Consider the following 43,381-nt stretch of genomic DNA (forward strand, 5'->3'; position numbering starts at 1 on the left):
GGCGGAGGCGGTGGACCGCCTCACCGGTCTGCGCGCGGCGCTGTGAGGGCGCGATCTGCGCGCCGTCGCAGGGCTTCCCGCTCGTCGCAGTGAGTGCAACGTCTGCGACGAACCGGACCCTGTGCGAGCAACGAGACGCTGTGCGACGAACGAGACGCTGTGCGACGACCCGGGGGGCGGTGCTGCGCCGCCGGACCCGCCGTCAGCCGACCCGGCGTTCCAGCCGGACCACGACCCACTTCGACGTGGGCGTGTTGCTCTCCAGCGCCACCGAGTCGAGCGGGATCAGCGGGTTGGTCTCCGGGTAGTAGGCGGCGACGCAGCCCTTGGGCGTGGCGTACTCCACCAGCCGGAAGCCGTCGGCCCGGCGCTCGACGCCGTCGGACCACTCGCTGACCAGGTCCACCACGTCCCCGTCGGCGAGACCGAGCTCGGCCAGGTCGGCGGCGGAGACGAACACGACCCGGCGGCCCGCGTGGATGCCGCGGTAGCGGTCGTCGAGGCCGTAGATCGTGGTGTTGAACTGGTCGTGGCTGCGCATCGTCTGCAGCACCAGCCGCCCCGCAGGCACGCGGACCGCGGCGAGCGGGCTCACCGAGAACACGGCCCGGCCCGGCGTCGTCGGGAAGGTGCGGCTGTCGCGCGGGGGGTGCGGCAGCGTGAACCCGCCGCGGGCCCTGATCTTCTCGGCGTATCCCTCGCAGCCGGGCACCACGCGGGCGATGCGGTGCCGGATCTCGTCGTAGTCGCGCGAGAACGCCGTCCACGGGATGCCGTGGCGGTCGCCGAGGGTGGCGGCGGCGATGCCGCAGACGATGCCGACCTCGGAGCGCAGGTGCTCGCTCGCCGGCGCCATCCGGCCCCGGGAGGCGTGCACGGCCGACATCGAGTCCTCGACGGTCACGCGCTGCTCGGTGCCGCCGGAGCGGTCGCGCTCGGTGCGGCCCAGCGTCGGCAGGATCAGCGCCGTGCCGCCGCAGACCACGTGCGACCGGTTGAGCTTGGTCGACACCTGGACGGTGAGCCGGGCCCGGCGCAGCGCCGCCTCGGTCACCCCGGTGTCCGACATGGCCGACACGAAGTTGCCGCCGAGGCCGACGAAGACCTTCGCCGCGCCGTCCCGCAGCGCCCGGACCGCCTTGACCGCGTCCCACCCGTGCTCGCGCGGGGGCTCGAAGCCGAACTCGGCACCCAGGGCGTCGAGGAACTCCTCGGGCGAGCGCTCCCAGACGCCCATCGTGCGGTCGCCCTGCACGTTGGAGTGCCCGCGCACCGGGCACAGGCCCGCACCCGGCTTACCGATCATGCCCTGGAGCAGCGCGACGTTGACGAACTCCTTGATCGTCGCGACGGCGTTGCGGTGCTGGGTGATACCCATGGCCCAGCAGTTGACGATCTTCGTCGAGCGGGCGAAGACGTCGGCGAGCTGCTCGATCTGCGCCCACTCCAGGCCGGTGGCCGCGAGCACCTCGGCCCGGTCGATCTCGCGCAGGTGCTCGGCGTAGGCCGCGAACCCGACGGTGTGCTCGGCGATGAAGGCCTCGTCGGCGACGCCTCTGCGCAGCAGCAGGTGCCCGAGGGCCTGCCAGAGCGCGAGGTCGCCGTCGGAGCGGACCTGCAGGTAGTGGTCGGCCAGCTCGGTGCCGCGCCCGGCGATGCCCGAGGGCTTCTGCGGGTTGTTGAACTTGAGCAGGCCGGCCTCGCGCAGCGGGTTGATCGCGACGATCGTGGCGCCGTTCCGCTTCGCGATCTCCAGCGCGGAGAGCATCCGCGGGTGGTTCGTGCCCGGGTTCTGCCCGGAGATGACGATGAGGTCGGCCTGGTGGATGTCGTCGAGGGAGACCGAGCCCTTGCCGATGCCGATGGTGTCGGCGAGGCCCACCGAGGTGGACTCGTGGCACATGTTCGAGCAGTCGGGCAGGTTGTTGGTGCCGTAGGCGCGGGCGAAGAGCTGGTAGACGAACGCGGCCTCGTTCGACGCCCGGCCGGAGGTGTAGAACAGCGCCTCGTCCGGCGACGCCAGCCCGCGCAGGTGCTCGGCGACCAGGGCGAACGCGTCGTCCCAGGAGATCGGCTCGTAGTGCGTGCCGCCCGGTCGGCGCACCATCGGCTCGGTGAGCCGGCCCTGCCGGCCCATCCAGTACTCCGAGCGCGTCTCCAGGTCGGCCAGGGAGTGCGCGGCGAAGAAGTCGGGCCCGATGCGGTTCGTGTCGCCCTCCCAGGCGACGGCCTTGGCGCCGTTCTCGCAGAACTCCGCGGTGTGGCGGTGCTCCGGGTCGGGGTCGGGCCACGCGCAGCTCATGCAGTCGAACCCGTCGACCTGGTTGAGTCGCAGCAGGTTGCGCGCCGTGCGCACGGGGCCCATCTGCTTCATCGCCATGCCGAGGCTGACGGCGACGGCCGGGAGGCCGGCGGCGGCGCTCTTGGGCACTCCGACCTCGATGTCGGGCTCGGGCTGCACGGCGGTCATGTCGCGATGCTAAGCAGCACGTGCGTGCGGGGGCGCGCCGGAACCGGCGGATGTGACGACCGGCATGGCGGCCCCACTCGCACCGTCAGTTCTGCCGCGGCCCTCCGGGGGCCGAGGCCACCTGACCCTGCGGCACCAGCACCTCCTGGCCCTCGCGCAGGCCGGAACGGACCTCCAGATACTCGTCACCCACCGCGCCCGGCTCGAACGGGAGGACGACCGGGTCGCCGCCGTCGGGGCGCGGGGCGTCGACGACCCGGCGCCCGTCCTGGGTCCGGACCGTCGACGACGGCACGCGCAGCACGTTGTCCACCGCCTGCACCCGCACGGACGCCTCGGCGGTCTGCCCGTCGCGCAGCCGCGGGTCGGAACCGGTGAGCAGCACCGTGGCGGAGAAGCTGACGATGCCCGACGCGTCGTCGCCGCTGGGGGCGACCGCGAGCACGGTGCCCGGCAGCGTGAGGTCCGGCAGTGCGTCGACCGTGACGTCGACGGCCTGGTCGACCTGCAGCCGCGCCGCGTCGGACTCCTCGAACGGCACCACCAGCTGGAACGAGTCCACGTCGTTGAGCACGAGGAACGCGGCGCCGCCCGTGGACGCCCCACCGGTGCCCGCGGCGTCGGTGGTGCCCGGCAGCCGGGCGCTGCTGCCCGGGGCCTGCGCGGTGGTTCCCGACGCCGGCCCCACGAACTCCCCGACCGCGCCGTTGATCGCCGAGACGACCCCGGCGACCGGGGCCCGCAGCGCGGCGGCGTCCAGGTCGTCGCGGGCCAGCGCGACCCCCACCTGCGCGTCGCGGACGGCCGCCTCCTGGGCGGCGGTGTCGGCCGGCCGGTCGCTGCCGGCCTGCTCGAGGTTGTTCTGCGCGGTGACGACGCTCTGCCGCGCGTTCTCGACGGACAGCCGGCCCGCCGCGGCGTCGACCTGCTCGCGCTGCTCCGCCGACGCGACCGCCGTCTCCGAGGCCAGTACGGCGCCCTCCGCCTGCTGCACCGCCGTCTCGTCCGCGGCGATCCGACCGCAGGCGGGGTCCTCCGCATCCGCGTCCGGCGCAGGGGCCGCGTCGAGCAGGCTCGGCTGCGCGGTCGCCGACGCGGTGTCGCACGCCTTCCGGTCCTCGTGCAGCGTCTCCTGCGCGCGGGCGAGGGCGGAGCGGTCGAAGTCCAGCTGGGCGCGGGCGCGTTCGGTGGCCGAGGCGTTGGACCCGGCGGTGGCCTCGACCTGGTCCTCGGTGGCGTCGAGGATCGCCCGCGCCTGTTCCAGGGTGGCGGCCGCGGCGTCGACCTGGTTGCCGCCCGTGATCTTGTCGAGCTGTGCCTGCGCCTGCGCGAGCTGGGCCTCGCTGCGCTCCAGCGCCCCCTCCCGTGCGGCGTCGTCGAGACGGGCCAGCACCTGCCCCGCCGAGACCCGGTCACCGACCTGCACGAACACCTCGGCCAGCTCCCCGCCCTCGGCGAAGCCCAGGTTCTGCTCCCTGACCGAGACCAGCGTGCCCGACGCCGACACGCTGGTGGCCACCAGCCCGCGGTCCACCCGCACGACCGGGGGCGGGGCGGGCGCGCCGCTGCACGCCGCCGTCGTGACGAGAACGGCGGCCACCACGGCGGCCCGGCGCATGTTCCTCATTGGTGCCTTCCCACTACTGAAAACGCAGAGCTTCGATGGGGCGCAGCCGCGCGGCCCGGTTGGCCGGGTAGCCCCCGGCGACCAGGCCGATCAGCAGGCTGATGACGAACGAGATGACGATCGAGTTGGGATCGACGACCGGCGGGGGGAAGTCCGGGATCGCCTGCGGGAGCAGCAGGGCACCCGCGGTCGCGATGCCGATCCCGAGCCCGATGCCGACCAGCCCGCCGAACCCGGCGAGGAACGTCGACTCCAGCAGGAACTGCTGGAGTATCGCGCGACGGCGGGCCCCGATGGCCTTGCGGATACCGATCTCCCGGGTCCGCTCGGTGACCGTGACCAGCATGATGTTCGCGACGCCGATCCCCCCGACGATCAGCGAGATCGCGGCCACGGCCACCGTGAACAGCGTCAGGAACGACAGTGTCTGGTTGACCTGGTCGAGCAGGTTCTGCTGGGCGGTGGCCTCGTAGTCGCGGTCGGCGGGGTCGTCGACGCCGTGACGGTCGTCGAGGATCGCGTTGACCTGCGTGAGCGCGGCGGGCACGGCGTCGGGCGCGCGGGCCACGACGATCACGTTGTCCACCGAGTCCCCACCGCCGAGCAGGGAGCCGCGCGCCGTGCCGATCGGCATGATCACGATATCGTCCTGCCCGGTGGCGGCCACGACCCCGATGACGCGGAACGTGGTGCGGCCGATCCGCACCTCGCTGCCCAGCGCCGCCCCGGCGTCGCCGCCGAACAGGTCCTCCACCGGTCCGGGTGCGAGCACCGCGACCTTCGCCCGGCCCCGCGCCTCGGTCTCGTCGAACATCCGGCCGACGACGAGGTCGCGGTCGACGACGTCGAGGTACGCGGCCGTCGTCCCGGACACCGAGCTGGCGTACTGCGTGCCGCCGGCCAGCTGCACCGACACCGGCCCGCCGGACACCGGGGTGGCCGAGGCGATGTCGGGTGCGTCGAGGGGGTCGGCGAGCGCTTCGACGTCGGCGTCGGTGATGTCGCGGGCGCCGTCGCCCTGTCCCGCCGTCACCGAGATCTGGGTGGCCAGCGCGCCGAAGGAGTCGGTGAAGCCGCGCTGGATCCCGTTGCCCAGTGCCACCAGCACGATCACGGCCGCGACGCCGATGATGATGCCCAGCGTCGTCAGGCCGGAGCGGAGCTTGTTGGCCCGCAGGCCGCGCATCGCCAGGCGGGCCGCCTCCCAGACGGTCACCGCTCACCCTCGCTGCGTGCGGTCGGCACGGCCCGGACGCGCTGCGGAGGATTCGCGGGCCCGCTCATCGCGCCCCGACCCGGTCGTCGCTGGTGATCCGTCCGTCGCGCAGGCGCACCACACGCTTGGCGTACGTGGCCACCTCGTCCTCGTGCGTGATCAGCACGACGGTGCGGCCCGTCCCGTTGAGCTCGACGAGCAGCCGCATGATCTCGGCGGTCGACGCGCTGTCCAGGTTCCCGGTCGGCTCGTCGGCCAGGATCATCGTCGGCCGGGTGACCAGCGCGCGGGCGATCGCGACCCGCTGCTGCTGGCCGCCGGAGAGCTCGTTGGGCATGCTCGGGCCGCGGTCGCCGAGCCCGACCCGCTCCAGCGCCCCGAGCGCGCGGGTGCGGCGCTCGCGCCTGCCCACCCCGGCGTAGACCAGCGGCAGTTCCACGTTGCGTGCCGCGCTCGTGCGCGGGATGAGGTTGAAGGACTGGAAGACGAACCCGATGCTGCGGTTGCGCAGGTCGGCGAGCCGGTTCTCGCGCAGGAGCCCGACGTCGGCGCCGTCGAGGCGGTAGTGGCCCTGCGTCGGCAGGTCGAGGCAGCCGAGGATGTTCATCATCGTGGACTTGCCGGATCCGGACGGTCCCATGATGGCGACGAGGTCGCCGTCGTCGACGGTGAGATCGACGGCGTCGAGGGCCCGCACCTGCACCGCTCCGGCCTGGTAGACCTTCGTCACGGCGTCGAGCTCGATCATCGTCCCCCTTCCCGGCACACGACGCGGCGGGCCGGCGCGGCGGGCGATCGACCCGACCGTGCTCCCGATCCGGACCGTATCCGGGTGCGCGGACGCCGTGCCCGGGCCACCCTCAGCGGCTCCTCAGGTGCCGGGCCGTGACTGACCCGGCGCGAGGCGGACCGTCGGCCGCGTCGTTCGGGCAGGATCACGGGCATGACCGCGACCCGACGCCGCTGACGCGCGTGCCGGTGCGCCGCGGTCTGCCCTGGAGCTGGGGCGCCACCGACGCCGAGATCGACGCCGATTACCCGTGCGCGGCGCTGGTCCCCGACCCCGCGGCCCGGATGGTGCGCGCCGTCGACGTGGCCGCGCCGGCCGCGGTCACGTTCCGCTGGGTCTGCCAGCTCACGCAGGCGCCCTACAGCTACGACCTGATCGACAATCTCGGCCGGCGCAGCCCCCGCACGCTGACCCCGGGAGCGGACGCGCCGGAACCCGGCACGCCGTTCGTGATGATCTTCCAGATCGCCGACGTGGTCCCGGGCCGCGAGATCACCGGGGTGGGCCGTCCGGGCCCGACGCGCCGCTTCGGGCCGATGGCGTGCACCTACCGGGTATTGCCCGCCGGCGAGCACCGGTCGCGGCTGGTCGCCCGCCTGGATCTCACGGCCGGGCGCCTCGCCGCCCCGATCGCCTGGGGCGATCTACTGATGATGCGGAAGCAGCTGCGCACCCTTGCCGCATGTGCGGGACGGACCGCCTGACCCGTCCGACCGGGCAGTTCCGGGATGTGCGTCGCGGCGACTAGACCGGGGAGATGACGGTCGCAGCGATCCACCGGTACCCGGTCAAGTCCATGCTCGGCGAGTCGCTGCAGCGGTGTCGGATCGGGGCCAGCGGGGTCGTCGGCGACCGGGCGTACGCGGTGATCGACATCGAGACGGGCACGGTCGCGAGCGCGAAGGTGCCCAAGCGCTGGGCCGGGCTGCTGGGCTTCTCCGCCCGCTTCGTGTCCGAGCCCCGCGAGGGCGCGGCGCCGCCGCCGGTGGAGATCACCTTCCCGGACGGCTCGGTGTTGCGCAGCGACGACGAGGAGATCGACCACGCGCTGAGCGCCGCGCTCGGCCGGGCGGTGACGCTGGCGACCGCTCCGCCGGAGGGCGCCTACTTCGAGGAGCTGTGGCCCGATATCGACGGCCTGGCGCCGCAGCAGCTCATCGACGCCACCGAGACCCGTCGCGAGGACAGCGGTGAGGTGATCAGCCGGTTCGACATCTCGGCGTTCGGTGCGCCCGGCACGTTCTTCGACCTGTCCGCGCTGCACGTGCTCACCTCCTCGACCCTGGACCGGCTGCGCGAGCTCGCCCCCGACGCCACCTTCGACGCCCGCCGCTACCGGCCCAACGTCGTGCTGCGCGACACCGACGCGGGGTTCGTGGAGAACGACTGGCCCGGCCGCACGGCCACCGTCGGCACGGCGACGCTCCGGTACTCCTTCGCCACCATGCGCTGCGTGATGACGACATTGGCGCAGGGGGACCTCCCGGGCGACGCCGACACCCTGCGGGCCGTCGCGAAGCACAACCGGATCGAGATCCCGCAGATCGGCGGGGTGTGGGCGTGCGCGGGGGTGTACGCCGACGTCGTGGCGCCGGGCGACGTGGCCGTGGGTGACGCGCACGCGGAGGCCGCCGGGCAGTGATCGGCGACAGCCGCACGAGCACGGCATGGACCACCCTCAGGTGACGCCCGCGATGATCACCCGGCACCCGGCCCGGCGAGTGCCGCGGCTCGGCCACGACACACGAGTGATCCGCAGGACGAAGCCGTAGGGCAGCATCTCGCCCGTGACGTCCCCCGGCACCGCCGCGCCCCGCCCCGAGTCCGGCTGCGGCGGGTCGACGAACAGCGGTGCCCGGCTCGGGCCCGGGTGGGTGGTGGCGGGTGTCGCGCTGTTCTGGGTGTTGACCGTCGTCGCCGGGCTGCTCGCGCCGGGGTACTCCGCACGGGCGGACTATGTCTCCAGCCTCGCCGGGCGCGGGTCCTCGGTGGCCGTGCTCGGGGTCGCCGCGCTGACCGTGCTGGGGCTGGCACACCTGGCCGCCGCGGCCGTCGTGCGCGGGTGGGTGGCCGCGCCGCTGGCACTGGCCGGGCTGTGCGGGCTGGCCGTCGCGTGGTTCCGCACGGCGTGCCCGCTCGGGGCGGCCGGATGCGGGTCCGGCGCCAACGAGACGGTGCCCGACCTCGCCGACACCGTGCACTACCTCGCCGTCGTGGGGTACGAGGTCGCGCTGGTCGTCGCGATGCTCGGCGTGGCGGTGCGGCTGCGGGGAGCACGGCCGGTCGTCGCCGCGCTGACCGTCACGGCGGCCGTCGCCTCGGTGGTGCTGGCCCTGCAGATCGGCGGTCCCGACCTCGGCGCCTGGCAACGCGCCTGGCTGGCGGTGAACACGGCCTGGCCGGCGGCGCTGGCGCTGACGGTGTACCGACCCCGCTCGCACACAGGGTGACGTGCTCGCACACAGGTCCCGCCCATTGTGTGAGCACCGGGACCTGTGTGCCGGCTGTCCGCAGCGGCCCGGTCAGCCGACAGCGGCCAGGTCGGTCGGCGCCTGTCCGGCCGAGGCCGCCGGGACCACCGACGGCTCCTGCTCGCCGTCGAGCAGCGGGCAGTCGAGCCAGGGCTCGGGGATGCCGAAGCCGTCCACGAGGGAGCGGGCGTGCGGGCGCAGCTCGCCGCACAGCGCGTTGACCGCGCTGGTCACGGCCTTGGTGCGGGCCGCGGTGAGGTAGCCGTGCTCGACGAACCACGCCCGGTCGGCCTCGAGCACCGACAGCCCGTGCAGGGCGAGCAGCTCGCCCAGCAGGGGGTGCTGGTCGGCGACGGCGGCGAACGCGTCGAACACGATCCGGTCGACGTGCGCCCGCGCGGCGACCAGCAGGTGGTCCTGTGCGGCGTTGAAGACCGCGAACTGGTCGGCGCCCGGGGCGAGGGCCCGGCGCATGCGCTGCGCGGCGCCGGCGATCAGGTGTTCCTCACGCTCGGCGAGCAGCCACCGCTGGTAGGCCCGGTCGCGGACGTCACCGCGCTGCAGGACCGCCCGCGCACCGGTCCGCTCCAGCACCGTCCACGCCACGAGGCCGGCACCGAAGCGCACCTTGCCGAGCAGGTCGAGCCGGCCGACGCGGCGACCGTAGTCCGACAGCAGCGTCTTCGCGACCAGCTGCAGCAGCACCGTGTTGTCGCCCTCGAACGTGGTGAACACGTCGGTGTCGGCCTTGAGCGCGGGCAGCAGGTTCTCGGCCAGGTATCCCGCGCCGCCGCAGGCCTCCCGGCAGGTCTGGATCGTGCGCGTGGCGTGCCAGGTACCGACCGCCTTGATCCCGGCGGCCCGGGTCTCCAGCTCGCGCTGGGCCGCCTCGTCCGGCGTGGCTCCGGTCCTCTGCAGCTCGTGCATCTGCGTGACCAGCTGCTCCTGCGCGAAGTGCAGCGCGTACGTCGTCGCGAGCGCGGGGAGCAGCTTGCGCTGGTGGGCGAGGTAGTCCAGGACGACGACCTCCTCCCCGGTGGCCGGGTCCGCGAACTGGCGGCGCGTGGCGCCGTAGCGGATCGCCAGTGTCAGCGCCTTCTGCGTGGCGCTGCCCGCACCTCCCGCCACGCTGATCCGGCCGCGCACGAGCGTGCCGAGCATGGTGAAGAAGCGGCGGGTCTCGTTGTCGATCGGGCTGGAGTAGGTGCCGTCCGGCGCCACGTCGCCGTAGCGGTTGAGCAGGGCCTCGCGGGGCACCCGGACGCGGTCGAACACCAGCCGCCCGTTGTCGACGCCGTTGAGGCCGGCCTTCACGCCGCAGTCGGTGATGGTGACACCGGGCTGCGCGGCGCCGTCGTCGGACCGGATCGGGACGAGGAACGCGTGCACCCCGTGCGTCCGGGCGACCTCGTCCGGACCCGCGGTCACGAGCTGCGCGAACACCACCGCCATCCGCGCGTCACGCGCGGCGCCGCCGATGTAGTCCTTGCGCGCGCCCGGCTCCGGGGTGTCGATGACGAACTCGTGGGCGTCCGCGTCGTAGGTGGCGGTGGTGCGCAGGTGCTGCACGTCGGAGCCGTGGCCGGTCTCGGTCATCGCGAAGCAACCGAGCAGCGTGCCGTCCATCATGTCGCGCAGGTGGCGCTCGTGGTGGCGCTCGGTGCCCAGCGCCTGCAGCGCCCCGCCGAACAGACCCCACTGCACACCGGCCTTGACCAGCAACGACAGGTCGCCGTGGCCGAGCATCTGGAACGCCGCGACGACGCCCCCGACGTCGCCGCCACCGCCGTATGCCGGGTCGAAGCCCTGGCGTGGGCGCCCGCTCGCGGCCAGTGCCGCGACCGCCTCGGCCACCTCGGCGCGGTACTGCTCGATGGACGCGTCCGGGTCGGGGCTGAGCCTGAGCTGCCCGAGCTGGGCGCGGACGTCGTCACGGACGGCGGCCCAGCGGCCGTCGAGCGCGGTCTGCAGATCCTTCACGAGCGCTCCTCCTTGCGAGGGATGGCCACGACGCCGGAGAGCCCGGCCCAGGCGAGTTCGGTGAGGTGGGCCGCCAGCTCGGACCGGGTCATCCCGGACGGCCGGGCCAGCCAGTTGTCGGCGGCGGCGCGCACCATGCCGACGATCCCGTGCCCCCACGGGACCGCGGTGACGGCGTCGCCGGTGCGGACGGCGATCACGGCGGCGGCCTCGTCGCCGACCAGCGAGACCAGGTCGCCGACGGGGTCCGCGTCCAGCGCCCGGTCCACCAGCGGGCGGTGCACGACGAAGCGATAGACCTCGGGATCGTGCTCGATCAGGCGCAGGTAGGCCTCGATACCGGCCGCGGTCTGCGCGTGGGCACCCGCGGCGGCGTCCATGGCGGCGCGCACCTGCCCGAGCAGCACCTCGGCCACCCGTGCGCAGACGGCGACGTAGAGCTCGGTGCGGTCGCCGAAGTGCCGGTAGACCACGGTCTTGCTGGTGCCCGCCCGCGCGGCGACGTCGTCCATGCCGACGCCCGCCCCGTGCGTGCGGATGGCGAGGATCGCGGCGTCGGTGAGCTGGGCGCGCCGGGTGGCCCGGTGGGCGTCCCACCGGCTCGCGCGGCGATCGCGTGCGGTCTTCACGGAACCGACAGTATCGGGTACCAGCGGTACCGGCTACGGGATCCATGTCACGTACATGAAACCGACGGTACCGGGTACCGTCGGTACCATGACCCGTTCAGCCCGCCAGGCCGCCGTCATCGGGGGCAACCGCATCCCGTTCGCCCGAGCGAACGGCGCCTACGCCCAGGCCACCAACCTCGACATGCTCACCGCGACCCTCGACGGCCTCACCGCCCGGTTCGGCCTCGCCGGCGAGCGCGTCGGCGAGGTCGCGGGCGGCGCTGTCCTCAAGCACTCCCGCGACCGCGACCTCACCCGCGAGTCGGTGCTGGGCAGCCGCCTGTCGCCCCATACGCCCGCCTACGACGTGCAGCAGGCGTGCGGCACCGGGCTGGAGACGGCGATCCTGGTGGCGAACAAGATCGCGCTCGGGCAGATCGAGAGCGGTATCGCGGCGGGCGTCGACACGGCGAGCGACGCCCCCGTCGCCCTCAACGACGACCTGCGCCGCGTGCTCATGCGGCTCAACGGGGCCCGCTCGGTCGGCGACCGGCTGCGCGCGCTCGCCGGGATCCGCCCCGGCCAGGTCGTGCCGGAACTCCCGCGCAACGCCGAGCCGCGCACCGGGCTGTCGATGGGCGAGCACATGGCCGTCACCGCGGCCGAGTGGGGCGTGACACGCGAGGCGCAGGACGAGCTCGCCGCGGCCAGTCACCGCAACCTCGCCGCCGCGTACGACCGGGGCTTCCTCGACGACCTGGTGACGCCGTTCCTGGGGCTGACCCGCGACCAGAACCTGCGTGCCGACAGCTCGGCCGAGAAGCTCGCGAAGCTCAAGCCGGTGTTCGGCGACACCATGACCGCGGGCAACTCCACCCCGCTCACCGACGGCGCGTCCGCGGTGCTGCTCGGCTCGGACGAGTGGGCCGCGGATCACAAGCTGCCGGTGCTCGCGCACGTCGTCGACGCGCAGACCGCGGCCGTCGACTTCGTCCACGCGGGCGACGGGCTGCTCACCGCGCCGGTCCACGCCGTCCCGCGGCTGCTGGAGCGCAACGGCCTGACGTTGCAGGACTTCGACTTCTACGAGATCCACGAGGCCTTCGCCGCCACCGTCCTCGCCACGCTCGCGGCCTGGGAGGACCCGGCGTTCGCGAAGGAGCGCCTGGGCCTGGACGCGCCGCTGGGCCCGATCGACCGCTCCCGGCTCAACGTCACCGGCAGCTCGCTGGCCACCGGCCACCCGTTCGCGGCCACCGGCGGCCGGATCGTCGCCACGCTGGCGACCTTGCTGCACGAGAAGCGCCGAACCACGGACACCGCGGCCCGCGGCCTGATCTCCATCTGCGCGGCCGGCGGCCAGGGCGTGGTGGCGATCCTCGAAGCGGCCTGACCACCCGACCCGCCCCCGCCACGCCCACCCCGTCGCGCGGTGATCAAGGCGAGATGGTCGCTCGATGATCTCCACCGGCGACCGTCCGCCCTTGATCACCGTTGTCCGGGCCGAAACGCACCTGGAGTTCCCGTGTCGAACGACGCCTTTCGCGACCTGTCCCAGAACCCGCTGATCCAGCGCCTCGGGGTGCCGCGCATCCCGGTGCTGCGCCGCCACACCGTCGGCGCCCCGCTGCTCGACGGGCCCGCGCTCGTCGGGTCGGTCGGCTCCGGGCGCTTCGCCGACCCCGTCCGCGCCCTGCTCAAGGACGCCGACGTGCCCGACGGCGACGGCCGGCTCGCCGCGGTGGTGCTCGACGCCACCGCAGCGCGCACCGTCGACGACCTCGCGGCCGTGCAGGAGTTCCTCACGCCCGCGGTCCGCAGGCTGGCCCCGAACGGGCGGTTGCTGCTGCTCGGACCGGGAGGGGCTCCGGCCGGTCCCGCCGCCGGCACCGGCGACGTGGAGGCCGCCGCCGTGGCCCAGGCCCTCGACGGGATCGTGCGGTCGGCCGCGAAGGAGGTACGGGCCGGAGCCACCGCGAACCTGCTGGTCGTCGACCCGGACGCGCCGCCCGCCGCGGTCGACTCGTCGGTGCGGTTCTTCCTCTCCGGCCGCTCCGCGTACGTCGACGGGCAGGTGGTGCGCGTCGCGACGCCGGTCGGGCCCGCGCGGGACCCGATCGGCATGGACGACCCCACCGACGACGTCCACCCGCTCGCCGGACGCGTCGCCGTGGTCACCGGGGCGGCGCGCGGGATCGGCGCGGCCATCGCCGACACCCTCGCCCGCGACGGCGCGCGCGTGGTCGCCGTCGACGTCCCCGCCGCGGGAGAGGCGCTGGCGGGGGTGGCCAACCGCACCGGCGGCACCGCGCTGGCACTCGACATCACCGCGGCGGACGCCACCGGCCGGCTGCTCGCGCACCTGGCCGAACGCCACGGACGCGTCGACGTCATGGTGCACAACGCCGGGATCACCCGCGACAAGCTGCTGGCCAACATGGACGCCGACCGGTGGAACGCGGTACTCGCGGTCAACCTGCGTGCACAGCTGGCGATCAACGCCGCGCTGCGCGACGGTGACCTGCTCTCCGACTCCGGCCGCATCGTCTGCGTCGCCTCGACCAGCGGCATCGCCGGCAACCGCGGCCAGACCAACTACGCCGCGAGCAAGGCCGGCGTGATCGGGATGGTGCGGGCGCCGGCGCCGGGGCTGGCCGCGCGGGGGGCGACGATCAACGCGGTCGCGCCCGGGTTCATCGAGACCGAGATGACCGCGAGGATGCCGCTGGGCACCCGCGAGGCCGGGCGCCGGATCAACAGCCTGCGCCAGGGCGGGCTGCCGGTCGACGTCGCGGAGACCGTCGGCTGGCTCGGGCTGGCCGAGAGCGGCGGAGTGACCGGGCAGGTCGTGCGCGTGTGCGGCCAGAGCCTGATCGGAGCCTGAGCCGTGTCCCTGGCCCCGCTATACCTCAAGGCCGCGGTGGGCGCGGTCGGACCGCGGTCCTCGACCCTGCCGGACACCGAGCTGGTGCGCGGCGCGACGACGGTCGACCGCGCGCACCTCGCCGAGTACGCCCGCGTCTGCGGGTTCCGCAACTCCGACGCGCTGCCGCCCACCTACCCGCACCTGCTCGCGTTCGGGCTGCAGGTGGAGCTGATGGCCGGTCGGGACTTCCCGCTGCCGCTGCCCGGGCTCGTGCACGTCGGCAACTCGATCACCGTGCACCGCCGGATCGACGCGGCGGAGCAGCTGCGCGTGGCCGTGCACGCCGAGCGCTTCACCGGGCATCCCAGGGGAGCGCAGGTCGACCTCGTGGCGGCGGTGGACGTCGAGGGCGAGCGGGTCTGGGACGGGCGCAGCACCTACCTCGCCCGCGGCGCGCACGCCCCCGCCGCCGGGGAGGCCCGGACCGCGCCCGCGGAGATCGCGGACGGTCCGGTCAGCGCCGTCTGGCGGGTCGCCGGGGACACCGGCCGGCGCTACGCCGCCGTCAGCGGGGACGTCAACCCGATCCACCTGCACCCCCTCACGGCGCGGGCGTTCGGGTTCCCCCGGGCGATCGCGCACGGCATGTGGACCGCCGCCCGGGCCCTCGCCGCCCTGCAAGGCAGGCTGTCCGAGGCGCTGACCTACGACGTCGCGTTCGGCCGCCCGCTGCTGCTGCCCTCGACGGTGCGGCTGCGCACCCGGCGCACCGGAGACGGGTGGGGTGTGGACGTGCACGGCACGAAGGGCACGCACCTGACCGCGACGGTGCTCCCGACGTCGTAGCCGGCAGGCTCCCATGCTCGCGGGCGGCCGACGCGGGGGCACGGCCGGTCGGTGGCCGCCGGAACGATCCCCGCCCCCGCCCCGGCAGGACGCCATCGCGCGGTCGACGGCCGCAGCGTCGCCCCGGATCGGTCGCCGGGCCGCCATGGGCAGGGGTGGCTGGCAGGGTGGCCGGGCAGGGGTGGCCGGGCAGGGGTGGCGGCCGGCGGCTTCGGGCCGTTCGGCCGGTCGCGGCCACGGGTGGGCACGGGCCCGCTCCATGATCGCCGCACCGGAACCGGCAGGCGCGCCCCACCCGGCCACACGTTCCCAACCAGCGATCACCAGCCGCCCTGCGGCGCGACAGCGCGAGCCGGACCGGGCCGGGGACAGGCCCGCTCCATGATCGCCGCACCGGAACCGGCAGGCGCGCCCCACCCGGCCGCACGTTCCTAACCAGCGATCAACGGCAGCCCTGCGGCGCAAGCAGGACCGGCGGAGCCAGCGGGACCGACGACGCGGCGAGCAGCGACGCGGCGAGCAGCGACGACACAGCAACGGACCGTGCCACGGCCGCCGCCCGTACCGGGTCGACACCCGCTCGGGCCGGTGCACGGCGGCCACCCCCGCCGCGCGGGTCGGATCGGCCGAACGGCCTAAACTGCCTGTTCATGGCGCGGAGGCGGCAATGGGTGATCTCCTGGCCGGTGCGCCTGGCGCTGCTCGTGGCCGTCGTCGTCGCGAACATCGTCGGCGCGGGTGTGGTGCTCGTGCTCTCGGCGTGGGTGCTGCCCAACGGCCCACTCGCCGACCCGGCCACCGTCCGGCTGGTCAACCTGGTCGCGTTCGGCTGCTACCTCCTGGTCGCCGTGCTGGTGGGGGCGGTGTGGGGAGCCGGGCGGTTCCGGATGCGCGACCACCCCGACCTCGAGGTGCAGCGCCGCCGCGAGCACCGGCGCGTGCTGTACGGGCCGCTGCGGCTCACCACCGTCCAGGCCGTCCTGTGGCTGCTCGCGGCGCTGCTGTTCGCCGGGATCAACGCGCGGTGGTCCTGGCGGCTGGCCATCTCGGTCGCGGAGACCACGCTGGTCGGCGGGATCATCGTCTGCGGGCTGTCGTACCTGCTCAGCGAGCGGATCCTGCGCCGGTCGACCGCCCGCGTCCTGGCCGCCCAGCCGCCGCGTCGCCGCGTGCTGCCCGGGATCGTCGCCCGCTCGCTGGTGTTCTGGGTGCTGGGCACGGCGGTGCCGGTGATCGGGCTGCTGTTGGCGGCGGTCTCCGCGCTCGTCTACGGCGACGTGCCTGCGGCGCAGCTGGCCGTGATCGTGCTGAGTATCGGGGGAACGGCGCTGGTCACGGGGGTGCTGGTGACGGTCGGAGCCGCCCGCGCGGTCGCCGACCCGGTCAACGCGGTGCGGCGGGGGATGCGGCGGGTGGAGCGTGGTGAGTTCGACGCCCGCGTCACCGTCTACGACGGCACGGAGCTCGGGCAGCTGCAGAGCGGCTTCAACACGATGGTCGCCGGGTTGGCCGAGCGGGAGCGGATCCGCGACCTGTTCGGCCGCCAGGTGGGCCGCGACGTGGCCGAGCGGGCGGCGGACGCCGGTGAGGTGCGGCTCGGCGGGGAGGTGCGGTCGGTGGCCGTGCTGTTCGTGGACCTCGTCGGCTCCACGGCCCTGGCGTCGCAACGCCCCGCCGAGGAGGTCGTCGCCGTGCTCAACCGCTTCTTCGGGGTGGTCGTGGAGACCGTCGAGGAGCACGGCGGCTGGATCAACAAGTTCCAGGGCGACGCGGCGCTGGCCGTGTTCGGCGCGCCCGCACCGGCCCCCGACCCCGCCGGGAGCGCGCTCGCCGCGGCCCGCAGGCTGGGCGTCCGCCTGGCCGTCGAGCTGCCGGACGTCGAGGCCGGGATCGGAGTCTCGGCGGGCGACGCCGTGGCCGGCAACCTCGGCGACCCGCGGCGCTACGAGTACACGGTGATCGGTGACCCGGTGAACGAGGCCGCGCGGCTCACCGAGCTCGCCAAGTCGGTGCCGGGCAGGGTGCTCGCCGCCGGGTCGGCCCTGGCGCAGGCCGACGGCCGCGAGCGGGGCCGATGGACGCTGGGCGAGGAGACGCTGTTGCGCGGGCGCGGGGAGCCCACCCGGCTCGCCACCCCCGACGGTCGAGACGATCGGGCGGCCGTACGGACCGGGACCGCACCGGAGGAACAGGGATAACGACGGCCACCCGCCGGATCGTGGCGCGGCCACGGCGTTCGCCACGGCGGCGGTGCCGACCGCGTGCGGCGTCGGCAGCACCGGCGCCACCCTCGGCCACCACGCCTGTGCGCTCGCGCGGATGGACGGGGGGCGCCTCGGGCGTCACCACCCACCTCGTGCCACCGATCACCATCGCGATGTCGACGGTGCTGCTCGGCGGGCTGCCGCCGTGGCTCGCTCGTCGGCGGGGCGATCCGCCTGGTCGGGGTGGGCCCGTCCCGGCGGCGTTGATCAGTGGGGCGGCAGGCGCACCACGGATGGGGCTCACCGGGGCCGTACGAACCGGAAACGGACCTGCTGACCGGGACGGACCTGGCCGGCGCGGTCCAGGTCGGCGTCGAGCACCACGGCGACGACGGGGTAGCCGCCGGTGACCGGGTGGTCGGCGCCGAACAGCACCGGCTCGCCACCGGGTGGCACCTGGATCGCACCGCGGACCATGCCCTCGCTGGGCAGCTCGCCGCGGTCGCGGCGGCGCAGCGGTTCGCCGTCCAGGCGCATTCCGACCCGGTCGCTGCGCGTCGATGCCGTCCAGACCGTCCGGGTCAGCGCGCCGGGATCGACGACCCAGTCGGCCCGGGGGCCGGGAACGGCGCGCAGCGTGACGACGCCCCCGGTGGGCACGGGGACCGGCGCCACGTCGACGCGCGGCAGCTCCGCGGGCTCCGGCCCGATCGGTACGGCGTCGCCGACGGCGAGCGGGGCAGGCCCCACACCGGACAGGACGTCGGTGCTGCGCGACCCGAGCACCGCGGCGGCGTCGATGCCACCGCGCACGGCGAGGTAGGTGCGCAGGCCGGCGGGCGGGCGGGCGAGCCGCAGGACCTGCCCGGGCCGCATCGCGACCAGGGCGTCGTGCCCGACCGGGGTGCCGTCGACGTCGGCGGGGGCGGGGGCGCCGGTGAGCGCGACGAGCAGCGGAGCCGGCAGGTCGGGCCCGGCCCGCACGACCAGCCCGCCGAACGTCACCTCCAGCCCGGCGGCGCCCGGCGGGTTGGCCACGAGCCGGTTCGCCAGAGCCAGGGCCGCCCGGTCCGCGGCGCCGGAGCTCCCGACCCCGACCGCACCGTTTCCCGGCCGCCCGAGATCCTGCACGAGGGCGAGCGCCCCGGTGGCCACCACCTCCAGCCGTCGGCGTCCGCACCTCGGAGCCACACTGCCGTTCCGATCCCGTTCCGGAGCGCGTCGTGGCTCCGAAGTGCGGACGAAGCGCACGCGGGCGCCCGGTCGCAGGAGGGCGGGTTCGGCGCGTGTCTCGTTCCACAGGTCCACGTCCGTGCGGCCGATCAGCTGCCAGCCGCCGGGGGAGCTGCGCGGGTAGATCCCGCTGAACTCACCGGCCAGTCCCACCGCACCGGCCGGGACCTCGGTGCGTGGCTCGTCGCGGCGGGGCACGCGCAGCCGCTCGTCACCGCCCACGAGGTAGGCGAACCCGGGCGCGAACCCGCCGAACGCCACGCGCCAGGTGCCCGCGGTGTGGGCCCGCACCACGCCGTCGACGCCGAGCCCGGTGAGCCGGGCGACCTTGTCGAGATCCGCGCCGTCGTAGACCACCGGGACGTCCACCGTCGCCCGGTCCCCGACGGGCGTGGAGCGGTCCAGGGGCAGGCCACGCACCGCGGACCCCAGCGCGTCCAGGTCGGTGTCGGGTGCGGTCACCAGCAGCACGGTCCGGGCGGCGGGCACCACGTCGACGACGCCGGCCGGCCCGGCCCCGCGTACGGCGTCGGCGAGGGCCAGCACGTCGTCGAGGTCGCCCACCTCGCACAGCAGCGCCGCGTCCCCGCACGTCAGCACGCGCACGCGGTGATCGCCGGGATCGGGACCCGAGCTGCGCGACTGCGGCGTCACGCGAACGCCCGCAACCCGATGCCCGCCGCCTCCAGCCCCGCGCGGACCGCCGCCGCCATCCCCACCGCACCCGGGCTGTCGCCGTGCAGGCACACCGACTCCGCCCGCACGGCCACCTCGGTTCCGTCCACGGCCCGGACCAGCCCGTCGGCCAGCAGCCGGCGCACCCGCCCGGCCACCTCCGCCGGATCGTGCAGCAGGGCCCCGGGCTCCGAGCGGGGTACGAGCGTCCCCGACGCGCTGTACCCCCGGTCGGCGAAGAACTCCGGCACCGCCCGCAGCCCCGCCGCCTCGGCGGCCGCCAGCAGCGCCGAGCCGGGCAACCCCAGCACCGGCAACCCGCTGTCGTAGGCGCGGACGGCGTCCACCACGGCCCGGGCCTGGCCCTCGTGGTGCACCACGGCGTTGTAGAGCGCCCCGTGCGGCTTCAGGTAGCGGACGGCGACGCCCGCCACGCGACACAGGCCGTCGAGCGCGCCGAGCTGGTAGAGCACGTCGTCGGTGAGCTCGACGGGGTCCATGTCGAGGAATCGACGGCCGAACCCGGCGAGGTCGCGGTACCCGACCTGGGCACCCACGACGACCCCGGCCTCGGCGGCACGTGCACACGTGCGGCGCAGCGTCGTCGCGTCGCCGGCGTGGAAGCCGCACGCGACGTTGGCCGAGGTGACGAGGCCGAGCATGGCGTCGTCGTCGCCGAGGGTCCAGCGACCGAACGACTCGCCGAGATCGGCGTTGAGGTCGACGTGCACCGTCACAGACTGGCCAACCGAACCGGCGGCGGCCAGCCCTGGCCCGCATCCGGCGACGCCGGGGGGTGACGCGCAGCGGCGCGGCGCCCCGCGACGGAGGGGAACCGCGCCGCTGTCGTGACCCGGGCCGGCCGGGAGCCGGTCAGCCCGCGTCCATGTCGGTGGCGAGCAGATCGGCCAGTGCCGCGACGGCGGCCTCGGAGTCGGCGCCGTCCTCGGCGGCCAGCACCACCTCCTCGCCGCTGCCCACACCCAGCCCGAGCACCGAGAGGATGCTGCGGGCGTCGACCGGTCCGCGGTCGCCCGCGGCGATGGTGACCTTGACGGGCTGCGCGGCGGCGGCCTTGGTGAACAGCGTGGCGGGGCGGGCGTGCAGGCCCACCGACGATCCGACGGTGACACGGCGTTCGACGGTCATGGCTGATTCTCCGATCAGGCGGCGACGGCGACGCGCGCCGTCTCGGTGGCGGGGGTGCGTCGGGCGTTCTTCAGGCCGATGACCAGCGCGGTGGACACCAGCGTCCCGGCGACGATCGCGACGAGGTAGGCCCACGGGTTGCCGATCAGCGGCAGCACGAAGATGCCGCCGTGCGGAGCCCGCAGCGTCGAACCGAAGGCGATGGACAGGGTGCCGGTGACGGCGGAGCCGGCCATCAGGGACGGGATGACGCGCAGCGGGTCGGCCGCGGCGAACGGGATGGCGCCCTCGGTGATGAAGGACGCCCCGAGCAGCCAGGCTGCCCGACCGTTCTCCCGCTCGACCTCGCTGAACAGCTTCTTGCGGACGACGGTGGCCAGCGCCATCGCCAGCGGCGGGGTCATGCCGGCCGCCATCACGGCGGCCATGATCAGCAGCCCGGCCTCGGAGCCGCTCTCCAGCCCGGCGAGCGCGAACGTGTAGGCGGCCTTGTTCACCGGCCCGCCCATGTCGAAGGCCATCATCAGGCCGACGATCGCGCCGAGCAGCAGGGCGTTGGCCCCGGACAGGCTGTTGAGCCAGGCGGTCAGACCGGTGTTCACCGCGGCCAGCGGCGGGCCGATGACCACGAACATCGCGATGCCGATCACCAGCGTGCCGAGCAGCGGGTAGACGACCACCGGCATGATCCCGGCCATCGCCTTGGGCACCGAGAAGCGCTTGAGCCCCATGACGACCGCGCCGGCGAGCAGGCCCGCGATCAGGCCCCCCAGGAAGCCCGCGCCGATCTCCGCGGCGATCGCGCCGCCGACGAAGCCGGGCACGATCGCCGGCCGGTCGGCCATCGCGTAGGCGATGAAGCCGCCCAGCACCGGTACCAGGAAGCCGAAGGCGAGCGCACCGATCTGGAAGGACAGGGCGGCCCAGCTGGCCAGGGCCAGCGGATCGAAACCCTCGGTGACCGCGGGTGCGTCGGCGATCTCGAAGCCGCCCAGCGCGAAGCCCAGCGCGATCAGCAGGCCGCCCGCAGCCACGAACGGGATGACGTAGGAGACGCCCGTCATCAGCCAGCCGCGCAGCTTCGAGCCGAAGCCCGGGCCGAAGTCCTTGGTCGCCGGGGAGGCCGTCCGCTGGGCGGGGACCCCCGCGGCAGCTGCGTTCTGCGCGGCCTCGACGGCCTGCGCGACGAGTGCGTCGGCACCGCTGATCGCCTTCTTCACGCCGACCTGGATCGTCGGCAGGTGCGCGAAGCGCTCCCTGTCCCGGACCTCGACGTCGGCGGCGAGGATGATCGCGTCGGCCTCGGCGATCTGGGCGTCGGTGAACGGTGTGGTCCCCGCCGACCCCTGGGTCTCGACGACCATCTCGTGCCCGGCGTCGGCCGCCGCCTGTTCGAGGGCCTCGGCGGCCATGTAGGTGTGGGCGATGCCCGTGGGGCACGCGGTGATGGCCAGGAGCTTCATGCTGCGCTGGGTACTCACGGGGCGACCTCCTTCTGGATGTAGTCGGCAACGGCTCCGGCGTCGGTCGCGCCGTTCAGCTCGTCCTTGAACGCCTTGCGCACCAACCGGCGGGCCAGCGCGGCCAGCACCGTCATGTGGTCGGTGTCGCCGCCCTCCGGAGCGGCGATCATGAAGACGAGCGTGGCCGGCCCGTCCTCGGCGCCGAAGTCGACGCCCGTCGTGCTGCGGCCGAACGCGAGCGTCGGCTCGGTGACGGCCGCGGAGCGGCAGTGCGGGATGCCGATGCCGCCCTCCAGACCGGTGGCCATCTGCGCCTCACGGGCCTCGATGTCGGCCAGGAAGCGCTCGAGGTCGGTGACCCGACCGGCCTTCTCCAGCCGCTCGGCGAGTGAGCGCACGGCGGTGCGGCGGTCGTCCGACGGCAGGTCGAGGTCGACGAAATCGGCGGTGATCAGTGCGGCGGTCATACGGCTGCTCCGGTGAGGTGAAGGGTCTCGTCCGGGTGGGAGACCACGCGGACGTCGTGCAGGTCGATCTCGTGCGGTCCGGGCATCGCGCTGCCCGGCAGGCGGCACGCGGCGGCCCCGTAGGCCACCGCGTGCCGCAGGGCGTCGGGGCCGGTACCGCCTGCGGCGAGGAAGCCGGCGAGGGTGGCGTCACCTGCGCCGACGGTGCTGCGGACGGCGATCGGCGACGAGAGGGCGTGGTACTCGCCGCCGCCGTGGACGCCGGGGGGCTCCACCAGCAGCGCGCCGCCCTCGCCGAGGCTGACGAGCACCGCACCGACACCGGCCGCGCGCACCTCGCGTGCGGCATCGAGGACGTCGCCGAGGCTCACCAGGGGACGGCCCACGAGCTCGGCCAGCTCCTCGTGGTTGGGCTTGATCAGATCCGGCCCGGCGGTGCACGCGACGCGCAGCGGGGCGTCGCTCGTGTCGACGGCCACGCGGGCTCCCGCCCGGCGCCCGCGCCGCACGATCCCGGCGTGGAAGTCCTCGGGCATCCCCGCGGTCAGCGACCCGCAGCTCACGATCCAGCTCGCCCCGGCGGCCAGCGCGGAGACCGTCTCGACCAGCTCGGCGACCTCGGCGCCGGTGAGGACCGGGCCCGGCTCGTTGATCTTCGTGGTCGTGCCGTCCGGCTCCACGAGCGTGGTGTTGGTCCGCGTGGCCCCGCTGATGGCCACGGTCGCCGCACGGACCTGGTGCACGTCGAGCAGCCCCGTGAGCCGCCCGCCGGGCGCCCGGCCCGAGGGCAGCACCGCGATCGTGTCGAGGCCGGCCGCGGTGAGCGCGCGGGCCACGTTGACGCCCTTGCCCCCGGGGTCGAGCCGTACCGAGGTGGCCCGGTGCACCTCCCCGCGCTGCAGGTACGGCAGCTCGACCGTGCGGTCGAGGCTGGGATTGGGGGTGACGGTGACGATCATGCGCGCACCACTCTCGGTCCGGCGGCCGTCAGCGCGGCCGCGGCGTCCGGCGTCAGGCCGGTGTCGGTGATCAGCGCATCGACCTGGTCGAGCCGGCCGAAGCGCACGAACTGGTCGGTGCCGTGCTTGTCGGAGTCGGCCAGCACCACCGCGCGGCGGGCGGCGCAGAGCATCGCCTTCTTGGCCGCGGCCTCCGCGCGGTCGGGTGTGGTGAGGCCGCGGTCGGCGGAGAAGCCGTTGGTGCCCAGGAAAGCGACGTCCGCGGTGAGGTCGCCGAGGACGTCGATCGCCCACTCGTCGACCGTGGCCATCGTGGTGCCGCGGACCCGGCCGCCCAGCATCAGCAACGTGATGTTGGGGCGCGCGGCGAGCATGGAGGCGATCGGCAGGGCATTGGTGACGACGGTCAGCTCGCGGTCGGCGGGAAGCAGCGCGGCCAGCCGGGCGGTGGTGGTGCCGGCGTCGAGCAGCACGGTGGACGCCCCCTCCAGCTCGCCGAGGGCGGCCTTCGCGATGCGGTCCTTCTCCTGGGTGGCGACGGCGTCGCGGGCGGAGATGCCGGGCTCGAACCCCAGCAGGTCGACCGGGATGGCGCCGCCGTGCACGCGGCGCAGCAGCCCCTGGCGCTCCAGGACATCGAGGTCGCGCCGAATGGTCTCCGCCGAGACGTCGAGCTCCTCGGCCGTGACGGCCACGTCGACCCGGCCCGCGTCGCGGGCCCGATTGAGCAACCACTGCTGCCGCTCTGCTGCGTACATCTGTGTTCTCTCCCGACTTGATGCTTGCTTATGACTGAGTATGTGGGTTTTACTGTGTTTGTCAACGGGTCACGACGAAGTCATCTGGGAGTGGACATGCGGACACTGAGTGGCATCCCCGCGAGTGCCGGGCGGGCGAGCGGGCTGGTGGTCCGCGTGGCCGACGCACCCGGCGAGCCCCCGGTCGGGCCCACGCCGACCGATCCCGCCGCCGAGGCCGCCCGGATCGCTCCCGCCGTCGGCGTCGTCGCCGCCCGACTGGAGGCCCGCGCGGCGACGGTGTCCGGCGACGCGCGCGACGTGTTGGAGGCGACCGTCGCGATGGTCACCGACCCGGCGCTGCTCGACAACGCCCGTGGCCTGGTCGTCGACGGTGGCCGTCCCGCCGCACGTGCCGTGTACGAGGCGGCCGGCGCGTTCGCCGACCTGCTCACCGGCATGGGCGGCTACATGGCCGAGCGCGCCCGCGACATCCACGACGTGCGCGACCGGATCGTCGCGGAGCTGCAGGGCCTGCCCGCGCCGGGCGTCGCCGACCTCGACACGCCGTGTGTGCTGGTCGCCACGGACCTCGCCCCTGCGGACACCGCCGGGCTGCGTCCGGGTATCGCACTCGCGCTGGTCACCGAGCAGGGCGGCCCGACCAGCCACACCGCGATCCTGGCCCGCTCGCTCGGCATCCCCGCCGTGGTCGGCTGCGCCGGGGCGACGTCGCTGACCGAGGGCGGCGCGGTGCTCGTCGACGGGGCGACGGGAGAGGTCTCGGAGGTGGCCGGCGTCGTCGCGCTGGAGGGCGCCGCCGCCGTCGCCGCCGAGTGGAACGGCGCCGGTCGCACCGCCGACGGGCACGTGGTCGCGCTGCTGGCCAACGTCGGCGACGCCGAGGGGGCCGTGAAGGCCGCGGACCTGCGCGCGGAGGGGGTCGGCCTGTTCCGTACCGAGCTGGCGTTCCTGTCCGCGGCCGAGGAGCCAGGGGTGGACCGGCAGCACGAGGTGTACGCCGGGGTGCTCTCGGCGTTCGCCGGGCTGCCGGTCACCGCCCGCACCCTCGACGCGGGCGCCGACAAACCGCTGCCCTTCCTGACCCTGGACGGTGAGCCGAACCCGGCGCTGGGCGTGCGCGGCCTGCGGGTGGCGCGGGTCCCCGGCAACGGTGCCGACGTGCTGGACCGCCAGCTCGCCACGCTCGCCGCGGCCGCCGCCGAGACCGGGGCGCAGCTCAAGGTGATGGCCCCGATGGTGTCCACCGCGGACGAGGCGGCGTGGTTCGTCGCCCGTTGCCGCGCGCACGGCATCGCGAGCGCCGGCGTGATGATCGAGGTGCCCGCCGCCGCCCTGACCGCGCACGAGGTGCTCGCCGAGGTCGACTTCGCCAGCGTGGGCACCAACGACCTCGCGCAGTACCTGTTCGCGGCCGACCGGCAGTCCGGCCCGGTCGCCGCCCTCAACGACCCCTGGCAGCCGGCGCTGCTGCGCCTGCTGCGGATCCTCGGCGACGCCTCGGCCGACACCGGCACGCCGGTCGGCGTGTGCGGCGAGGCCGCAGCGGACGCGGCACTGGCCCCGGTGCTCGTCGGGCTGGGGATGGCGACGCTGTCGATGGGCGCGGGCGCCCTGGCCGGAGTCGGTGCCGCACTGGCCACCGCGTCACTGGATGACTGCCGCGAGCGCGCCGCCGCGGCCTGTGCCGCCCCGGACCCGGCCGCCGCCCGCCGCGCGGTGGCCGAGCTGGCGGCGAAGCAGGCTCGCTGAGCACCGGCGCAGCAGCCCACCACGCCGGGTGTCGTCCTCGCCAGGACCGCAACGCCGCCTGCGGGTACCCGGAGTCCGGCACCGAACCCTCTCGATGCGGCGCTAGCGCGCAGGGGCCGAGGCGTCGGCGGGGCGCAGGGCCTCGGTGAGCAGCCCGCGCACCTGGTCGCCCGCCGTGTAGTAGATGTAGGTGCCCTCGCGGCGACCCTCGACCAGGCCCGCGAGCCGCAGCTTGGCCAGGTGCTGGCTGACCGCGGTGGGGGCGGCTCCCACCAGCTCGGCCAGGCAGGTGACCGACTCCTCGCCGTGCAGCAGGGCCCAGAGGATCTTGATTCGGGTGGGGTCGGCGAGCAGGCGCAGGGAATCGGCCGCCCGCCGGACGTCGTCCGGGTGCGGCATCGCGAAGCCGGGGATGCCGTCGTGCACGGGCCCAGGGTACCTGCCCGGCGGCCGACTGCATACCTTCGTATATACGCAGCTATGCTGCCACGTATGTGGTCGATGTCCGAGGTCCGCTGGGCCGCGCTCTCCCTCGCCGCGTTCGCGCTGGCCGTCCCCGCCGACCTGCTCGGAGCCCCGTTCGCGTTCGTCGCACTGCTCTACGCCGTCTGCTACGTCGCCGGGGGCTGGGAGCCGCTGGTCGAGGGCGTGCGCGCGCTCGGCGAGCGACGGCTCGACGTCGACCTGCTGATGGTCGTGGCCGCCCTGGCCGCCGCCGCGATCGGCCAGTACCTCGACGGCGGCCTGCTCATCGTCATCTTCGCCTCCTCCGGCGCTCTGGAGGCGGTGATGACCGCGCGCACCGAGCGCAGCATCCACGCCCTGCTCGACCTCGCCCCCCAGAGCGCGACGCTGGCCGGTTCCGAGCGCGTCGTGCGCGCCGACGCGCTGCGGGTCGGCGACGAGGTCGTCGTCCGCCCGGGGGAGAAGGTCCCGGCCGACGGGCGCGTCCTCGACGGCGAGAGCGACATCGACACCGCCGGTCTGACCGGCGAGCCCCTCCCGGTCCCGCGCGCGGCGGGCGACGACGTGCACGCCGGCACCGTCAACGGCACCGGAACGCTGCGGGTGCGGGTGGAACGCGACCCGGCCGACTCGATCGTCGCCGGTATCGCCGCACAGGTGGAGCAGGCCACCGAGACCAAGGCCGGGCGGCAGCTGTGGATCGAGAAGATCGAGCAGCGCTACTCGGTGCTCGTCGTGGCGGCCACCGTCGCCCTGCTGGCCGGTCCGCTGCTGCTCGGTGCCGAGTTCGAACCCACACTGCTGCGCGCCATGACGTTCATGATCGTCGCGTCCCCGTGCGCGGTCGTGCTCGCGACGATGCCACCGCTGCTCGCCGCCATCGCCGTAGCCGGGCGGCGTGGGGTGCTGCTCAAGGACGCCACCGTGGTCGAGGGCCTCGCCGCCGCCGACTCGGTGGTGCTGGACAAGACCGGCACCGTCACCCGCGGCCGTCCCGAGGTGGTGGCTGTCGAGCCCGTCGCCGACCTGTCCCGCGACCGGGTGCTCGCGCTGGCCGCGGCGGCCGAGGCGGGCAGTGAGCACGTGCTGGGCCGGGCGGTGCGGGAGGCGGCGGCGCACCTCGACGTGCCGCGGGCGGACGCGTTCGGCGCGGAACCCGGCGTCGGGGTCCGCGCCGAGGTGGACGGCGCGGAGGTCCGCGCGGTCCACCCCGCCGCGGTCGCGACCGACGGCGCTGCGGCGGCGGCCGTCGCGCGCCACGAGTCGGCCGGGCGCACCGCGGTCGTCGTCACGGTGGACGGGCGCCCGGTCGGGGTGCTGGCCCTGTCCGACGAGCTGCGCACCGGGGCGACGGCGGCGATCGCCGAGTTGACCGCCCTGCTCGGCACCACCCCGACCCTGCTCACCGGTGACGCCCCCACCCCCGCCACCCGGATCGGCCGGGAACTGGGGCTCGACGACGTGCGGGCCGGCCTGCTGCCCGGTGGCAAGGCCGAGGTCGTCGCGGACCGGCAGGCGCAGGGCCGGCGGGTCCTGGCCGTCGGCGACGGGATCAACGACGCCCCGCTGCTCGCCACCGCCGACGCCGGGCTCGCCGTCGGCGAGGGGGCGGGCGCGCTCGCCGTCCAGGCGTCCGACGGCGTGCTGCTGCGCGACCCGCTCGGTTCGCTCCCGCCGCTGATCGCCCTCACCCGGCGGGCGCAGCGGATCGCCCGGGCCAACCTCGCGTTCGCCGCCGCCGTGATCGTCGCGCTGGTGACCTGGGACCTCGCCGGCACGCTGCCGCTCGCGGTCGGCGTCGCCGCGCACGAGCTGAGCACCGTGCTGGTGTGCCTGAACGGGTTGCGGCTGCTCGTGTGGCCGGGGTGGCCCGCCCCGGCCAAGGCGGCGACGGCCGTCCCCCGGGAACCCGCCCTCAGCTCCCGATGACCCGGTCCGGTCCGGATCAGCCCGTGTTGCGCAGGCCGGCCGCGATGCCGTTGATGGTCAGCAGCAGGGCGCGCTGCAGGTCGGCGTCCGGTTCGGCGGTGCGGCGGCGCTGCGAGAGCAGCTCCACCTGCAGGTGGTGCAGCGGCTCCAGGTAGGACGCGCGGACGTCGAGGGTGTTGCGCAGCACCGGATGCCGGGCCAGCAGCGTGTCGGACCCGGCCAGTGCCAGCACCTCCCGCCGGGTGCGCTCGTGCTCGGCCAGGATGTCGTCGAAGATCGGGTGCAGCGACGGGTCCACCAGCTCGTCGACGTAGACCCGGGCGATCCGCAGGTCGGTCTTGGCCAGTGTCATCTCGACGTTGCCGAGCAGGTTGGTGAAGAACGCCCACTCGCCCATCTCGTCGAGCTGCGGCCCGTAGCCGGCCTCGCGCGCGGCCGCCAGACCGCTGCCGAGGCCGTACCAGCCGGGCACCACCATCCGGGTCTGCGTCCAGCCGAACACCCACGGGATCGCGCGCAGGTCGTCGAGGGTGCGCTCCCCGGAGCCGGGCCGCCGCGACGGGCGGGAGCCGACGTTGAGCTCGCCCAGCTCGTCGACCGGGGTGGCGGCGGTGAAGAACTCCGGCAGCCCCGGCTGCGCGACGAGCCCCGTGTACGCGGCGCGGGCGGCGTCGCTGACGACGGTCATCGCCTCGTCCCAGCGCTCCAGCGTGGCGTCGTCCCACCGCGAGGACTGGTGCAGCAGCGTGGCCTCCAGCATCGAGGCGAGCATGATCTCCAGGTTGTCGTGTGCCAGCGCGGGCAGCGAGTACTTGTCGGAGACCACCTCGCCCTGCTCGGTGACCTTCATCGTCGCGTCCACCGACCCGTACGGCGCCGACGCCACCGCCTCCGCCGACGGCCCGCCGCCACGCCCCACCGACCCGCCGCGACCGTGGAACAGCCGCAGCCGCACCCCGTGCTTCGCGCCGACGTCGCGGAGCTGGCGCTGGGCGCGGTGGATCTCCCACTGCGAGGTGGTGATGCCGGCCCCCTTGTTGGAGTCGGAGTAGCCGAGCATGACCTCCTGCAGCTCGCCGCGGTTGCGCACGTGCTGCCGGTAGCCGGGCACCGACAGCAGCGCGTCCAGCAGCGGACCGGCCTGCGAGAGCTCCTCGACGGTCTCGAACAGCGGTACCAGGTCGAGCGAGGACCGCGGATCGTGCCGCAGCTCCACCATGTACGCCTCGCGGGCGAGCACGGCGACCGCCAGCAGGTCGTCGACGCCCTGGCACATCGACACGATGTAGGTGCGGGCCACCTGCGGGCCGTAGCGGTGCTGCATCTCGTGCAGCAGGTCGAACGTGGCGAGGACGTCGGCCGCCGGGTCGGGGAGACCGTAGTGACGGCGGATCAGCGGACGGCCCGCGTCGAGCTCGCGGCCCAGCAGCTCGGTGCGCTCGGCGCGGTCGAGGTCGGCGTAGGGCCGGTCGAGCTCGCCGAGGGCGTCGTACACCGCGCCGAGGGCGTCGTGGTTGCGCCGGCTGTGCTCGCGGACGTCCAGCTCGGCCAGGTGCAGGCCCAGGGCGCGGGCCGTGCGCAGCGCCCGGGCCAGCGTGCCGTCGGCGATGCGGGCGCCGAGGTGCCCGCGCAGCGAGCGGTCGACGACGGCGAGGTCCGCGACGTAGGCGTCCGGGCCGAGGTAGTCGCGGCCGGCCACGTGCTCGGTCCGGGTGCGCGTGTTCGCCAGCCTGGCCTGGATGTAGGAGAGCTTGAGGCGGTAGGGCTCGTTCGCGTTGAGCCGGATGAAGCGGTCGTGGACCTCCGGAAGGGCACGGCGGTCGCGGGCCAGCGAGCCGCGCAGCTCCTCCGACACCCCGATCACCCGGGTGGAGACCGACAGCTCGCCGATCAGCTCCTCGACCAGGCCCTCGTGGATGCGCAGCGCGCGGTCGGAGTACAGCTCCAGCACCTCGCGCGTGACGGCCGGGGTGACGTTGGGGTTGCCGTCGCGGTCGCCGCCCACCCAGCAGCCGAGCGCGAGCGGACGGGCGTCCGGCGGCACCGTGAACCCGGCGGCACGCACCTCGCGCTCGTACTCGCCGAGCAGCTCCGGCACCGCCCCGCGGCCCAGCTGCTCCATGTACCAGCCGATCGCGCGGGCCTCGTCGGCGACGGTCGGCTTGCCGGGGCGCAGCTCGTCGGTCTGCCAGAGCAGTTCGACCAGCGCCTCCAGCGCGTCGTCGGACGCGCCGCGGTCCAGCCCGTCGGCGACGCGGCGCAGGATCGCGAGCACCGACTGGCGCGACGACTCCGTCGGGTGCGCGGTGAACACCGGCCGCAGCTCGGCGCGGGCGAGCACGGCCTGCACCGCGTCGTGGTCGGCCTCGCCGGCGAGGCGCTCCATCAGCCTGCGCAGCGGTCCGCGGCCGCCGGGGTGGGTGGCGGCGAGCTCGGCGGCCCGGTGGCGCTGCTCGGCGATGTTGGCGAGCTGGAAGTACTGCGAGAACGCGCGGGCCAGCGCCACGGCGGTGCCGGCGTCGAGCCCGGACAGCAGCCGGCTGATCTGCGGGCCGCCCTCGCGGGAGAGCTTGCGGACCTGCTCCACCAGGTCGAGCAGCTCGGGACCGCCGTGGTGGACGAGGGTGCGACCGAGCATGGTGGACAGGCGGCGGATGTCGGCGCGGAGCGCGTCGTGGCCCGAGGTGGACGTGACGCCGGCGTGCGCGGCGAGCGAGTGGGGAGCCAGCAGTTCGGTCACAGGGGTCTCCGCATCCGGCCGGGTGGGCCGTCCGCACCACTGGGAACGACTGGTTCGCGGCCATGGTCCCCCGCGGGCGGCGGGTCGCGCCAGTCCGGGGCCACCGGTTCAGCGGTCCGGGGTCGGCCGGACCGTCGGGGGAGCCGCGAGCACCGCGAGCAGCTCCTCGTGCACCGCGCCGTTCGTGGCCACCACATCGGTGACGTCCGCGCTCGCCACCCGCACCCCCGCGAGGTTGGTGAGCCGCCCGCCCGCCTCCTCCAGGATCAGCTGGCCGGCACCGATGTCCCACGGCGGCATCGCCCGCTCGACGTATCCGGTGAAGTGCCCGGCCGCGATGTGGCTGAGGATCAGCGCGGGTGCCCCGGTGAAGCGCACCCCGCCCGCCGCGTTCATGAGCTGCTCGAACATCGCCGCGAACTGCGCGATCCGGCCCGGGTCCGAGGTCTGGATCTGGCTGACGACCACCGCGGCGTCCAGCGCGCCGGTCGTGGCCACCCGCAGCGGGACCCCGTTGCCGGTGGCACCCTGCCCGCGCCCGGCCGACCACAGCTCGTCGTGGACCGGGTCGTACACCGCGCCCGCGACCGCATCCGGTCCGCAGCGCAGCGCCACCGACACGCAGTACCAGGGGATGCCGTGGGTGAAGTTGGACGTGCCGTCGAGGCCGTCGACGTACCAGACGTGCTCGGCGTCGGAACCGGGCTCGGTGCCCTCCTCCCCGACGATCACGTGCTGCGGGAAGGCCGCGCGCAGCACGGCCACCACCGCGGCCTGCGAGGCGAGATCGGCCGAGGTGGTGACGTCGACGCGCGCGTCCTTGAGGGTGACCTCGACGCGGGAGCGGTCGGTGGCGGCCAGCACCGCGCCTCCCGCCCGGGCGGCGTCGGCGGCGGCGGTGCGGGCGGCGTCCACGAGCGCGCAGGTCACGTCCGGGACCCTAACCCGGAGCACGGACCGGCCGTGATCGCCGTCGGCCGGCCCCGGCTCGGGCGGATCAGCCCGCGGGAGACGCCAGGTCGGTGAGCGCGGCCAGCGCCATCCGCCGCAGCAGCGCGGCGGCCTCGGTGCCGCGACCGGCGTGCGGGGTGGAGTTGAGCAGGCCGAACGCGCCGTGGGCGGCCACCCGGGCGGCGTCGGCGCTGAGCCCGGGGTGGATCCGGCACAGGGTGTCCACCCAGATCTCGAGGTAGGTGCGCTGCAGCCGGCGCACGCGGCGCCGACCTGCGGGCGGGAGGTTGGCGAGGTCGCGGTCCTGCACCACGATCAGCTCCGGCTCGCGCAGCGCGAAGGCCGCCTGGAAGTCGACGAGCGCGGCGAGCACCTCGTGCGGGTCGTCGGAGGCGGCGGCCCGCTCCTGCCCCCCGGCGAGCAGGTGCTCGGAGATCCCGACCAGCAGCTCCGCGAGCAGTGCCTCCTTGCCCGGGAAGTGCCGGTACAGGGCCGGGCCGCTCACCCCCACCGCGGCGCCGAGGTCGGCGATGGTCACGCCGTGGAACCCGTGGCGGGCGAAGAGCTGCGCGGCGACGGCGAGGATCTGCTCGCGCCGCGTCCGTACCTCGGTCGCCACCATCGGTCGACCATACAGGTGAACGGTCGCTAACCGGCTGAGCTGCGCACCACACTGGCGCCCGACGTTAATGAACGTTAACCTGCGGGCCATGGGCACCGCACTGGAAACCGCGTCGACGGCCGGCGGGCCGGCCACCGGGCACCGCGCTCTCGTCACCGACCTGCGCGCACAGCTCGCCACCGCCCGCCTCGGCGGGTCGGAGCGCGCGCGGGCGCGGCACGTCGAGCGGGGGAAGCTGCTGCCGCGCGACCGCGTCGACTCCCTCGTCGACCCCTCCTCGCCGTTCCTGGAACTGTCCCCGCTCGCCGCCCACGGGATGTACGACGGCGACGCCCCCGGCGCCGGGGTGATCACCGGCGTGGGCCGGGTGGCCGGGCGCGAGTGCGTGATCGTCGCCAACGACGCCACCGTCAAGGGCGGCACGTACTTCCCCGTGACGGTGAAGAAGCACCTGCGGGCCCAGGAGGTGGCGCTGCACAACCGGTTGCCCTGCATCTACCTCGTCGACTCCGGCGGCGCGTACCTGCCCGAGCAGGACGACGTGTTCCCCGACCGCGAGCACTTCGGCCGGATCTTCTACAACCAGGCGCAGATGTCGGGCCTGGGCATCCCGCAGATCGCCGCGGTGCTCGGCTCGTGCACCGCGGGCGGTGCGTACGTGCCCGCGATGAGCGACGAGGCGGTCATCGTGCGCAACCAGGGCACGATCTTCCTCGGCGGGCCGCCGCTGGTGAAGGCCGCGACCGGGGAGGTCGTCACCGCCGAGGAGCTGGGCGGCGGGGACCTGCACTCGAAGACCTCCGGCGTCACCGATCACCTCGCCAACGACGACGCGCACGCCCTGTCGATCGTGCGCTCCATCGTCGGCACGCTGGGCCCGCGCGCGCCACGGCCGTGGGAGGTCCTGCCCACCGAGGAGCCCGTCGCCGACCCGGCCGAGCTCTACCACGTTGTACCGACGGACTCCCGCACCCCCTACGACGTGCGCGAGGTGATCACCCGTGTCGTCGACGGCTCCCGGTTCCACGAGTTCAAGGCCGAGTACGGCACCACCCTGGTCACCGGTTTCGCGCGGATCCACGGCCACCCGGTCGGGATCGTCGCGAACAACGGGATCCTGTTCTCCGAGTCCGCCCTCAAGGGCGCGCACTTCGTCGAGCTGTGCGACCAGCGCGGCATCCCGCTGGTGTTCCTGCAGAACATCTCCGGGTTCATGGTCGGGCGCGAGTACGAGGCGGGCGGCATCGCGAAGAACGGCGCCAAGATGGTGACGGCGGTGGCCTCCACCCGCGTCCCGAAGCTCACCGTGATCATCGGCGGGTCGTTCGGCGCAGGCAACTACTCCATGTGCGGCCGGGCGTACTCGCCCCGGTTCCTGTTCATGTGGCCCAACGCCCGGATCTCGGTCATGGGCGGCGAGCAGGCCGCGCTCGTGCTCGACGCGGTGCGCTCGCCGAAGGACCCGGAGCCGTCCGAGGCGTTCAAGGACCGCATCCGCGCCCAGTACGAGCACCAGGGCCACCCGTACTACTCGACCGCCCGGCTCTGGGACGACGGTGTGATCGACCCGATGGACACCCGCACGGTGCTGGGCCTGTCCCTGAGCGCCGCCGCGAACGCCCCGCTGGAGGCGCCGCACTTCGGCGTCTTCCGGATGTGACCGCCGTGCCCGCCCCCGGCCCGGCCGCCCCGCGATCACGGTCAGACGGTCGCCGGTGGATCTCCGCGCACGACCGTCTCGCCTCGGTCACCGCCCGTACGACCGCACCTCTCGCCGCTGACCGGTCCAGCCCGACGATCAAGGGCAGATGGTCGTCTGTGGATCTCTGCGGACCGCCATCTGTCCTTGATCACCGCGGTTCGTCCGGACGCAGCAGCTCGTCCGACCACACCAGCCCGCTGGGAGATGCCCGTGTTTGACACCGTGCTCGTCGCCAACCGCGGGGAGATCGCCGTCCGCGTGATCCGGACGCTGCGGACGCTCGGCGTGCGGTCCGTGGCGGTGTACTCCGACGCCGACGCCGGCGCGCCCCACGTCACCGCGGCCGACGTGGCCGTGCGGATCGGTCCGGCCGCGGCGGCGCAGAGCTACCTGTCGATCCCGGCCGTGATCGAGGCCGCGCGGGCCGCGGGGGCGCAGGCGATCCACCCCGGCTACGGGTTCCTGTCCGAGAACACCGCGTTCGCCGCCGCCTGCGAGGAGGCGGGGATCGTGTTCGTCGGGCCGCCCGCGTCGGCGATCGAGGCGATGGGCGACAAGATCCGTGCCAAGCAGACCGTCGCGAAGGCCGGCGTCCCGGTCGTGCCCGGCTCGGACGGCGCCGGGCTCGACGACGCCGCACTCGCGCTCGCCGTCGAGCAGGTCGGCTACCCGGTGCTGCTCAAGCCCAGCGCGGGCGGGGGCGGCAAGGGCATGCACGAGGTGCACCGCGCCGAGGACCTCGAGCACGCGATCGCCGCCGCCCGGCGCGAGGCACGCGGCTCGTTCGGCGACGACACGCTGCTGGTGGAGCGGCTGGTCACCACGCCGCGCCACATCGAGATCCAGGTGCTGGCCGACACCCACGGCAACGTGGTGCACCTCGGCGAGCGGGAGTGCAGCCTGCAACGGCGGCACCAGAAGATCGTCGAGGAGGCCCCCTCCGCCCTGCTCACCGACGCGCAGCGCGAGGCGATGGGGGCCGCGGCCGTCGAGGCGGCGCGCGCGGTCGGCTACGCCGGCGCCGGCACCGTCGAGTTCATCGTCGGCGCCGACGCACCGGACGAGTTCTTCTTCATGGAGATGAACACCCGGCTGCAGGTGGAGCACCCCGTCACCGAGGAGGTGTACGGCGTCGACCTCGTGGAGTGCCAGCTGCGCGTCGCCGCGGGGGAGAGCGCGCCGTGGCCGGAGCGCATCGAGCCGCGCGGGCACGCGATCGAGGTGCGGATCTACGCCGAGGACCCCGCGTCCGGCTTCCTGCCCACCGGTGGCAACGTCCTGGCCTGCGAGTTCCCCGAGGGGGTGCGCGTCGACTCCGGCATCGCCGAGGGCGGCACGGTCGGCAGCGACTACGACCCCATGCTCGCCAAGATCATCGCCCACGGTGCGGACCGGCCCGAGGCCCTCCGTCGCCTCGACGCGGCACTGCGCGGCACCGTCCTGCTCGGGCTGGGCACCAACATCGGCTTCCTGCGCGCCCTGCTCCGCGACGACGACGTGCGCGCCGGGCGGCTCGACACCGGGCTCGTCGGCCGCCGCGTCGACGCGTGGGTGGCCGCAGGCCCCGACGCGGCGCCCGCGGGCACGGACACGGGGCTTCCCGAGGACGTCCTCGCCGCGGCCGCCGCCCACGCCCTGCTGCACCTGGAGCCGGCCGGTGGCGTCGTCGACCCGTTCGACGTGCCCGGCGGCTGGCGGATCGGCGAGCCCGCGTGGACGACATGGCGGATGGTGGTGTCCGGACACGACCCGGTGCACGTGCGGATCCGCGGCCGGGCGTCCGCAGCCGAGGTCGTCGTCGGCGACGGCGAGCCGCGGCCGGTCTCGGCCCGCACCCAGACCCCGACTCGCGCGCACGCAGACCCCGACTCGCGGGTGCTGGGGGTGACCTACCGCGGCGTGAGCCGGAGCTACCGATGCGCCCAGGACGGCGACACGCTCTGGATCGGCCGCGACGGGTTCGCGTGGGGCGTGCGCGAGCAGGCACCCCTGGAGGCCGCCGCCGCCGACGCCGGGGCGGGCGGGCCGGTGCTGTCGCCGATGCCCGGCACCGTCACCGTCGTCGAGGTCACCGAGGGCCAGCGGGTGGCCGCGGGCGACCGGCTGGTCGTCGTCGAGGCCATGAAGATGGAGCACGTGCTCACCGCACCGGTCGACGGGGTCGTCCGGGAACTGCGCGCCCGTGCGGGCGCCACCGTCGCGCGCGACGCCGCGCTCCTGATCGTCGAACCGGAAGGGGAGTGACATGGATCTTGCACTGAGCGAGGAGCACGAGGCGCTGCGCGCCACCGTGGAGGACTTCGCGCGCAAGGAGGTCGCCCCCGTCATCGGGGACCTCTACGAGCGCGAGCAGTTCCCCTACGACATCGTCGCCAAGATGGGGGCGATGGGCCTGTTCGGCCTGCCCGTCTCCGAGTCCTACGGCGGCATGGGCGGGGACTACTTCGCGCTGTGTCTGGCGCTGGAGGAGCTCGCCCGCGTCGACTCCTCGGTGGCGATCACGCTGGAGGCCGGGGTCTCGCTGGGCGCGATGCCGATCTACCGCTTCGGCACCGACGAGCAGAAGCGGGAGTGGCTCCCCGCGCTGGCCGCGGGGGAGAAGCTCGGCGCGTTCGGGCTGACCGAGCCCGGCGGCGGCTCCGACGCGGGCGCCACCCGCACCACCGCGACGCTCGACGGCGACGAGTGGGTGATCAACGGATCGAAGGCGTTCATCACGAACTCCGGCACCGACATCACCTCGGTCGTGACCGTCACCGCCATCACCGGCGACGCCGGCGGCGGGAAGAAGGAGATCTCGGCGATCATGGTGCCGGCCGGCACGCCCGGGTTCCGGGTGGCGAAGCCGTACTCGAAGGTCGGCTGGTGCGCCTCCGACACGCGCGAGCTGTTCTTCGACGACGTGCGCGTGCCCGCCGCGAACCTCGTCGGCGAGCGCGGTCGCGGCTACGCGCAGTTCCTCTCGATCCTCGACGAGGGCCGGGTCGCGATCGCGGCGCTGTCGGTCGGGCTGGCCCAGGGCTGCGTCGACGAGTGCGTGCGCTACGCCCACGAGCGTGAGGCGTTCGGCCACACCATCGGCACGTACCAGGCGATCCAGTTCATGATCGCCGACATGGAGGTCCGGGCGCACACCGCGCGGCTGGCCTACTACGCGGCCGCGGCGAAGATGCTCGCCGGCACGCCGTTCAAGAAGGAGGCGGCCATCGCGAAGCTGGTGTCGTCGAACGCGGCGATGGACAACGCCCGCGCCGCCACCCAGGTCTTCGGCGGCTACGGCTTCATGAACGAGTACCCGGTCGGGCGGTTCTACCGCGACGCGAAGATCCTGGAGATCGGCGAGGGCACCTCCGAGGTGCAGCGCATGCTGATCGCGCGCCAGCTCGGGCTGTAGCCGCGGACTTCACCGATCTCAAAGCTTCTCACGGACGACATCGTGCCGCTCAACCGGTGGAGTGGCGGCAGTCCATGACGTGCGGTGAGGAGAGCCATGACCAGCGTTGCGCGCAGAGGTGCGGTGATCGGGTCGGCGGGTGTGCTGGCTGCGGGGATGCTGCTGGTGGCCACGCCGGTGGCTCTTGCACAGCTACCGGCGGAGTGCGCAGAGCAGGGCACGGAGGTCGTGTGCACCTACGACGACCCGGGGGCTGCGCTGTTCACGGTGCCGGCCGGCGTGGCGGAGGTGCGGGTCTCGGCGTCCGGTGCCGCGGGTGGTGACGTGGTGGGTCAGCCCGGCGGGTTGGGTGGGTCCGCGACGGCCACGCTGGTCGTGGTGGCGGGCTCGGTGCTGCAGGTGAACGTCGGCGGCCGGGGCGGTGATGCCGGCGGGGACACCGACAACGCCCGGCCGGGCGGAGCGGGCGGGACCAACGGCGGCGCGCCCGGTGGCGGGGGGACGTTCTCGAGCGACGGGACCGGTGGCGCCGGTGGGGGCGGTGCGGCCGATGTCCGTGACGGCGCTTTCTCCCTGGACGACCGGCTGCTCGTCGCGGGTGGCGGGGGCGGTGCCGGGCGGCTGATCGGCGGCGCGGGCGGCGGGCTGGCCGGCGGCGACGGCGGTGGCGGCGCGGGCGGTGGCGGGGGCGGTACCCAGACCGCGGGCGGCGTCGGCGGTGGGGGTCGCACCACCTCGGGCAATCTCGGGCGACCCGGTACGGAAGGCTTCGGAGGCGCTGGCGGCAGCGGTGGTTCGAGAGACGTCGACGGCGGCGGGGGCGGCGGGGGCGGGTTGTTCGGCGGGGGCGGCGGGATCAGCGGGGACGGCGGCGGCGGCGGCGGGGGCAGCGGGTTCGGGCCCGCCGGTACGTCGTTCGGCACCGGGGTGCGGGCCGGGGACGGGCTGGTGACGATCACCTACACCGCCGGACCGGTCTGCACGATCGACCGGCGCGACGCGGCGTCGCCGCAGCGGATCGTCGGCACCCAGGGAGCGGACGTGATCTGCGGGTCGCGGTTCGCGGACGTGATCATCGGTCTGGGCGGCGCCGACGTGCTGCTCGGCGGCGACGGCGACGACGTGATCACCGGCGGGAACGGTGACGACCGACTCGACGGCGGTGCGGGCGACGACGTGTTGGCCGGCGGAGGCGGCGTGGACCGTCTGGACGGCGGGCCCGGCACCGACGTCTGCGCGGCCGTGCCCGGCGTGGACCCGGCGCCGGTGAGCTGCCCCTGATCGACGCGCCCCGCCGAGCCGGACAGGCTGTACGGGCCCGAGGGCCTGTTGCTGATCGGCGGGGCAGCCGGGTCCGTGCCGACCGGCACCGTGATACCTCGCCAGGCTCACGTTCGAGGAACCGTCAAACCAGACGTAACGCACCACCACTTCGCAGCGAGTCCTCCCGGAGTACGGACTCCGGAGAGGGACCGACACCGTGGGTGAGTTCCCGATCTCGTCACGCATGGCGCCAGGGTCGCTACCCCTGGTCGGCCGCGCCCGCGAGCGGTTGGCGCTCGCCGGCGCGCTGGCCGGCGCGGCCACAGGCCACGGCCTGGTGCTCCTGATCGAGGGTGAGGCCGGCATCGGCAAGACCCGCCTGGTCGAGGAGACCATCGGCATGGCCGTCGCGCACGGCTTCTCCGTCTGCGCGGGCGCGGTCGACGAGGTGGAGCAGCGGCGGCCGTTCGGCGTGCTCGCCGACGCACTCGGGCTCACCGGCTCGCCGGCCGACCCGGACCGTGCCAGCGTCGCCCGCCTGCTCCACGACGGCGGCACGCGGCCACCGGCGGGCCGCTTCGACCATGCCGCGGGCCTGGAGTTCCGCGTAGGCGAGGCCATCGCCGACCTCGTGGAGCGGCTGTCCGCTCGCGACCCCCTCCTGCTTGTCCTCGAGGACCTACACTGGACCGACCCGGCGACCCTGACCTGCCTGGCCCGAATGAGCCGCAGCGCCGTCCATCTGCCGCTGCTGCTCGTGGTGACCGCGCGCCCGTTGCCGCGCACCCCCGAGCTCACCGCCGCCCTCGATGCGGTGGCCGACCGCGGCACGGTGCGGCTGCCGCTGGCCCCGCTCGGCGACCCGGACCTGCCGGTGCTGGCCGAGGCCGTCATTGGAGCGCCCCCCGGGCCGAACCTCCGGGGCCAGCTGCGCCGGGCCGGTGGCAACCCGCTGCTGCTGATCGAGCTGCTCGGCGCGCTGGACCAGGACGGCGCGATTGTCCGCACCGGACGGACGTGCGCCGAGACCGACGGATCGACCGCGGCCCCCGTTCCGACCCTCACGATCCTGCACCGGCTCAGCTTCCTGCCCCGCGCCACTCTCGACGTGCTGTCGTCGGCGTCGATCCTCGGGTCGTCGTTCTCGGTGACCGACCTGCGGCTGCTCACCGGCCGTCCCGCCGCCGAGCTGGCCGGGCCGCTGCGCACCGCGCTCGACGCACAGGTCCTGGTCGAGCGCGGTGACCGGCTGGGATTCCGGCACGAGCTCGTTCGCGACGCCCTGTACTCGGACCTGCCGTCGGCCCTGCGGGAAGCCCTGCACCGGGATCTCGCACGGGCACTGGCCGCGGCGGGGCAACCCGCGGGCCGAGTCGTCGAGCACCTGCTCCGAGGCGCTTCGCCCGGGGACGCGGAGGCGGTCCGGTGGCTGCGACGGGCGGCCGAGGAGGTGCTCGCACGATCCCCGTCCGTCTCCGTGGAACTGCTCGACCACGCGACGGCGCTCGCCGATCCGACCACCCCCGACCGCGGCGCGCTGGACGCGGACCGGGCCGTGGCCCTGATGTTCGCGGGCCGCGGCGAGGAGGGGGAGGCGGTCGCCCGCGAGGTGCTCGCCCGGCGTGCCGACCCGGACCGGGAGAGCGCGCTGCGGTGGTTGCTGCTGCGGACGATGCTGATCCGGGGCCGGGCCGCGGAGGCGTTGAAGCTGATCGAGTCTGCGGGGGACCTGCCCGGCGCGTCGATGGCCGAGCAGGCGCACTTCCGGGCGGCCGAGTCCTTCGCGCGGCTCGTCACGGGGCGGGTGGACGCTGCGGTGGACCTGGCCGAGCAGGCCGTCGAGCTCGCCGGCCCGACCGGCGATGCCCTGGCCGTATCCGAGTCCCTGCACGCCAAGGCGCAGGTGCAGGCCTTTCGAGGGGCTTTCGTCGAGGCGGCCGAACTGGCCTGCCGCGCGGTGCGCGTGCTCGCGGCCGACGACCGGCCCCGCGGACCGCAGACTGCAACCGCGACGGCCGGGATGATGCTCGTCTCGGCCGACCGCGTCGACGAGGGGCTGGCGATGCTGCAGCAAGGGCGGCGTCTGAACGAGGGCCTTGGCGCGCGTTCGGGCCTGGCCCTGCACCACGTCGTGCTCGCCAACGCGCTGTTCCTCACCGGGTCGTGGGACGACGCGGCATCGGAGATAGTGGCCAGCGTTCAGCTCACGGGCGACGGACGCCCCGCCTGGCCGGTGATGAGCCTCGGGATCCTCGCCGTGATTGCGGTCCACCGCGACGAGCCGGCAACGGCGCAAGCGCACGTCGCAGCCGCCCGGGCCGCGCTCGCGGCGGGGGCCGGACCGATGCGGGCACACCGGATGCTGCTGGCCGGGGTACTGCTGTCCGAGGCCGCCGGGCGCCCCGCCGAGGCCCTGGCCACGCTCGTCGCAGGTTGGGACCGGATAGCGGGCACCGGGGCCGGTGCCGCGCTTCCCGAGATCGGCCCGGAGCTCGTGCGCAGGCTGGTACCGGCCGGCGAGACCGGCCGCGCGGCCGATGTCACCGCCGCGGTGCAGGCCTGTGCAGCGGCCAACCCCGGCGTCCCCAGCATCAGCGGGGCCGCCCTGCTCTGCCGGGGGCTGATCGACAGCGACCCGGAGGCGCTGGTCGGGGCCGTTGCGGAGTACCGCCGCGGTGCCCAGCCACTGGCCCGTGCGCTGGCCTGCGAGGACGCCTCCCGGACCCTGCGCTGGGACGGCGACCGGGAGCAGGCCGTCGCCCTCCTGCGGGAGGCGCGCGCGGGCTACGCGGAGCTGGCCGCGCAGCGCAGCATCGCGCGGGTGACCGCGGCGCTGCGGGCGCTCGGGGTGCGCGGCGGATCACAGGCACCGCGGGCCCGGGCGACCAGCGGGTGGGAAGCCCTGACGGCGACCGAGCGGACGGTCGCGGGCCTGGTCGCCCAGCGCCTGTCGAACCCGGAGATCGCCGAGCGGATGTACCTGTCGCGACGCACGGTGGAGACCCACGTGTCACACGCGCTCGCCAAGCTCGGGGTGCGGTCCCGGCTGGAGCTGGGCGCCATGGTGTCCGTGCGCGAATGAGGGGGTCACCCGTCGCTGGGCGGCTCCTCACGCCAGACGTCGCTGCGCGGGCGCGGAAGCAGCTCGCCGAGGATGGCCAGCAGCTGCAGCCAGCCAGAGAACGGCCGGGCGCACCCACCCTCGACCGACACCTCACCGCAGGGCGTCCGGTCGGTCTCCCGGACCGTGATCTGGATGCGCATGGCCGTCAGCGTGCGCGAGCCGCCGCGGCCGGACATCGGTGAGTCTCACGGATGTCCTGTCGCGCCGTCGGCGTGCATGCTGATCGGCGACCGGAGGCCCATCTGTCCGTCCGGCGGATCCGTCGGACGGACCGCGAGCCACAACCACCTCATGGAGACCATCATGACCCTGCAGCTCGGCCAGACCGCACCCGACTTCGATGCCGACACCACCGAGGGGCGCATCCGCTTCCACGAGTGGATCGGGGACTCGTGGGCGGTGCTGTTCTCCCACCCGCGCGCGTTCACCCCGGTCTGCACCACCGAGCTCGGCTACATGGCGAGCATCAAGCCGGAGTTCGACCGGCGTGGCGTGAAGATCATCGGCCTGTCCGTGGATCCGGTGGAGAACACTCAGAAGTGGGCGGGCGACATCGCCGAGACCCAGGGCCACGCCCCCAACTACCCGGTGATCGGCGACGTGGACTTCACCGTGTCGAAGCTGTACGGGATGCTGCAGGCCGACGTCGAGGGCGACCCGACCGCGCGCACACCGGCACAGAACGCGACGGTCCGCAGTGTCTTCGTGATCGGCCCGGACAAGAAGGTCAAGCTGATGCTGACCTATCCGATGACGACCGGCCGCAACTTCGACGAGGTACTGCGGGTCGTGGACTCTCTGCAGCTCACCGCACAGCACCGGGTCGCCACCCCGGTCAACTGGCGCAACGGCGACGAAGTGATCATCGCCGGATCGGTGTCCGACGACGAGGCCCGCACGATCTGGACCGACGGCTGGAGGGCGCCGCGGCCCTACATTCGGATCGTGCCCCAGCCCTGATCGGCCGGCGTCCCTGAGCTGCCCTTGCCGCTGCCGAACCGCCCGCCATCGTCGTGTCGACGCCGCGACCGCACCCCGCCGAACGCACCGGGCGGCGGATGTGCGGCCCGGCCGGACGCCCCGGGCGCCGGCCACGCCCGCCACGACCTGCGGCACAGGAGATCAGGCTCGATCCTCACCGAGACCGGGCATCTCGGCGATCTTCCAGGCGGGCGGGCGGCGGTGGGGCGGGTGGTCGCGGACATCGTCGCTCGCCTCCGTGATCAGGGCAGGGCGACGCGGACGGTGGTGGTGCAGGTGGCGGTGTTGCCGGCCTGGTCGGCGCCCTCGTAGGTCAGGGCGTAGGTGCGGTCGGTGCCGCGGCGCATGGAGCGCAGCTCGCCCTCGGTGTCGGCGGTGCCGACCTCCCAGCCGACGATCGAGGGCAGGGCGGGTGGATCGGCCTGGTCGGAGGTGACCGACAGCAGGGTGAACCCGGCGGGCCCGGAGCCGTCGTCGGTGACCGCGACGTCGACGCTCACCTCGCGCAGCTGCGCGTCGGGTGGCGTGAGCACCGCGGGGATGCTCCTATGGATGTCAAGCTGCGGATGAAGGTCGTTCCTGTTGAGCGACGGGTGTTCTGCCTCCCTCCCGGGTAGATCGTCTTCCGCCGCTGGTCGGTGTCAACGTCGTTCGTCCTCGCTGCGCTGCGGGC

35 protein-coding genes (1 of these 35 cut by a window edge) are annotated in these 43,381 nt (G+C 74.6%); 16 read left to right on the top strand and 19 right to left on the bottom strand.

From position 1 onward, the window contains the following. A protein-coding gene (locus tag Q1K26_RS20255; RefSeq protein ID WP_300015254.1) for a pyridoxal phosphate-dependent aminotransferase crosses the window boundary here: on the top strand, window positions 1-46 show its 3' portion. 1,109 nt of this gene lie to the left of the window's left edge; the window shows 46 of its 1,155 coding nt (coding positions 1,110-1,155); its start codon lies beyond the left edge, outside the window; it ends in the stop codon at window positions 44-46. A 156-nt stretch (window positions 47-202) separates the two neighbouring features. On the opposite strand, the gene Q1K26_RS20260 is transcribed toward Q1K26_RS20255, so the two are convergent. The 4 genes from Q1K26_RS20260 to Q1K26_RS20275 form a co-directional block, all read right to left on the bottom strand. After that, the gene (locus Q1K26_RS20260) at window positions 203-2,470 is read right to left on the bottom strand and encodes an FdhF/YdeP family oxidoreductase (protein WP_300015257.1); all 2,268 of its coding nucleotides are present in this window, start codon (window positions 2,468-2,470) and stop codon (window positions 203-205) included. An 85-nt stretch (window positions 2,471-2,555) separates the two neighbouring features. Then, window positions 2,556-4,097 (bottom strand): biotin/lipoyl-binding protein, encoded by a 1,542-nt coding sequence (locus Q1K26_RS20265; protein WP_300015260.1) that lies wholly within the window; start codon window positions 4,095-4,097, stop codon window positions 2,556-2,558. A 13-nt stretch (window positions 4,098-4,110) separates the two neighbouring features. Then, window positions 4,111-5,313, bottom strand: coding sequence for an ABC transporter permease (locus Q1K26_RS20270; protein WP_300015263.1), 1,203 nt, complete (start codon window positions 5,311-5,313; stop codon window positions 4,111-4,113). Between the two features lie 64 nt (window positions 5,314-5,377). Further along, on the bottom strand, window positions 5,378-6,061 hold the full coding sequence (locus Q1K26_RS20275) for an ABC transporter ATP-binding protein (RefSeq protein ID WP_300015266.1): 684 nt from the start codon (window positions 6,059-6,061) through the stop codon (window positions 5,378-5,380). Between the two features lie 137 nt (window positions 6,062-6,198). Here Q1K26_RS20275 and Q1K26_RS20280 point away from each other — a divergent pair, with 137 nt between their 5' ends. The 3 genes from Q1K26_RS20280 (at window position 6,199) to Q1K26_RS20290 (ending at window position 8,553) form a co-directional block, all read left to right on the top strand. Then, window positions 6,199-6,807, top strand: coding sequence for a polyketide cyclase (locus Q1K26_RS20280; protein ID WP_300015269.1), 609 nt, complete (start codon window positions 6,199-6,201; stop codon window positions 6,805-6,807). 53 nt (window positions 6,808-6,860) lie between these two features. After that, window positions 6,861-7,745, top strand: a complete 885-nt coding sequence (locus Q1K26_RS20285) for an MOSC N-terminal beta barrel domain-containing protein (RefSeq protein ID WP_300015272.1) — start codon at window positions 6,861-6,863, stop codon at window positions 7,743-7,745. Between the two features lie 145 nt (window positions 7,746-7,890). Continuing rightward, window positions 7,891-8,553 (top strand): DUF998 domain-containing protein, encoded by a 663-nt coding sequence (locus Q1K26_RS20290; protein WP_300015275.1) that lies wholly within the window; start codon window positions 7,891-7,893, stop codon window positions 8,551-8,553. Window positions 8,554-8,625: 72 nt separating this feature from the next. Here the strand turns inward: Q1K26_RS20290 and Q1K26_RS20295 are convergent, their stop codons facing one another. Both Q1K26_RS20295 and Q1K26_RS20300 read right to left on the bottom strand, forming a co-directional pair. Beyond that, window positions 8,626-10,554, bottom strand: a complete 1,929-nt coding sequence (locus tag Q1K26_RS20295; protein ID WP_300015278.1) for an acyl-CoA dehydrogenase — start codon at window positions 10,552-10,554, stop codon at window positions 8,626-8,628. Then, window positions 10,551-11,183, bottom strand: coding sequence for a TetR/AcrR family transcriptional regulator (locus Q1K26_RS20300; protein ID WP_300015281.1), 633 nt, complete (start codon window positions 11,181-11,183; stop codon window positions 10,551-10,553). The genes Q1K26_RS20295 and Q1K26_RS20300 overlap by 4 nt, the downstream gene beginning before the upstream one ends. 88 nt (window positions 11,184-11,271) lie before the next feature. On the opposite strand from Q1K26_RS20300, the gene Q1K26_RS20305 reads away from it, so the two are divergent. The 4 genes from Q1K26_RS20305 (at window position 11,272) to Q1K26_RS20320 (ending at window position 17,075) form a co-directional block, all read left to right on the top strand. Then, window positions 11,272-12,558, top strand: a complete 1,287-nt coding sequence (locus tag Q1K26_RS20305; protein WP_300015284.1) for an acetyl-CoA C-acetyltransferase — start codon at window positions 11,272-11,274, stop codon at window positions 12,556-12,558. A 132-nt stretch (window positions 12,559-12,690) separates the two neighbouring features. Then, complete coding sequence (locus tag Q1K26_RS20310) at window positions 12,691-14,049, top strand: 3-oxoacyl-ACP reductase (RefSeq protein WP_300015287.1); 1,359 nt, start codon at window positions 12,691-12,693, stop codon at window positions 14,047-14,049. Between the two features lie 3 nt (window positions 14,050-14,052). Beyond that, a complete protein-coding gene (locus tag Q1K26_RS20315) occupies window positions 14,053-14,877 on the top strand; it encodes a MaoC/PaaZ C-terminal domain-containing protein (protein WP_300015290.1) in 825 nt (274 codons plus the stop codon). Window positions 14,878-15,527: 650 nt separating this feature from the next. Continuing rightward, complete coding sequence (locus Q1K26_RS20320) at window positions 15,528-17,075, top strand: adenylate/guanylate cyclase domain-containing protein (RefSeq protein WP_300015293.1); 1,548 nt, start codon at window positions 15,528-15,530, stop codon at window positions 17,073-17,075. Window positions 17,076-17,381: 306 nt separating this feature from the next. On the opposite strand, the gene Q1K26_RS28840 is transcribed toward Q1K26_RS20320, so the two are convergent. The 7 genes from Q1K26_RS28840 to Q1K26_RS20360 form a co-directional block, all read right to left on the bottom strand. Next, window positions 17,382-18,920, bottom strand: a complete 1,539-nt coding sequence (locus tag Q1K26_RS28840) for a 5-oxoprolinase/urea amidolyase family protein (protein WP_363320505.1) — start codon at window positions 18,918-18,920, stop codon at window positions 17,382-17,384. A gap of 44 nt (window positions 18,921-18,964) precedes the next feature. Then, complete coding sequence (locus tag Q1K26_RS20335) at window positions 18,965-19,720, bottom strand: 5-oxoprolinase subunit PxpA (protein ID WP_300015296.1); 756 nt, start codon at window positions 19,718-19,720, stop codon at window positions 18,965-18,967. 142 nt (window positions 19,721-19,862) lie between these two features. Beyond that, window positions 19,863-20,138, bottom strand: coding sequence for an HPr family phosphocarrier protein (locus Q1K26_RS20340; protein ID WP_300015299.1), 276 nt, complete (start codon window positions 20,136-20,138; stop codon window positions 19,863-19,865). Between the two features lie 14 nt (window positions 20,139-20,152). Beyond that, on the bottom strand, window positions 20,153-21,601 hold the full coding sequence (locus Q1K26_RS20345) for a fructose-specific PTS transporter subunit EIIC (RefSeq protein ID WP_300015379.1): 1,449 nt from the start codon (window positions 21,599-21,601) through the stop codon (window positions 20,153-20,155). Window positions 21,602-21,615: 14 nt separating this feature from the next. After that, window positions 21,616-22,068, bottom strand: coding sequence for a fructose PTS transporter subunit IIA (locus Q1K26_RS20350; protein ID WP_300015302.1), 453 nt, complete (start codon window positions 22,066-22,068; stop codon window positions 21,616-21,618). After that, window positions 22,065-23,027: a 1-phosphofructokinase gene (gene pfkB, locus Q1K26_RS20355; RefSeq protein ID WP_300015305.1), complete on the bottom strand. Its 963-nt coding sequence runs from the start codon at window positions 23,025-23,027 to the stop codon at window positions 22,065-22,067. Before pfkB ends, Q1K26_RS20350 begins: the two co-directional genes overlap by 4 nt. After that, window positions 23,024-23,785 (bottom strand): DeoR/GlpR family DNA-binding transcription regulator, encoded by a 762-nt coding sequence (locus Q1K26_RS20360; RefSeq protein ID WP_300015308.1) that lies wholly within the window; start codon window positions 23,783-23,785, stop codon window positions 23,024-23,026. The genes pfkB and Q1K26_RS20360 overlap by 4 nt, the downstream gene beginning before the upstream one ends. Window positions 23,786-23,881: 96 nt before the next feature. Between Q1K26_RS20360 and Q1K26_RS20365 the strand changes: the two genes are divergently transcribed. Next, window positions 23,882-25,537 (top strand): putative PEP-binding protein, encoded by a 1,656-nt coding sequence (locus Q1K26_RS20365; protein ID WP_300015311.1) that lies wholly within the window; start codon window positions 23,882-23,884, stop codon window positions 25,535-25,537. Between the two features lie 102 nt (window positions 25,538-25,639). Here Q1K26_RS20365 and Q1K26_RS20370 read toward each other — a convergent pair whose 3' ends face one another. Then, on the bottom strand, window positions 25,640-25,963 hold the full coding sequence (locus Q1K26_RS20370) for a metalloregulator ArsR/SmtB family transcription factor (RefSeq protein ID WP_300015314.1): 324 nt from the start codon (window positions 25,961-25,963) through the stop codon (window positions 25,640-25,642). Window positions 25,964-26,029: 66 nt separating this feature from the next. Between Q1K26_RS20370 and Q1K26_RS20375 the strand changes: the two genes are divergently transcribed. Then, window positions 26,030-27,931, top strand: a complete 1,902-nt coding sequence (locus Q1K26_RS20375; RefSeq protein WP_300015317.1) for a heavy metal translocating P-type ATPase — start codon at window positions 26,030-26,032, stop codon at window positions 27,929-27,931. A gap of 16 nt (window positions 27,932-27,947) precedes the next feature. On the opposite strand, the gene ppc is transcribed toward Q1K26_RS20375, so the two are convergent. The 3 genes from ppc to Q1K26_RS20390 form a co-directional block, all read right to left on the bottom strand. Then, window positions 27,948-30,671, bottom strand: a complete 2,724-nt coding sequence (gene ppc, locus Q1K26_RS20380; protein WP_300015320.1) for a phosphoenolpyruvate carboxylase — start codon at window positions 30,669-30,671, stop codon at window positions 27,948-27,950. Between the two features lie 108 nt (window positions 30,672-30,779). Further along, a complete protein-coding gene (locus tag Q1K26_RS20385) occupies window positions 30,780-31,601 on the bottom strand; it encodes an inositol monophosphatase (RefSeq protein WP_300015323.1) in 822 nt (273 codons plus the stop codon). Window positions 31,602-31,668: 67 nt separating this feature from the next. Further along, window positions 31,669-32,244, bottom strand: a complete 576-nt coding sequence (locus Q1K26_RS20390; protein ID WP_300015326.1) for a TetR/AcrR family transcriptional regulator — start codon at window positions 32,242-32,244, stop codon at window positions 31,669-31,671. An 88-nt stretch (window positions 32,245-32,332) separates the two neighbouring features. Between Q1K26_RS20390 and Q1K26_RS20395 the strand changes: the two genes are divergently transcribed. From Q1K26_RS20395 to Q1K26_RS20415, 5 genes are all read left to right on the top strand, one after another. Further along, window positions 32,333-33,904 carry a carboxyl transferase domain-containing protein gene (locus Q1K26_RS20395; RefSeq protein WP_300015329.1) on the top strand — a complete coding sequence of 524 codons (1,572 nt, stop codon included), beginning with the start codon at window positions 32,333-32,335 and terminating at the stop codon, window positions 33,902-33,904. Between the two features lie 246 nt (window positions 33,905-34,150). Beyond that, the gene (locus Q1K26_RS20400; RefSeq protein WP_300015332.1) at window positions 34,151-36,190 is read left to right on the top strand and encodes a biotin carboxylase N-terminal domain-containing protein; all 2,040 of its coding nucleotides are present in this window, start codon (window positions 34,151-34,153) and stop codon (window positions 36,188-36,190) included. A 1-nt stretch (window position 36,191) separates the two neighbouring features. Next, window positions 36,192-37,340 carry an acyl-CoA dehydrogenase family protein gene (locus Q1K26_RS20405; protein ID WP_300015335.1) on the top strand — a complete coding sequence of 383 codons (1,149 nt, stop codon included), beginning with the start codon at window positions 36,192-36,194 and terminating at the stop codon, window positions 37,338-37,340. Between the two features lie 96 nt (window positions 37,341-37,436). Next, window positions 37,437-38,621, top strand: coding sequence for a glycine-rich protein (locus Q1K26_RS20410; RefSeq protein WP_300015338.1), 1,185 nt, complete (start codon window positions 37,437-37,439; stop codon window positions 38,619-38,621). A 199-nt stretch (window positions 38,622-38,820) separates the two neighbouring features. Further along, window positions 38,821-41,685, top strand: a complete 2,865-nt coding sequence (locus Q1K26_RS20415) for a LuxR family transcriptional regulator (RefSeq protein WP_300015341.1) — start codon at window positions 38,821-38,823, stop codon at window positions 41,683-41,685. Between the two features lie 5 nt (window positions 41,686-41,690). Here Q1K26_RS20415 and Q1K26_RS20420 read toward each other — a convergent pair whose 3' ends face one another. Further along, the gene (locus Q1K26_RS20420; protein WP_300015344.1) at window positions 41,691-41,867 is read right to left on the bottom strand and encodes a hypothetical protein; all 177 of its coding nucleotides are present in this window, start codon (window positions 41,865-41,867) and stop codon (window positions 41,691-41,693) included. A 163-nt stretch (window positions 41,868-42,030) separates the two neighbouring features. On the opposite strand from Q1K26_RS20420, the gene Q1K26_RS20425 reads away from it, so the two are divergent. After that, window positions 42,031-42,687, top strand: coding sequence for a peroxiredoxin (locus Q1K26_RS20425; protein WP_300015347.1), 657 nt, complete (start codon window positions 42,031-42,033; stop codon window positions 42,685-42,687). A 263-nt stretch (window positions 42,688-42,950) separates the two neighbouring features. Here the strand turns inward: Q1K26_RS20425 and Q1K26_RS20430 are convergent, their stop codons facing one another. Further along, window positions 42,951-43,241 (bottom strand): hypothetical protein, encoded by a 291-nt coding sequence (locus Q1K26_RS20430; RefSeq protein WP_300015350.1) that lies wholly within the window; start codon window positions 43,239-43,241, stop codon window positions 42,951-42,953. Between the last annotated feature and the right edge of the window lie 140 nt (window positions 43,242-43,381).

The organism is Pseudonocardia sp., assembly GCF_029263155.1.
In the GTDB taxonomy this organism is placed as follows: Bacteria; Actinomycetota; Actinomycetes; order Mycobacteriales; family Pseudonocardiaceae; genus Pseudonocardia.

Coding starts and splice junctions, on each gene's coding strand:
- Q1K26_RS20400 (WP_300015332.1), top strand. CDS start 34,151: ATGCCCGTGTTTGACACCGTGCTCGTCGCCAACCGCGGGGAGATCGCC.
- Q1K26_RS20275 (WP_300015266.1), bottom strand. CDS start 6,061: ATGATCGAGCTCGACGCCGTGACGAAGGTCTACCAGGCCGGAGCGGTG.
- Q1K26_RS20360 (WP_300015308.1), bottom strand. CDS start 23,785: ATGTACGCAGCAGAGCGGCAGCAGTGGTTGCTCAATCGGGCCCGCGAC.
- Q1K26_RS20340 (WP_300015299.1), bottom strand. CDS start 20,138: ATGACCGTCGAACGCCGTGTCACCGTCGGATCGTCGGTGGGCCTGCAC.
- Q1K26_RS20305 (WP_300015284.1), top strand. CDS start 11,272: ATGACCCGTTCAGCCCGCCAGGCCGCCGTCATCGGGGGCAACCGCATC.
- Q1K26_RS20345 (WP_300015379.1), bottom strand. CDS start 21,601: ATGAAGCTCCTGGCCATCACCGCGTGCCCCACGGGCATCGCCCACACC.
- Q1K26_RS20395 (WP_300015329.1), top strand. CDS start 32,333: ATGGGCACCGCACTGGAAACCGCGTCGACGGCCGGCGGGCCGGCCACC.
- Q1K26_RS20285 (WP_300015272.1), top strand. CDS start 6,861: ATGACGGTCGCAGCGATCCACCGGTACCCGGTCAAGTCCATGCTCGGC.
- Q1K26_RS20260 (WP_300015257.1), bottom strand. CDS start 2,470: ATGACCGCCGTGCAGCCCGAGCCCGACATCGAGGTCGGAGTGCCCAAG.
- pfkB (WP_300015305.1), bottom strand. CDS start 23,027: ATGATCGTCACCGTCACCCCCAATCCCAGCCTCGACCGCACGGTCGAG.
- Q1K26_RS20350 (WP_300015302.1), bottom strand. CDS start 22,068: ATGACCGCCGCACTGATCACCGCCGATTTCGTCGACCTCGACCTGCCG.
- Q1K26_RS20410 (WP_300015338.1), top strand. CDS start 37,437: ATGACCAGCGTTGCGCGCAGAGGTGCGGTGATCGGGTCGGCGGGTGTG.
- Q1K26_RS20375 (WP_300015317.1), top strand. CDS start 26,030: ATGTGGTCGATGTCCGAGGTCCGCTGGGCCGCGCTCTCCCTCGCCGCG.
- Q1K26_RS20265 (WP_300015260.1), bottom strand. CDS start 4,097: ATGAGGAACATGCGCCGGGCCGCCGTGGTGGCCGCCGTTCTCGTCACG.
- Q1K26_RS20390 (WP_300015326.1), bottom strand. CDS start 32,244: ATGGTGGCGACCGAGGTACGGACGCGGCGCGAGCAGATCCTCGCCGTC.
- Q1K26_RS20420 (WP_300015344.1), bottom strand. CDS start 41,867: ATGCGCATCCAGATCACGGTCCGGGAGACCGACCGGACGCCCTGCGGT.
- Q1K26_RS20365 (WP_300015311.1), top strand. CDS start 23,882: ATGCGGACACTGAGTGGCATCCCCGCGAGTGCCGGGCGGGCGAGCGGG.
- Q1K26_RS20405 (WP_300015335.1), top strand. CDS start 36,192: ATGGATCTTGCACTGAGCGAGGAGCACGAGGCGCTGCGCGCCACCGTG.
- Q1K26_RS20425 (WP_300015347.1), top strand. CDS start 42,031: ATGACCCTGCAGCTCGGCCAGACCGCACCCGACTTCGATGCCGACACC.
- Q1K26_RS20320 (WP_300015293.1), top strand. CDS start 15,528: ATGGCGCGGAGGCGGCAATGGGTGATCTCCTGGCCGGTGCGCCTGGCG.